Source organism: Allokutzneria oryzae, from assembly GCF_042429765.1.
Taxonomy (GTDB): domain Bacteria; phylum Actinomycetota; class Actinomycetes; order Mycobacteriales; family Pseudonocardiaceae; genus Allokutzneria; species Allokutzneria oryzae.
In genome coordinates this window covers 411,100-468,770 of sequence record NZ_JBHLZU010000002.1, presented here as the reverse complement: position 1 = coordinate 468,770, position 57,671 = coordinate 411,100, and the positions used below count along the sequence as shown (strand labels likewise).

41 protein-coding genes (1 of these 41 running past the window's edge) are annotated in these 57,671 nt (G+C 71.0%); 17 read left to right on the top strand and 24 right to left on the bottom strand.

The window, feature by feature from the left end; genetic code table 11:
* The 5 genes in view from ACFFQA_RS02495 to ACFFQA_RS02475 are tightly spaced (at most 7 nt apart) and all read right to left on the bottom strand, a layout consistent with a single transcriptional unit that may run on beyond the window.
* Nucleotides 1-213 carry the 5' end (the start) of an ABC transporter ATP-binding protein gene (locus ACFFQA_RS02495; protein ID WP_377849906.1) on the bottom strand. The gene continues 759 nt to the left of window position 1, outside the view, so the window shows 213 of its 972 coding nt (coding positions 1-213); the start codon lies at nt 211-213; its stop codon lies beyond the left edge, outside the window.
* Entirely contained in the window at nt 210-1,046 is an 837-nt protein-coding gene (locus tag ACFFQA_RS02490) for an ABC transporter permease (RefSeq protein WP_377849905.1), read from the bottom strand. Before ACFFQA_RS02490 ends, ACFFQA_RS02495 begins: the two co-directional genes overlap by 4 nt.
* A complete protein-coding gene (locus tag ACFFQA_RS02485) occupies nt 1,043-1,990 on the bottom strand; it encodes an ABC transporter permease (protein ID WP_377849904.1) in 948 nt (315 codons plus the stop codon). The genes ACFFQA_RS02490 and ACFFQA_RS02485 overlap by 4 nt, the downstream gene beginning before the upstream one ends.
* 7 nt (nt 1,991-1,997) lie before the next feature.
* Entirely contained in the window at nt 1,998-3,488 is a 1,491-nt protein-coding gene (locus ACFFQA_RS02480; RefSeq protein WP_377849903.1) for an ABC transporter substrate-binding protein, read from the bottom strand.
* Entirely contained in the window at nt 3,485-4,531 is a 1,047-nt protein-coding gene (locus tag ACFFQA_RS02475) for an isocitrate/isopropylmalate dehydrogenase family protein (protein ID WP_377849902.1), read from the bottom strand. Before ACFFQA_RS02475 ends, ACFFQA_RS02480 begins: the two co-directional genes overlap by 4 nt.
* A 139-nt stretch (nt 4,532-4,670) precedes the next feature.
* Between ACFFQA_RS02475 and ACFFQA_RS02470 the strand changes: the two genes are divergently transcribed.
* The 3 genes from ACFFQA_RS02470 (at nt 4,671) to ACFFQA_RS02460 (ending at nt 7,667) form a co-directional block, all read left to right on the top strand.
* Nucleotides 4,671-5,414 (top strand): FadR/GntR family transcriptional regulator, encoded by a 744-nt coding sequence (locus ACFFQA_RS02470; RefSeq protein WP_377850207.1) that lies wholly within the window; start codon nt 4,671-4,673, stop codon nt 5,412-5,414.
* A gap of 41 nt (nt 5,415-5,455) precedes the next feature.
* Nucleotides 5,456-6,796 (top strand): glycoside hydrolase family 76 protein, encoded by a 1,341-nt coding sequence (locus tag ACFFQA_RS02465; RefSeq protein ID WP_377849900.1) that lies wholly within the window; start codon nt 5,456-5,458, stop codon nt 6,794-6,796.
* A 397-nt stretch (nt 6,797-7,193) separates the two neighbouring features.
* Nucleotides 7,194-7,667 carry a carboxymuconolactone decarboxylase family protein gene (locus ACFFQA_RS02460; RefSeq protein WP_377849898.1) on the top strand — a complete coding sequence of 158 codons (474 nt, stop codon included), beginning with the start codon at nt 7,194-7,196 and terminating at the stop codon, nt 7,665-7,667.
* A 584-nt stretch (nt 7,668-8,251) separates the two neighbouring features.
* Here the strand turns inward: ACFFQA_RS02460 and ACFFQA_RS02455 are convergent.
* Together ACFFQA_RS02455 and ACFFQA_RS02450 are read right to left on the bottom strand one after the other, a co-directional pair.
* Complete coding sequence (locus ACFFQA_RS02455) at nt 8,252-10,234, bottom strand: phosphocholine-specific phospholipase C (RefSeq protein WP_377849897.1); 1,983 nt, start codon at nt 10,232-10,234, stop codon at nt 8,252-8,254.
* 69 nt (nt 10,235-10,303) lie between these two features.
* Nucleotides 10,304-11,878: a PP2C family protein-serine/threonine phosphatase gene (locus tag ACFFQA_RS02450; RefSeq protein WP_377849896.1), complete on the bottom strand. Its 1,575-nt coding sequence runs from the start codon at nt 11,876-11,878 to the stop codon at nt 10,304-10,306.
* A 497-nt stretch (nt 11,879-12,375) separates the two neighbouring features.
* Here ACFFQA_RS02450 and ACFFQA_RS02445 point away from each other — a divergent pair, with 497 nt between their 5' ends.
* Nucleotides 12,376-16,842, top strand: a complete 4,467-nt coding sequence (locus ACFFQA_RS02445) for a HAMP domain-containing protein (protein WP_446681667.1) — start codon at nt 12,376-12,378, stop codon at nt 16,840-16,842.
* A 33-nt stretch (nt 16,843-16,875) separates the two neighbouring features.
* On the opposite strand, the gene ACFFQA_RS02440 is transcribed toward ACFFQA_RS02445, so the two are convergent.
* Nucleotides 16,876-18,621 carry an ATP-binding protein gene (locus ACFFQA_RS02440; RefSeq protein WP_377849894.1) on the bottom strand — a complete coding sequence of 582 codons (1,746 nt, stop codon included), beginning with the start codon at nt 18,619-18,621 and terminating at the stop codon, nt 16,876-16,878.
* A gap of 290 nt (nt 18,622-18,911) precedes the next feature.
* On the opposite strand from ACFFQA_RS02440, the gene ACFFQA_RS02435 reads away from it, so the two are divergent.
* Nucleotides 18,912-19,307, top strand: coding sequence for an STAS domain-containing protein (locus ACFFQA_RS02435; RefSeq protein WP_377849893.1), 396 nt, complete (start codon nt 18,912-18,914; stop codon nt 19,305-19,307).
* Nucleotides 19,308-19,545: 238 nt separating this feature from the next.
* Here ACFFQA_RS02435 and ACFFQA_RS02430 read toward each other — a convergent pair whose 3' ends face one another.
* The gene (locus ACFFQA_RS02430; RefSeq protein ID WP_377849892.1) at nt 19,546-19,887 is read right to left on the bottom strand and encodes a PepSY domain-containing protein; all 342 of its coding nucleotides are present in this window, start codon (nt 19,885-19,887) and stop codon (nt 19,546-19,548) included.
* A 158-nt stretch (nt 19,888-20,045) separates the two neighbouring features.
* Between ACFFQA_RS02430 and ACFFQA_RS02425 the strand changes: the two genes are divergently transcribed.
* Together ACFFQA_RS02425 and ACFFQA_RS02420 are read left to right on the top strand one after the other, a co-directional pair.
* Nucleotides 20,046-21,047 (top strand): hypothetical protein, encoded by a 1,002-nt coding sequence (locus ACFFQA_RS02425; RefSeq protein WP_377849891.1) that lies wholly within the window; start codon nt 20,046-20,048, stop codon nt 21,045-21,047.
* 19 nt (nt 21,048-21,066) lie between these two features.
* On the top strand, nt 21,067-21,987 hold the full coding sequence (locus ACFFQA_RS02420; protein WP_377849890.1) for a cobalamin-binding protein: 921 nt from the start codon (nt 21,067-21,069) through the stop codon (nt 21,985-21,987).
* A gap of 4 nt (nt 21,988-21,991) precedes the next feature.
* Here ACFFQA_RS02420 and ACFFQA_RS02415 read toward each other — a convergent pair whose 3' ends face one another.
* Nucleotides 21,992-22,957 carry an iron-siderophore ABC transporter substrate-binding protein gene (locus tag ACFFQA_RS02415; protein WP_377849889.1) on the bottom strand — a complete coding sequence of 322 codons (966 nt, stop codon included), beginning with the start codon at nt 22,955-22,957 and terminating at the stop codon, nt 21,992-21,994.
* A gap of 97 nt (nt 22,958-23,054) precedes the next feature.
* Between ACFFQA_RS02415 and ACFFQA_RS02410 the strand changes: the two genes are divergently transcribed.
* The 3 genes from ACFFQA_RS02410 to ACFFQA_RS02400 are packed head-to-tail and all read left to right on the top strand — an operon-like array spanning nt 23,055 to nt 27,199.
* On the top strand, nt 23,055-25,232 hold the full coding sequence (locus ACFFQA_RS02410) for an iron ABC transporter permease (RefSeq protein WP_377849888.1): 2,178 nt from the start codon (nt 23,055-23,057) through the stop codon (nt 25,230-25,232).
* Nucleotides 25,229-26,467 (top strand): enterochelin esterase, encoded by a 1,239-nt coding sequence (gene fes / locus ACFFQA_RS02405; protein WP_377849887.1) that lies wholly within the window; start codon nt 25,229-25,231, stop codon nt 26,465-26,467. The genes ACFFQA_RS02410 and fes overlap by 4 nt, the downstream gene beginning before the upstream one ends.
* Before the next feature lie 12 nt (nt 26,468-26,479).
* On the top strand, nt 26,480-27,199 hold the full coding sequence (locus ACFFQA_RS02400; protein WP_377849886.1) for an Imm1 family immunity protein: 720 nt from the start codon (nt 26,480-26,482) through the stop codon (nt 27,197-27,199).
* A 663-nt stretch (nt 27,200-27,862) separates the two neighbouring features.
* Here ACFFQA_RS02400 and ACFFQA_RS02395 read toward each other — a convergent pair.
* The 8 genes from ACFFQA_RS02395 to ACFFQA_RS02360 form a co-directional block, all read right to left on the bottom strand.
* Complete coding sequence (locus ACFFQA_RS02395) at nt 27,863-31,336, bottom strand: AAA family ATPase (protein ID WP_377849884.1); 3,474 nt, start codon at nt 31,334-31,336, stop codon at nt 27,863-27,865.
* A 171-nt stretch (nt 31,337-31,507) separates the two neighbouring features.
* Entirely contained in the window at nt 31,508-32,854 is a 1,347-nt protein-coding gene (locus ACFFQA_RS02390; protein WP_377849882.1) for a DHA2 family efflux MFS transporter permease subunit, read from the bottom strand.
* A complete protein-coding gene (locus ACFFQA_RS02385; RefSeq protein WP_377849880.1) occupies nt 32,851-39,684 on the bottom strand; it encodes a non-ribosomal peptide synthetase in 6,834 nt (2,277 codons plus the stop codon). Before ACFFQA_RS02385 ends, ACFFQA_RS02390 begins: the two co-directional genes overlap by 4 nt.
* The gene (locus ACFFQA_RS02380; protein ID WP_377849878.1) at nt 39,639-39,884 is read right to left on the bottom strand and encodes a phosphopantetheine-binding protein; all 246 of its coding nucleotides are present in this window, start codon (nt 39,882-39,884) and stop codon (nt 39,639-39,641) included. Before ACFFQA_RS02380 ends, ACFFQA_RS02385 begins: the two co-directional genes overlap by 46 nt.
* A gap of 21 nt (nt 39,885-39,905) precedes the next feature.
* Nucleotides 39,906-40,568: an isochorismatase family protein gene (locus ACFFQA_RS02375; RefSeq protein ID WP_377849876.1), complete on the bottom strand. Its 663-nt coding sequence runs from the start codon at nt 40,566-40,568 to the stop codon at nt 39,906-39,908.
* A 4-nt stretch (nt 40,569-40,572) separates the two neighbouring features.
* Entirely contained in the window at nt 40,573-42,213 is a 1,641-nt protein-coding gene (locus ACFFQA_RS02370; RefSeq protein ID WP_377849874.1) for a (2,3-dihydroxybenzoyl)adenylate synthase, read from the bottom strand.
* Nucleotides 42,210-43,310 carry an isochorismate synthase gene (locus ACFFQA_RS02365; protein ID WP_377849872.1) on the bottom strand — a complete coding sequence of 367 codons (1,101 nt, stop codon included), beginning with the start codon at nt 43,308-43,310 and terminating at the stop codon, nt 42,210-42,212. The genes ACFFQA_RS02370 and ACFFQA_RS02365 overlap by 4 nt, the downstream gene beginning before the upstream one ends.
* A 54-nt stretch (nt 43,311-43,364) precedes the next feature.
* Nucleotides 43,365-44,111, bottom strand: a complete 747-nt coding sequence (locus ACFFQA_RS02360; RefSeq protein WP_377849870.1) for a 2,3-dihydro-2,3-dihydroxybenzoate dehydrogenase — start codon at nt 44,109-44,111, stop codon at nt 43,365-43,367.
* A gap of 207 nt (nt 44,112-44,318) precedes the next feature.
* Between ACFFQA_RS02360 and ACFFQA_RS02355 the strand changes: the two genes are divergently transcribed.
* The 6 genes from ACFFQA_RS02355 to ACFFQA_RS02330 all read left to right on the top strand — a co-directional run bounded on the left by ACFFQA_RS02355 (nt 44,319) and on the right by ACFFQA_RS02330 (nt 53,338).
* Nucleotides 44,319-45,878, top strand: a complete 1,560-nt coding sequence (locus ACFFQA_RS02355; RefSeq protein ID WP_377849868.1) for a penicillin-binding transpeptidase domain-containing protein — start codon at nt 44,319-44,321, stop codon at nt 45,876-45,878.
* Nucleotides 45,879-45,938: 60 nt separating this feature from the next.
* Nucleotides 45,939-48,053 (top strand): HelD family protein, encoded by a 2,115-nt coding sequence (locus ACFFQA_RS02350; protein WP_377849866.1) that lies wholly within the window; start codon nt 45,939-45,941, stop codon nt 48,051-48,053.
* A gap of 542 nt (nt 48,054-48,595) precedes the next feature.
* Entirely contained in the window at nt 48,596-49,813 is a 1,218-nt protein-coding gene (locus tag ACFFQA_RS02345) for a glycosyltransferase 87 family protein (protein ID WP_377849864.1), read from the top strand.
* Nucleotides 49,814-49,844: 31 nt separating this feature from the next.
* Nucleotides 49,845-51,059: a glycosyltransferase 87 family protein gene (locus tag ACFFQA_RS02340; protein ID WP_377849862.1), complete on the top strand. Its 1,215-nt coding sequence runs from the start codon at nt 49,845-49,847 to the stop codon at nt 51,057-51,059.
* Complete coding sequence (locus ACFFQA_RS02335; protein WP_377849861.1) at nt 51,052-52,185, top strand: glycosyltransferase 87 family protein; 1,134 nt, start codon at nt 51,052-51,054, stop codon at nt 52,183-52,185. The genes ACFFQA_RS02340 and ACFFQA_RS02335 overlap by 8 nt, the downstream gene beginning before the upstream one ends.
* On the top strand, nt 52,178-53,338 hold the full coding sequence (locus tag ACFFQA_RS02330; protein ID WP_377849859.1) for a glycosyltransferase 87 family protein: 1,161 nt from the start codon (nt 52,178-52,180) through the stop codon (nt 53,336-53,338). Before ACFFQA_RS02335 ends, ACFFQA_RS02330 begins: the two co-directional genes overlap by 8 nt.
* On the opposite strand, the gene ACFFQA_RS02325 is transcribed toward ACFFQA_RS02330, so the two are convergent.
* From ACFFQA_RS02325 to ACFFQA_RS02300, 6 genes are all read right to left on the bottom strand, one after another.
* Nucleotides 53,304-53,699 (bottom strand): PPOX class F420-dependent oxidoreductase, encoded by a 396-nt coding sequence (locus ACFFQA_RS02325; protein WP_377849857.1) that lies wholly within the window; start codon nt 53,697-53,699, stop codon nt 53,304-53,306. The two genes, ACFFQA_RS02330 and ACFFQA_RS02325, sit on opposite strands and share 35 nt — an antisense overlap.
* Before the next feature lie 3 nt (nt 53,700-53,702).
* The gene (locus ACFFQA_RS02320; RefSeq protein WP_377849855.1) at nt 53,703-54,173 is read right to left on the bottom strand and encodes a vitamin K epoxide reductase family protein; all 471 of its coding nucleotides are present in this window, start codon (nt 54,171-54,173) and stop codon (nt 53,703-53,705) included.
* A 407-nt stretch (nt 54,174-54,580) separates the two neighbouring features.
* Nucleotides 54,581-54,991, bottom strand: a complete 411-nt coding sequence (locus tag ACFFQA_RS02315) for a VOC family protein (RefSeq protein ID WP_377849853.1) — start codon at nt 54,989-54,991, stop codon at nt 54,581-54,583.
* Nucleotides 54,992-55,001: 10 nt separating this feature from the next.
* Complete coding sequence (locus tag ACFFQA_RS02310) at nt 55,002-55,391, bottom strand: helix-turn-helix domain-containing protein (protein ID WP_377850206.1); 390 nt, start codon at nt 55,389-55,391, stop codon at nt 55,002-55,004.
* A 40-nt stretch (nt 55,392-55,431) separates the two neighbouring features.
* Complete coding sequence (locus tag ACFFQA_RS02305; RefSeq protein ID WP_377849851.1) at nt 55,432-56,049, bottom strand: HAD family hydrolase; 618 nt, start codon at nt 56,047-56,049, stop codon at nt 55,432-55,434.
* The gene (locus tag ACFFQA_RS02300; protein WP_377849849.1) at nt 56,046-56,309 is read right to left on the bottom strand and encodes an SWEET family sugar transporter; all 264 of its coding nucleotides are present in this window, start codon (nt 56,307-56,309) and stop codon (nt 56,046-56,048) included. Before ACFFQA_RS02300 ends, ACFFQA_RS02305 begins: the two co-directional genes overlap by 4 nt.
* A gap of 61 nt (nt 56,310-56,370) precedes the next feature.
* Here ACFFQA_RS02300 and ACFFQA_RS02295 point away from each other — a divergent pair, with 61 nt between their 5' ends.
* Entirely contained in the window at nt 56,371-57,555 is a 1,185-nt protein-coding gene (locus ACFFQA_RS02295; protein ID WP_377849847.1) for an ROK family transcriptional regulator, read from the top strand.
* Nucleotides 57,556-57,671: the final 116 nt, after the last annotated feature.

Below are 57,671 nucleotides of genomic sequence, written 5' to 3'. Positions count from 1 at the left end.
CACTCCGGACACCCGGACCGACCCGCTCGCGCGCACCTCCTCCGGCAGCAGCCCCATCACCGCGGTCGCGGTCAGCGACTTGCCGGAGCCGGACTCCCCGATGAGCCCGACCCGCTCCCCCGCGGCCACGGCGAAGGACACCCCGCCGACCAGTCCGATGCCGCCGACGCTCAGCTCAAGCCCCTCCACCGCGAGGGCAGGGTCCGCGCTCACCGGCGCACCTCCAGTCTGGGGTCGTAGCGGTCGCGGAGGCCGTCGCCGAGCAGGTTGAACCCGAGCACCGCGAGCGCGATCGCGGCTCCGGGCACCAGCGCCAGCCGGGGCTCCACCGCCAGCAGCTCCTGCGACTCCTGCAACATCCGGCCCCACGACGGCGTCGGCGGACGGGTGCCGAAACCGAGGAACGACAACGCCGCCTCGGAGAGCACCGCGATCGCGAACGACACCGAGGACTGGACGATCACCAGCCCACCGATGTTCGGCAGCACGTGCCGCACGGCGATCGCCGTCCTCGACCGGCCCGCCGACCGCGCCGCGAGCACGTACTCGGTGTTCAGCACGCCGAGGGTGCCGCTGCGGGCGATGCGCGCGAACGACGGCACGGTCGCGATGCCGATCGCGATCATCGCCGTGAACGTGTCCGCACCGAACACCGCGCCGAACACGATCGCCAGCAGCAGAGCCGGAAACGCCAGCACCAGGTCGTTGACCCGCATCACGAGCTCGCCGAGCCACCTGGGCGCCATCGCCGCGAACACCCCGAGCGGGGTGCCGACCAGCGCGGCGACCCCGACCGCGACCACGCCGACGAACAGCGTCGTGCGCGCGCCGACCATGAGCTGGCTGGCCAGGTCCCGGCCGAACTTGTCCGTGCCGAACAGGTTGTCGCCACTGGGACCACGCAGTCGCTGTGCCGCGTCGACCAGGGTCGGGTCGTGCGGAGTCCACAGGAACGACACGAGCGCCGTCACCACGACCATACCCACCAGGCCCAGCCCGACCCACAGGCTCGGGCTGGCCGACCGCCGGACCGTCATCGCCGTCATGACGCCTGCCTCAGTCGAGGGTTGAGCACCGTGTACAGCACGTCCACCACGAAGTTCACCAGCAGCACCGCCACCACGAGGACGAGCACGATTCCCTGCACTGTCAACAGGTCCCGGTTGGCTACCCCGTCGAGCAACATGCTGCCGAGCCCGGGGATCACGAAGACCCGCTCGATCACAACCGCACCGATCAGCAGCGTGGCGAGCTGGAGTCCCAACACGGTCACCACGGGCACCGACGCGTTGCGCAGCCCGTGCCGCATCAGCGCGCGATAGGGCGTCAAACCCTTGGCGCGAGCGGTTCTCAGGTAGTCCTCGCGCAGCACGTCGATCACCGCCGACCGGACGTACCGGGTCAGGACGGCGCCCTGGACGAGGCCGAGCGAGAGCGCGGGCAGCACCAGTCCGCTGAGGAACGCCACCGGGTCGACGACCGGCGGTGTCCATCCGCCGGAGGGCAGCCACCGCAGCTGCACGGCGAAGACCTGCACGAGCACGATCGCCGCCAGGAAGCCGGGGACCGCGACGCCGAGCTGGCTGATCCCGGAGACCACCGAGCCGCTGGCGCGGCGGTGCCGGACCGCCGCGAACACCCCGGCAGGCAACGCGATCACCAGCGCGACCAGCATCCCGGCTCCGACCAGCCACGTGGTGACGCCGAGCCGGTCGAGCAGCTGCGGCCCGATCGGCTCGCGGGTCACGTAGGAGCGGCCGAAGTCGCCGGAGAGCACGCCGCCGATCCACTCGAAGTACTGCGTGAGCAGGGGTCGGTCGATGCCGAACTCCTGACGGGTCTTCGCGAGCAGGTCCGGTGTCGCGTTCACACCGAGCGCGACCTGCGCCGGGTCACCCGGCAGCACCGCGAGCAGCCCGAAGACGGCGGCGGAGGCGACGAGCACGCTCACCACGAAGATCAGCGTGCGGCGGAGCATCTGGACGGCCATGGCGTGATCAGCTCCCCACCCGGCGCAGCAGGGTCAGGTCGAAGGACTCGCTGATCTGGTTCAGCGGCAGCCCTCCGACCTTCTTCTTGGCGACGATCATGTTGGGGAACAGGAACAACCAGCACGCGGCGGCGTCGTTGGCCAGCGTCGCCGCGACCTCGCGCATGGCGCTCACCTGCTGCTCGGCGCTGCCCCGGTCGGCCTCGGCCAGCAGCTGGCGCACGCGCGGGCTGTCGTAGCCCCAGTAGTACTCGGCGTTGCCGAAGGTGGTGATGTCGCGCGGCTCGACGTGCTGCACGATCGACATGTCGAAGTCGTGCTCGGTGAACACCGACTTCAGCCACACGGCGGGGAAGTCGAGCGGTTCGATGGTGACGCCGACCCCGATCTTGTTCAGCTCCGACTTGACGACCTGGGCGGAGGACACCGCGTACGGCAGGTTCGGGATGCGCAGCCGCAGGTTCAGGTTCCGTTGCCCCGCATCGGCGAGCAGCTGCCTCGCGTGCTCGGGGTGGTAGGCGTTGACACCGGTGAGGTCGGTGTACCAGGGGTCGGTTCGCGGCACCATGCTGCCGATGAGCTCGCCCCGGCCCGCCCACGCGGTGTCCAGCAGCGCCCGCCGGTCGATCGCCTGGGTCAGCGCCCGCCGCACCCGGACGTCGTCGAGCGGGGCCTTGCGGCCGTTGAAGGACAGCACGACCTCGCCGTTGGTGATGCCCTGGGTCACGGTGAACCGCGTGTCGGCTTCGAACTGCGGCATCGAGTCCGGCGCGGTGACCGCGCTGATGACGTCGATGCCGTTGCTGAGCAACGCGTTGTTCAGCGCGGTGGCGTCCTTGAAGTACCGCAGGTAGACCGTCTCGTACGCGGGCTTCACGCCCCAGTAGCGGGGGTTGGCCTTCAACGTGATCGACGAGCCGCGGTTGCGCGCGGCGACGTCGTACGGCCCGGTCCCCACAGGGTCGTTGGCCAGGTCCGCGACCCCGTCCGGGGTGAACATCGCGCCGATCCGCGTTGTCATGTCGAAGAGCCAGTTGTTGCTGGGGCGGCTGAGCACCACCCGCGCCTTCGTCGGCGAGAGCACGTCCACCCGGCTGACAACGTCCATTTTGGACTTCTGCGAGATGCTCCACGCGGCGGACTTGACCCGCTCGACGCTGAACTTGACGCTCTCGGCGGTGAAGGGACGGCCGTTGCTGAAGAAAGCGTTGGAACGCAAGGAGAAGTCGTAGACCAGGCGGTCCGGGCTGACCGTCCACGACTCGGCGAGCAGCGGCCGGACCTCGCCCTTCTCGTCGAGCTTCACCAGCCCCTCGTAGACGTTGTAGAGCAACGCCTGCGGGATCGCCGTTCCGTCGCTGCGGGTGAAGTCGAAGTTGGCGGGTTCGGCGGTGAAGCCGATCGTGATCGCGGACGGGTCGCTCGGCGTGGACGCGGTGGAGCCCGCCGAACAGCCCGCGACGAGGACGGCGACCAGGAGCAGGGCGAGCGCTCTCATCCGACACCACCGAGCACGGCCTCCGCGAGCCTGGTCGTGGTGCCGGAACCGCCGATGTCGGGCGTGTGGTTGGCCGGATCGCGCAGTGCGTCGGCGATCGCGTCCCGGACCCGCGCGGCGGCGTTCGGCAGGCCGGAGTCCTCCAGCAGCATCGCCCCGGAGAGCATGCACGCCACCGGGTTCGCCACTCCCCTGCCCACGATGTCCGGAGCGGAGCCGTGCACCGGCTCGTAGATGCCGGGTGCGCGGCCGGGCGCGACGTTGGCGCTCGGAGCCATGCCCATGCCCCCGGCGAGCACGGCGGCGAGGTCGGAGAGGATGTCGCCGAAGAGGTTGCTGCACAACAGGACGTCGAGCCCGCGCGGCTTCTGGATCATGCGTGCGGCCATGGCGTCGACGAGCACGTGCTCGCACTCGACGTCGGGATAGGAGACGGCGATCTCCTCCACCACGGCGTCCCACAGCGTGTAGCCGAAGCGCATCGCGTTGGACTTCGTGACCAGCGCGAGACGGCCGGAACGTGCTTGTGCCGCACGGAAAGCGTGGTGGGCGGCGCGTTCGATCACCGGGCGGGAGTGCACCGCGACCTCGACCCCGAGCTCTCCGGGGCGGCCCCGGTGCACCCGGCCGCCGACGCCCGCGTACTCGCCCTCGGTGTTCTCCCGGACGATCAGCAGGTCGATGTCGCGGTCATCGCGCAACGCCGTGGTCACGCCGTCCCAGCTGCGCACGGGACGCAGGTTCACGGCGAGGTCCAGCTGCTGCCGCAGGGCGATGATCAGCCCCCACACCAGCTCGTGGTCGGGCACGTCCGGCCTGCCGACCGCGCCGAAGAGCACGGCGGCCCGGTCCGAGACGATCTCCGCGGCGTCGGCGGGCATCGGCGCGCCGGTGCGCAGGTGGTGCTCCCCGCCCCAGTCCAGGTCGAGCACGTCCAGCTCGGCGCCTTCGGCGCGCGCGGCCGCGTGCAGCACGGGGAGGGTGGCCGCGACGACCTCCGGCCCGATCCCGTCCCCGGGGATGACGGCGATCTTCAGCTTCATTGCACCCCTGTTTCGGCTGGTCGGCGGTAGCCGGTCTACTGGTCAGACCAGTAGGCTGTGTGCGGTGGGTCACCTTGCCAGCCCGGTTCGGGGCCGGTCAAGCCAAAGGGGGCGGCAGATGGCGGATGCTGGTCACCAGGTGCGGTTCGACCGAGTCAGCCCGGTGCGGGCCTACGAACGCGTGGTGGAGCAGATCGAGGAGGCGGTGCTCTGCGGGCGCCTGCGCCCCGGCGAGCACCTGCCGAGCGAGCGCGACCTGATGGTCCAGTTCGGCGTCGGGCGCTCCACGGTGCGCGAGGCGCTGCGGGTGCTGCAGAGCAACGGACTGGTGCGCTCCAGGGCGGGCGATCCGCGCGGTGCTCAGGTGCAGGCGGTGTCGCCGGGCGCTCTCCAGAAGTCGATGACCATGCTGGCCCGCGCGGACACCCTGGGCCTCGCCGAGCTGGTGCAGTTCCGCATGCTGCTGGAGGGCTCGGCGAACCAGCTCGCCGCGCGGCTGCGAACACCCGAGCAGCTCGCCGAGATGGACACGGCGATGGACGTGATGCGAACGGCCGTCGACGAGGGCTACGCGGAGTTCAGCCGCGCCGACGTGGCGTTCCACGAAGCCGTGGCGCGGGCGACCGGCAACACGTTGATCCAGATCTGCGGCACGGTGGTCCGCGACGTCGTGCTCGGCCTGATCGAAGACAAGATCGTCAACGCGCCGGACAGCCGCGCGCTGATGCTGACCTCGCTCGAACACCATTCCCGCGTCCTGGAAGCGGTCCGGGACGGCGACGGTGAGCTTGCGGCCCGTCTTGCCAGGCGGAGCCTGTACGACTACTACGCCGAATACGTCCCGGAAGACGAACGCGCGATGTTGCTTCCCCTTCTGGACTAGGGGATTCTCGTGGTGCCGCCCCAAGCACCCGGGAGACACCCATGCGTCTTCGCGCGGCCTTCGCGGCCCTCATTCTCGTGCTCTCAACGGCATTACCGGCCTCAGCCGCCGACCATCGCGCTCGGGCCAAAGCGGCCAACAGCGCACTGGCCCAGTTCTACGACCAGAACACCGGCCTGTACCGGACAACGAACTGGTGGAACGCGGCGAACGCCCTGAACGCGGAGCTCGACTCCGACCGCCTGCTCGGCACTTCGACCGGGCGCGCGCACGCGGTGACAACACACGCGAAGCACTCACCGGGCGGCTTCCTCAACGACTACTACGACGACCAGGGCTGGTGGGCGCTGACCTGGATCAACGCCTACGAGCTCACCCGCGACGGCCGCTACCTGAACTCGGCGCGGTCGCTCTTCCAGGACATCACCGGAGCGTGGGACAACACCTGCGGCGGCGGAGTGTGGTGGAACCGCGAACGGCGCTACAAGAACGCGATCACCAACGAGCTGTTCATCACCATCGCGGCGAAACTGGCACGGGTGACGTCGGAAGCGCACTACCGCGACTGGGCGCTCCGTGGGTGGAACTGGTTCCGGTCAACGGGAATGCTCAACCGCGGCGACCTGGTCAACGACGGCTTGGACTCCGCGTGCCGCAACAACTCCGGCGCGATGTGGACCTACAACCAGGGCGTCATCCTGCAAGCCCTCGTCGAGCTCACAGCTGTGACGGGCGACCGGGGTCATCTCGACGTGGCGCATCGCATCGCCGGTGCCGCGACGCGGATGCTCTCCGTGGACCAGCGTGTGCTCCTCGAACCCTGCGAACCGTCCTGCGGCGCTGACGGCCCACAGTTCAAAGGCATCTTCGCCAGAGGGCTGCGCGACCTGCACCGCGCTGACGGGCGGAACTCCTACCGCGCGTTCCTGGCCAGCTCCGCGCAGTCGTTGTGGACGACGTCCCGCAACTCCGCCAACCAGATCGGCCTGAGCTGGACCGGCCCCTTCGACACCGCTGACGCGGCACGGCAGTCCTCGGCCCAGGACGCCCTGAACGCGGCGGTTGCCGTCTCAGCCCCTGTTGCCGCCCCGTCCCCTCGCGCGGCCGCGGCGTGCGCAGATCGCGGCTCAGCGTCGTCCTACGGCCGAACGGCGACGTTGTGGTTGTGCGACAACGGCTTCCACGGCCACCTCCAAGGAGCGCAGGCGGGCGACCAGATCTACGTGAGCACCGACAACCTGCGGTACGCGGTGACCACGGTGTCGGCTGACGCGACGGAGGCGAACACACCGGCCGGCTTCTGGGGGCGCTTCCGCACATGTCTCCGCATCGGCGACCGTCCGCAACTCACTCCCGCATGCACCCCGCACTCCACCTCCTAGCGCCTGTTCTGCAAGTCGTCCCCTTGCCCCGACATGGCACCGCCCCCACACCCCCACACCCCCGTGCACGCGTGGGCCCGTCGGCGTGGTCGGCGTGGCGTGGCGTGGTCGGTGTTTTCGCGTGGGCCACCTGGCGTGGCGTGGTCGGCGTGGTCGGGGTTTTCGCGTTTTGTCACCTTGATGCGCAAAAGAGCGCTCCCATTTCGCATTAAGCCTACAAAACGCGAAAAGAGGGCGCGCGGGTGAGGACACCAGGGGGTGGTGAGGTGGTGTCACCGCTTGCAGGACACAACCTAGGCAGTTGGGTGGAGACGCACGCCACATTCGTCGCTGTCACATCTGGCCGAGCTGTTCCGTCCAGGTTGTGTAACCACCAGCAACAGCGGAGGAGCACACCATGGATGCTCGCTTGAACCTCTTCGGCAACCCGGTCGCAAACAAGTTCCTGAAGTACCTCACCGGAGCGGGCAAGGCGGTCGCGGAGTCGACGCTGCCCGCCGCGACGCAAGAACTGGTGAAGCTCCGCGCCAGCCAGATCAACGGCTGCGGCTTCTGCACCGACATGCACTCCAAGGAGGCCGCGCTCGCCGGTGAGACCTCGACGCGCCTGAACCTGGTCGCGGCCTGGCGGGAGGCCACGGTGTTCACCGACGCCGAGCGCGCTGCTCTGGAACTGACGGAGCAGGGCACCCGCATCGCCGACGCGGCCGGTGGCGTCTCGGATGAGGCGTGGGCGAACGCCGCCAAGCACTACGACGAGGACCAGCTCGCCGCCTTGGTGTCCCTGATCGCCCTCATCAACACCTACAACCGCGTGAACGTCATCGTCCAGCAGCCCGCCGGTGACTACCAGCCCGGCCAGTTCGGCTGACGAGGGACATCTGGCCGGAACCACCTCCCGCCAGCACCACACGCGTCCCGGGCACCTCTCGTCGGCGCCCGGGGCGTTGTCCCGGCACTCAGCGTCGGGCGTGCCCGGCACCCGGCGTCAGGGGCGTGCCCGGCGCTCGGCGTCGGGGGCGTGCCCGGCCAGTCGCCCAAGCGGTGACATGACCGCATCGGCCCGCCCCGAGCCGCCGTTCCAACCCCGCGATGCCGTGTGCACGGGCTGGCGTGGCCGGGGTTTTCGCGTTTTGTCACCTTGATGCGCAAAAGAGCGCTCCCAAGTCGCATTAAGCCTACAAAACGCGAAAAAAGGGGCACGCGGGTGAGGGCGCCGGCGGGCGGCGTGAGCGCGCCGGAGTGCGGCGTGAGGGCGGTCGGGACGAGCGGGCGGGACGAGCGGTCGGTGCGGCGAGGCGGCGCGGCGAGGCGGCGCGGCGAGGCGGCGCGGCGAGGCGGCGCGGCGAGGCGGTGCGGCGAGGTGGCGGGACGAGCGGTCGGCGCGGCGAGGTGGTGTGGCGAGGTGGTGTGGCGAGGTGGTGTGGCGCCAACGGGGGACGGGCGGGACGGGGCCTAGACCGATCCGGACCACGAGGAGGTGCCGTCTTCGGTGTGGCCCGCCAGCCGACGGCGAAAACCGGGGACGTCCACCGCGGTCACCTCCGCGTCGTACCACCCTCGCGGCAGGTGCAGGCGGGAACGGCCTCGCACCACCAACCGCCGCTCCGAACCCGCCATGCGCACCAGGAACGTCACTGGTTCTCCCGTCGCGCCCAGCACCAGCTCCACCCCGTGCGGCGTGACCGCCGAGGACACCGACAGCCGCTCCGTCGACGCGCCCGCGAACTCGCGGCGGAACCCGTTGGGGCCGACCACCATGAAGCGGTACCGCGCGCCCAGCCGCACCGTCTCCGTCACCGGACCCAGGACGTCGAAGTGTTGTGGCACAGGGTATTCACCGGCGTAGGGGTACAACGCCAGATGGGCACTCGCGGAGCCGGTGTTGGTCAGCACCAGCGTGGTGCCCGTCAGGTAGGCGTCCGGCTGGTAGGGCAGAGCGCGGGCGCGGCGGGTCCCCGGTTCCTGGACCGGCATGGTCTGGGTGGGTGGCGGGACCGGGCGCCAGCGGCCGGTGAACGGCGGGGTCGGGGCCGGGCGGCGGATCGTGGGGCGGGGCCTGGTGCGGGTGAAGTCGAAGGCCGACGTGAGGTCACCGGACACGGTTCGCCTCCAAGCGCTGATGTTCGGCTCGGCCACACCGAGCCAACGCTCGACGAAGCGGATCATCGACGTGTGGTCGAAGGTCTGCGAGCACACGAAGCCGCCGACCGTCCACGGGGACACCACCGTCATCGGCACGCGCGGGCCGAGTCCGATCGGCTTGCCGTCGAAGTACTCGTCGGTCGCCGATGCGGGCGGACGCGGCGGCGGGACGTGGTCGAAGTAGCCGTCGTTCTCGTCGTAGGTGATGAACAACGCCGTCCTCGACCAAACATCCACATTGGACGCCAGCGCGTCGAGGATGTCGTAGGTCAGGTTCGCGCTCGACAGCGGCGACGAGGCTCCTGGGTGTTCGGAGTCCACAGAGGACGGAACGAGGTAGCTCACCTTCGGCAGCCGCCCGGCGGCGATGTCCGCGCGAAACTCCGCCGCGAGCCCCTTCGGCCGGACACGACGTAGTGCTCGGTCGTAGAGCCGCCGTTCCGCCGCACCGAGTCCTCGCACGTTCTCCTCAAGGCGCGCGAGCACCACGTCCTGCTCCGTAGGCGGAAGCTTGGCCACAGCGTCGTAGAAGGACGTCAGGCTGCGGTGCTCCCCCGGCAGAACCTTGCGCGCGATCGCCTTGAAGACGGCGAAGAACTCCAGGTTGTTGTCCTGGTAGTTGTCCCACTCCTGATAGACACGCCAGCTGTGGCCCGCGGCCTCCAAGCGCTGCGCGTAGGTCGTCCACGAGTAGCCGGGGTGGTTCTTCTCGTCGTAGGCGTCGTTGCCAATGGCGCGCTTGCCGTTGGCCTCGAAGCCGGTGTAGCCGCTGACCCAGTAGTTGCGGTTCGGGCTGGTCGAACTCGGTACCGAGCAGTGGTAGGCGTCGCAGAGAGTGAACGTGTCGGCCAACTCGTAGTGGAACGGCAGGTCCTGACGGTCGTAGAAGGCCATTGTGGCCGCCGTCTTCGCGTTGACCCAGCCGTTGTGCCAGCCGCCGTTGAGCGCCTTGTGGCCGCCCTCCCAACTGTGGTCGAGGTCGCCGATGTACTGGATGTCCTTGCGGTTGCTGGCATCACGCACCGCGAACGGCAGCACACCCTGGTCGAACACCGGGCTGCCGTTCGGCAGCTCCACCGCGTTGCGGTCCCCGAAACCGCGCACACCGCGCAACGAGCCGTAGTAGTGGTCGAAGGACCTGTTCTCCTGCATCAGGAACACAACGTGCTCGATGGCCCGCAAGCCGCCGGGGCGGGGCGGACTCGCCATAGCGACCTGAAGGGACGGTGGGAGCAGCGAGACCGCCGCGCCGAGCTTCAAGGCGGTACGGCGGGAGACCGGGATTGGGCGCACCGGCCATGCCTACCGGACGCGGGTGGATTTCAGGTTGCGGGCGGTCGAACTCCTGCGGTGACGCCAGAGTCAGGGCTCCGCGCGGACCACGAGCAGGGCGATGTCGTCGCGGTCGTTCTCGCCGATCCACTCGTCGATCGAACGCTCCACCCGTGCCACCACCTCCGACGCCGGCAGGCCGACGCAGGTCTCCAGGACCTCGGTGAGACGGTGCTGGCCGAACATGTGCACACCGTTCGGGCCGGAGCGGGCCTCGGTGATGCCGTCGCTGTAGAGCAGGCACAGCTCCCCCGGGCCCAGCTCAACCCGGCAGGTCGGGAAGCGCGCGTGCGGGAGGATGCCGACCAGGGTGCCCGGCACGGTCACCTCCTCCACGTCGCCGCCGCGGCGCAGCACCAGCGGCGGCGGGTGGCCGCCCGAGGTCAGGTTCAGCGTGAGCCCCCTGGCGGAGCGGGCCATCGCGCCCGCGACCATCGTGGTGAACCGACGGCTCTGCGTGGCCAGCAGGACGTCGTTGAGCAGGTACAACAGCCGTGACGGGTCCTGCTCCACCAGGTCGAGCGCGGCGATCGTGTGCCGCACCCTGCCGGTCAGCGCCGCCGCCTCCGCTCCGTTGCCGCACACGTCGCCCAGCAGGAACAGCACGCTGTTGTCCGCGCGCACGCGCACGTCGTAGAAGTCGCCGCCGACACCGAGCGGCCCACGCGCGGGCCGGTACGCCGCGGCCAGCTCGGCGCCCGGCACCATCGGCAGGTCACGGGGCACCAGCGTGGTCTGCAGGCCGGTGAGCGCGCGTTCGTACTCGTCGCACTTGCGCGCCCTGGCGATGGCGAGGTCCGCGCGCGCCGCGAAATCCACGAGGGTGCGGTGCCGCTGCTGGTCGTAGCCGTAGCGCACGGAGACCACGAGCGCGCCGACGCCCTCCCCGTCCCCGGGCAGCGGAATCGCCAGCACCTCGCCCTCCACATCGGACAGCCAGGGCAGGGTGGCGACCTCGTCGGCCGACATCACCCGCGCGCCGTGCACGTGCCCGGCGAGGGCGGCGGCGAGCACCGGGGCCGAGCCCGGCGAGGGCCTGCGCGCCTTGCCGGGGCCGGGCCGTCCCGCGCGCCACCAGTTCACCCGGCCGCGCGGGATGGGCAGGACGACCACCGCCACGTCACCCAGTACAGGGACCGCCAGTTCGGCGATCTCTCGTGCCGTGTGGGGGACGTCGCGCATCGCGGCCAGGCGCAGTCCCGCCTCGTTGAGGAACACCGCGTCGGTGGCCTGGGGGTGCTCCGCGGGCACCGGGTCCTCGTCGGCCGCGCTCGGCCCGCCCTCCCGGATGCTCCAGCAGTGCCAGCCGCCGCCGAGCTCGCGGCGGCGCACGCTCAGCCGGGTTCCCCGGTGGCTGAGCTCGAAGTCCGCGTCCGGCGCGGTGGCGACGGTGAACAGCGCGCTGCCGGTCGGCTCCGGCCGCCTGCCGAGCACCAGGTTGGGAAACAGCGCGAGTGCCGCGTCGTTGGCGATCTGCACCCGGGCCTCGCTGTCCTGGACGACGACCGCCTCGTCGGAGTCGGCGACCAGGGTTCGCACCAGGTCCAGGGGCACGGTCCGCACCGACGGGCTGCCGGAAAGGGCGCGCGGTTCGGTGTTGCTCACCTGTGATGCCTTCGGTCGGCGGACGAGACTGGCATGGGGGCGCAGGCCAGCCTAGCCGAGTGGGCCGGCGCCGAGGATGCTGCGCAAGGGCGATCTCGAAGGCCGGACGAGTGGCTGGTCCAGACTGTCGGTCGAACGTGGGACGCTGGGGTCCTTCGAGCGAACGGCCTGGAGGTGTCGTGGAGGCGCAGTCACGGGACTCCGTGCGGCGGGAGGACACGGCGAGCACGGTGGACGAGGTGGCGCTGGAGCGGCTGCTCCTGGCCATGACCGACCTGCGCGACGGCAACTTCCGCAGACGGCTGCTGCCGTCGGGGGACGGGGTCGGCGCGCGGCTGGCCGAGGTGTTCAACGAGATCGCCGAGCGCAACCAGCACCTCGTCGGTGAGCTGATCCGGGTGCGGACGGCCGTCGGCGAGCACGGCAGGCTCGACGCGCGGCTGGACCCGGGACCGGCGGGCGGCGGCTGGTCGATGGCGGCCTCGGCGGCCAACGGCCTGGTCGAGGACCTGGTGCGGCCCACCGTCGAGCTGAACCGGGTGCTGGTCGCCGTTGCCGACGGCGACCTGTCGCAGCGCATGTCCACCCGCAGCGGCGGCGGCGAGATCGCCGAGCTGGGCAGCACGGTCAACGGGCTGCTCGCGCAGCTGTCGGTGTTCGCGTCGGAGGTCACCAGGGTCGCGCTGGAGGTCGGCACCGAGGGCAAGCTCGGCGGCCAGGCCGACGTGCCCGGCGCCGCGGGCATGTGGCGCGACCTGACCGACTCGGTGAACGTGATGGCCTCCAACCTGACCGGGCAGGTGCGCAGCATCGCCGCGGTGGCGTCGGCCGTGGCCAACGGCGACCTCAGCCAGCGGATCACGGTCACGGCCAGGGGCGAGGTCGCCGCGCTCGCGGACGTGATCAACTCGATGACCGGCACGCTGCGCACCTTCGCGGGCGAGGTCACCCGCGTGGCCCGCGAGATCGGCTCGGACGGCAGGCTCGGCGGTCAGGCCACGGTCCCCGGCGTCGCGGGCACCTGGAAGGACCTCACCGACAACGTCAACTTCATGGCGGGCAACCTCACCGCCCAGGTCCGCGACATCGCCACGGTGGCCTCCGCGGTGGCCAGCGGCGACCTCAGCCGCAAGATCAACGTCGACGCGCACGGGGAGATCCTGGAGGTCAAGACGACCATCAACACGATGGTCGACCAGCTCTCCGCCTTCGCCGACGAGGTCACCCGCGTCTCCCGCGAGGTCGGCACCGAGGGCAAGCTCGGCGGCCAGGCCCAGGTCCCCGGCGTCGCGGGCACCTGGAAGGACCTGACCGACAACGTCAACGTGATGGCCAACAACCTGACCACCCAGGTGCGCAACATCGCGTCGGTGGCCACGGCGGTGGCGCAGGGCGACCTCAGCCAGAAGATCGACGTGGACGCCCAGGGCGAGATCCTGGAGCTCAAGAACACCCTCAACACCATGGTCGACCAGCTCTCCGCCTTCGCGTCGGAGGTGACCCGCGTGGCGCGCGAGGTGGGCAGTGAGGGCCGCCTCGGTGGTCAGGCCCAGGTCCCCGGCGTCGCCGGGACCTGGAAGGACCTCACCGACAACGTCAACTTCATGGCGGGCAACCTCACCAGCCAGGTCCGCAACATCGCCCAGGTCACCACCGCCGTGGCCCGGGGCGACCTGAGCCAGAAGATCGACGTGGACGCCCGCGGCGAGATCCTGGAACTGAAGAACACCCTCAACACCATGGTCGACCAGCTCTCCGCCTTCGCCGACGAGGTCACCCGCGTCGCCCGCGAGGTCGGCACCGAGGGCATCCTCGGCGGCCAGGCCAGGGTCCCCGGCGTCGCGGGCACCTGGCGCGACCTCACCGACTCGGTGAACTTCATGGCGGGCAACCTCACCAGCCAGGTCCGCAGCATCGCGTCGGTGGCGACCGCGGTGGCCAAGGGCGACCTCAGCCAGAAGATCGACGTGGACGCCCGCGGCGAGATCCTGGAACTGAAGAACACCCTCAACACCATGGTCGACCAGCTCTCCGCCTTCGCCGACGAGGTCACCCGCGTCGCCCGCGAGGTGGGGTCGGACGGCAGACTCGGCGGTCAGGCCACGGTTCCCGGCGTCGCGGGCACCTGGAAGGACCTGACCGACAACGTCAACTTCATGGCGGGCAACCTGACCACGCAGGTCCGCAGCATCGCGTCGGTGACAACGGCCGTGGCGCGCGGGGACCTCAGCCAGAAGATCAACGTCGACGCCCGCGGCGAGATCCTGGAGCTCAAGAACACCATCAACACCATGGTCGACCAGCTGTCGGCCTTCGCCGACGAGGTCACCCGCGTCTCCCGCGAGGTCGGCACCGAGGGCAAGCTCGGCGGCCAGGCCCAGGTGCGCGGCGTCGCCGGGACCTGGAAGGACCTCACCGACAACGTCAACGTGATGGCGGAGAACCTGACCAACCAGGTCCGCAGCATCGCCGCGGTGGCCACGTCGGTGGCGGGCGGCGACCTGCGCAAGAAGATCATGGTCGACGCCAGCGGCGAGGTCGCGGCGCTGGCCGAGACGATCAACGGCATGGTGGACACGCTGCGCGCCTTCGCCGACGAGGTCACCCGCGTGGCCCGCGAGGTCGGCACCGAGGGGCAGCTCGGCGGCCAGGCCAGGGTCCCCGGCGTGGCGGGCACCTGGAAGGACCTCACCGAGAACGTCAACTTCATGGCGCAGAACCTGACCAGCCAGGTGCGCAACATCGCCCAGGTCACCACCGCGGTGGCCCGGGGCGACCTGAGCAAGAAGATCGACGTCGACGCGCGCGGCGAGATCCTGGAGCTCAAGACCACCATCAACACCATGGTGGACCAGCTCTCCGGCTTCGCCGCGGAGGTCACCCGCGTCGCCCGCGAGGTCGGCACCGAGGGCATCCTCGGCGGCCAGGCCGAGGTCATCGGCGTCTCCGGCACCTGGCAGCGGCTGACCCTGAGCGTGAACAACCTGGCGGGCAACCTGACCACCCAGATCCGCGCGATCGCCGCGGTGGCGACCGCGGTGACCGCGGGCGATCTCACCAGGCAGATCTCCGTCGAGGCCTCCGGCGAGGTGGCCGAGCTCAACGAGAACATCAACCTGATGATCGCCAACCTGGCGGAGACCACCAAGACCAACCAGGAGCAGGACTGGCTCAAGACCAACCTGGCGCGCATCTCCGGGCTGATGCAGGGCCACCGCGACCTGGGCGCGGTCGCCTCGCTGATCATGAGCGAGCTGACCCCGCTGGTCTCGGCGCAGCGCGGCGCGTTCTTCCTGGCCCGCACCTCGGCCAGCGGCCGGACCACCCTGGAGCTGACCGCCAGCTACGGCGGGCGCGGCGCCGAGGACGTGGTCACCAGCGTGGCGCTCGGCGAGACCCTGATCGGCCAGGCCGCCGCGGACAAGAAGACCATCCTGGTGACCTCGGTGCCCGCGGGCTACGCGCGCATCTCCTCCGGCCTGGGCTCGGCGGCGCCGACCAACGTGATCGTGCTGCCGCTGCTGTTCGAGAGCCAGACGCTGGGCGTGCTGGAGCTGGCCTCGCTCGGCGAGTTCACCCCGGTGCACCTGGACCTGCTGGAGCAGCTGAAGGAGACCATCGCGGTCAACGTGAACACCATCCTGGCCAACTCCCGCACCGAGGAGGCCCGCCAGGAGCTGGAGGACCGGGCCCGCCAGCTCGCGACGGCCTCGAAGTACAAGTCGGAGTTCATGGCGAACATGTCGCACGAGCTGCGCACCCCGCTCAACAGCGCGCTGATCCTGGCCAAGCTGCTCGCCGACAACCTGGAGGGCAACCTCACCCCGAAGCAGACCGAGTTCGCCAAGACGATCTACTCGGCGGGCAGCGACCTGCTCCAGCTCATCGACGACATCCTCGACCTGTCCAAGGTGGAGGCGGGCAAGATGGAGGCGGAGCGGACCACGGTCCAGCTGCGCGAGCTGCTCGGCTACGTCGAGTCGCTGTGCCGCCCGCTGACGGTGGAGAAGGGCCTGGAGTTCTCCGTCGTCGTCGCGCCCTCGGTGCCGGAGACGCTGCTCAGCGACGAGCACCGGCTCCAGCAGATCCTGCGCAACCTGCTGTCCAACGCGGTGAAGTTCACCCACACCGGCGGGGTGGAGCTGCGGATCCGGCTCGCCGAGCCCACCGAGGCGGGCACCCCGGAGCTGCGCATCGCCCCCGGCCTGCTCGCGTTCGTGGTCTCCGACACCGGCATCGGCATCCCGCCGGAGAAGCTGGCGGTGATCTTCGAGGCGTTCCGCCAGGCCGACGGCACCACCAGCCGCAAGTACGGCGGCACCGGCCTAGGCCTGTCGATCACCCGCGAGCTGACCCAGCTGCTCGGCGGTGAGCTCCAGGTGCACAGCGAGCCGGGCAGGGGCAGCTCCTTCACCCTCTACCTGCCGCTGGACTCCGCGACCCCGGACCCCGACGGCGTGCCCAGCATCGGCGCGGTCGCCGCCCCCGCCGCCGAGCTGTCCCCCGCGGCCCGGTCCCAGCCGATGGTGATCGAGGCGGCGGCGCTGGCCTCGCTGCAGACCTCGGCGCGCTTCCACGGCGAGAAGGTGCTGATCGTCGACGACGACCTGCGCAACGTCTTCGCGCTCAGCGCGGTCCTGGAGATGCACGGCCTGCACGTGGTCTTCGCCGACAACGGCGTTGCCGGGGTGCGCGCGCTGGAGCAGTACGACGACATCGCCCTGGTGCTGATGGACGTGATGATGCCGGAGCTGGACGGCAACGCGACGATCGCGGCGATCCGCGAGATGTCCAGCCACGCCGACCTGCCGATCATCGCGGTGACCGCCAAGGCGATGCCGGAGGACCGCCAGCGCACCCTGGCGGCGGGCGCCAGCGACTACGTGACCAAGCCGGTGGACACCGAGCTGCTGCTCCAGCTCATCGCCACCCACCTGGAACCCGAGAACGCCCAGAGCCCGTAACCCCTCTCCACCAGCGGACCCGGTCCGCGTGGGTCAGAGGGCGCGGACGGTGGCGACCTGGTCCAGGCCGGTGATCGACAGGACGCGGTGGGCGAGGCTGTCGGCCGGGGCGAGCACCGTGAGCTGGCCGCCCGCGGCCGAGGCCTGGAGGGCGAGCTCGAACAGCACGCGCACCCCGGTGCTGTCCACCAGGCGCACCCCGCTGAGGTCCACGGTCAGCGGGGCCGAGCCCGCCCTGCTGAGCTGTTGCAGCCTGCGGTGCACCACCTCGGCGTCCACCGCGTCGAGGATTCCGGTCAACCGCACCAGGACCGAGTCGTGGCCGGGGCGCACGTCGAAGTCCACCGAGTCGGAGTCGCCCTCCCCCGCGGCGCTCTCGGTCGGCGCCGGTTCGTCGGCGAGGCGGCCGCGGCCGAGGTGACGGGACATGCGGACCACCGTCCCGCCGGGACCGCGGAGCACGTCGAGTTCGTCCATGGAGCTGCGGATCAGGTGCATGCCCCGGCCGCGGTGGCGGTTCTCGCCCGGGTCGGTCGCGCGCCACTCGCCCTCATCGGCGATCTCCACCACCAGGTCGCCGTCGGCACGCACCTCGGCGGAGACCAGCACCGGCCCCGGCTCGCGGTCCCGGTAGGCGTGCTCGATCGCGTTCGTCGCGGCCTCGCCGACCGCCAGCTGCAACCCGAGCAGCTCGTCGGTGTCCAGCCCGATCCGCCCCGCCCACTCGCGCAGCGCCCGGCGGATCGTGGCGAGCTGCTCGGGCGCGGCGGTCACGCTGACCGACAGCGGCGGGGTCATGGCCGGCTCCGTCTGGACCACCAGCAGCGCCGCGTCGTCCAGCACCGGTCCGCCGCCGAGCACGGCCCCGACCAGGTGCGCGCACACCCCGTCGACGTCGCGGGGCACACCGCGCAGCGACTCCACGAGCGCGCCCGCGCTGAGCAAACCGTTGGAGTACAAGACGAAAACGTCACCGGCGGCCAGCCGCACGATGTGCGCGGGAGGTCTTCGCGCGGCGAGCGCGAGCGGGGGGCCGACCCGCCCGTCCACCTCGGTCACCCCGTTCCCGGTCAGCAGCAGCGGCCGCGGGTGGCCCGCGCTGCCCAGGCACAGCTCGCCGCGCGCCGGGTCGAGCACGGCGAGGCACACCGTGCTGCCCGCCGCCCCCGGCACGTGGGCCGCGAGGCGGTCCAGCCTGGCGATCACGGCGTCGACGCTCTCGCCCTCCAGCAGCGCGGAGACCGCAGCGCCGCGCAGCTGCGCGGTGACCGCGGTCGCGGCGAGCCCGGCACCGACGACATCGCCGAGCAGCACCGCGAGCCTGCCCTCGCCCACGGAGAGCGCGTCGTAGAAGTCGCCGCCCGCGCGGTCGGCCTGGGTGGCGCAGACGTAGTGGGCGGCGAGGTGGTAGCCGGGGACCACCGGCAGCGTCGCGGGCAGCAACCTGCTCTGCGCGGCGCCGACCGCCCAGCGGACCGCGACCTCGTCGATGTCGACCACCTGGACCAGGCAGCCGGTCACCGCTCCGTCGCCGTCGCGGTGCGGCCCGACCATGGCCACCCTCGGCGGCGTGCCGCCCAGCCCGGTGCGCGTCGGCTCCCCGGTCGCGAGGACCTTGGCCACCGCGGTCTGCAGGTCGGGATCGCCGAGCAGGCCGGGATGGGCGCAGGCGCGGGTGTTGGCGGCGAGCACCCGCCGGTCCGGACCGGCGAGAAGCCACACCGCGCCCGGGAGGTCCTCAAGGGGGAACGGCGTGGCGACACCGGGACGGTCGGGCACGGTGCCTCCATGATCGCGCTCGGCGGTGAGTCAGATCGGGCACGGGTTCCGTGCTTCCCCGCGCCGCAAGGGGCCATGGTGCCTGCCCTGGAAGCATCCTCGCAGGGTGGGCGGAGGAATCCGATAGCCCGGAAGCACCGCGGCGGGAAGCACCACCACGACCGAGGCGCTCCCCAGGTGGACCGGCCGAGCAGGTTCGGCCCAGCCTATAGACTCTCCGATGGTGGTTTCACGCGGCATCGGGGGTCCCGCGTGCCGAACCACGGCTACCGCGTCGACGAGGAGCGCACATGACGTGGCACGCGGATCGTCCGACCCCGGGCGACGGCGGCGACGGCGCCGACGACCTGATCGAGGTCTCGGTGCGGCCGCTGCCCGGCGGCTCGGTGGTGCACGTCCGCGGTGAGATCGACATGGTCAGCGCGACGCCGCTGCGCCAGGAGTGCGTCGGCCAGCTGGACCGCTCCGGTCCCCTGCTGGTGCTGGACCTGTCCGAGGTGACCTTCCTCGGCTCCTCCGGCCTGTCCGTGCTCGCCGAGACCGCGGAGCTGGCCAAGGCCCGCAACAAGCGGTTCCGGCTGGTCTACCAGGGCCCGGTCGTCGGCAACCCGCTCGCGGTCACCGGCATGGACGCGGAGTTCGACTCCTACGACAGCCTCGAACTGGCCGTGGCCGACCAGTCCTGACCCGCTCGGCGCCGGTCGCGGGAGCGCTGTGCGCGCGGAACGCGTTCCCGGCCGGTGGTCGCGCACAGGGCGACGCGGCGCGGGCGAGGGTGGCTTTCGCACGCCTGGGGGTCCCCCCGCGTTCCAGGATGACCGCGAGCGCGGGCGGAGTGCCAGCCCGGGGCGGGCCTGGGTGGATCTCGGCTCACCGGCACCGGTCATCCGGCACCGGTGGCCACCCGTCGTTCGCCGCCGGTGGTCAGTCGTCGTCGAGTTCCGGCAGGACCTGGCCGGTCTCGGCGTCGATGTCCACGTCGCGGCGCTGCCCCTGGCTGTTGGCCAGGTCGACGTCCCAGACGCGGCGGCCTTCGTCGGTGTCGAGGTCGATGGCGGTGACCCGGTAGCCGGGGGCCGACTCCTCGGCGAGGCGGGCCGCGTGGTCGCGGTCGATCCTGGGCGGGTTCGTGGCCGAGGGCCCGCCGGGCGGCGGCGCCTGGGTGGCGGGCAGCGGCACGGTGGGCGCGGTCTTCGGCGGCGGCGCCACGGAGCAGCCGGTCAGCAGCGCGAGGGCGACCAGGGCGCATACTCCCCTGAAGATCATCGTGCATCACACTTTCGGGTACAGCGCGGTCACGTCCGTCCGGCGGAGCTCCCCGTCAGAAGCCCCAGTTCACCGCGTTTTCCACCTGATCAGGGCACACCTGCCGGGCCGGGCGGGCCCGGCGAACAGTGCTCCGGGTGACCGCTACGGTACCCGGCGTGATCAGCACGAAGACTCGCAAGCGGCAGGGCTCCGCCGGGCAGCGACCGGTGGCGTCCTCGGTCTGGATCCGCCCCGCCCGCGTGGGTGAGGGCCGTCAGGTCGCGGCCCTGCTGCCGAACGACCCGGGCACCGCCGAGCTGCTGCGGTCCTCCATCGAGGCCGACCGCGCCGACGGGACCAACGGCACCGAGCTGCTGGTGCTGGTCGCCATCGACCGCAGGACCGAGCGCATGGTGGGCATGGGCGCGGCGGGCATCCCGCGCCAGTGGATCGCCGCGCTGAAGCTGCCGCAGCAGGCCGCGCGCCTGGTCTCCAGGACCATGGTCGCCGTCGGCGCGCTGTCGGTGGTGCCGGAGGCCATGCCGCAGAAGCTGATCGGCCGCGTGCTCAACCGGCTGGCCGACCACTACCGCGCGGCGGGCTTCCAGTGGATGGCCGGGCACTGCGCCACGGGCGCGCACGGCTGGCTGGACCACCTCGTCGAGTCCGGGTTCACCGTGGGCGACAAGGGCGTCGGCATGCGCCTGCAGTCCGCGCTGTGGCCGATCCCGGCGAACCTGGCGACGCAGCAGACGCAGCACGCGTTCTTCCGCCAGCTGGCCGACGAACCGACCGTGCTGATGTCGCTGCAGGGCGTCCCGCTCCAGCTGCGCGAGGGCACCGCCCCGGCTGCCGCCACCACCGCCATCACCACCGCGGTCCCCGCTCCGGCGGAGACCGCCCCGGCGGAGAAGGCCCCCGAGCCGCCGAAGGCCCCGGCCGAGAAGGCCACCGCGCCGAAGCCCGCCGAGACCAAGCAGGCCGAGACCGAGACCGCGGAGCAGGCCAAGGAGCAGGCCGAGGCGGACACGATCCGCACCGTGCGCCGCCGGGTCTCCGCGGCCAAGGGCCGGCTGACCCGCGCGCTGGACAGCGGCGACGAGGACCGGATCAGCGCGGCCCGTGCGCACCTGGCCACGCTGGAGAAGCAGGCCGCGTCGCTGGGGATCGTCAACTAGCGTGGGCACACTGGGCGGCGTGCGCATTGTCTCGCTGCTGCCCGCGGCCACCGACATCGTGGCCGAGCTGGACCTGATGCCGCTGCTGGTCGGCCGGACGCACGAGTGCGACTGGCCGCCCGGCGCGGTGGACGCGGTGCCCGTCGTCACCGCGAGCGAGGTGCGCCCGGAGGTGCTGACCAGCCGGGAGATCTCCGAGGCGGTGGGCGGCGCGGGGCACAGCGGGTCCGCTCTGTACACAGTGGACACGGCTCGGCTCGCGCGGCTGCGGCCGGACCTGGTGCTCACCCAGGACCTGTGTGACGTGTGCGCGGTGTCCTACGAGCAGGTGTCCGCCGCGGTGCGGGCGATGGACGCCGACACGCGGGTCCTCAGCCTGGAGCCGCGCACGCTCGACGAGGTGCTGGACTGCCTTGCCCAGGTCGGCCGGGTGCTCGGCGTCGGAGAACGCGCGGCGGAGCGGATCGCGGAGCTGCGCGCCCGGCTCGACGCGGTCGGCTCGGCCGTTGCCGGCCTGCCGCGACCGAGGGTCGCCGCGATCGAGTGGCTCGACCCGCTGTGGCCCGCCGGGCACTGGGTCCCCGAGCAGATCGCCCGCGCGGGCGGCACCGCCCTGCTCGCGAGTCCGGGCGAGCACACGGAACCGATGACCTGGCAGTCCCTTGTGGACGCTCAGCCGGAGGTGGTCGTGTTGCTGCCGTGCGGTTTCCCGCCGGAGCGGACACTCGCCGAGCTGCACACGCTGACCGACCGTCCCGAGTGGACGGAGCTGCCCGCGGTGCGCGAGGGCGCGGTATGGGTGCTCGACGGTCCCGCCTACTACAACCGGCCCGGCCCCAGGGTGGTGCGCGGGGCCGAGGTACTGGCGAAGGTCCTGCACGGGGTGGAGACCGGCGCGCCCGTGACCGAGGCCGAGGCGCGGCCGGTCCTGTCCCGCTGACCGGTCAGGAGCCGGTGAGCGCCTTGCGCACGTCGTCGGCGACGGCCATCGCGGCGAGCGGTGCGCCCCTGGTGGTCCACACCGAGCCGGGGACCGTGACGACGTGGTTGGCCTTGACCGCCTTGAGCTGCTGGAAGGCCGGGGTGCCGCGAACCGTGGCCAGCGCCTGCTCGCCGTCGGCGGTGAGCGTGCTCAGGAACAGCCAGTCACCGTCGATCTTGTCGAGCGCCTCCAGGCTCAGCGTCTGGGAGTGCGCGGTGCCCTCGGTCCGCTGGGCGTCCGGGCGCCGCAGGCCGAGGTCGGCGACGACGGAGCTGGCGAACTGGTCCTTCTCCATGAAGCTGGGGCCCTGCGGGTTCCAGCGGACGATGCTGACCAGCGCCGAGCCCGCCGCGCCGAGCCCGCCCCGCACCTCGGCGATCTTCTTGTCGTAGTCGGCGAGCACGCCCGCGACCTTGTTCTCGACGTTGAGCGCCTTGGCGACGTTGGCGAGGTGCTTCTTCCAGTCGTCGTCCTTGGTCATGGTGACCAGGGTGGCCGGGGCGATCCTGCGCAGCTGCTCCAGCACCTGCTTGTCGGTCATGTCACCGGCGAGGATCACGTCCGGCTCGGCCTGGAGCACCTTGTCCATCACCGGGCGCAGCAGGTCGCCGACGACCGGGATGCCCGCGATCCGGTCCCCGAGGTAGGCGGGCGGCGTGGTGAGGCCCTGGCCGTTGGTGATGCCCGCGGGCTTCACCCCGAGCGCGAGCGCGGCGTCGAGGTCCTCCTGGGTGAGCACGACGACCTTCTTGGGTGCGACGGGGACGCTGACCTCCGCACCGGTCGCGTCGACCACCTTGCGCGCGGCGGCGGCCTCGGCGGCGGGCTCGCTCGGCGCGGTGGGACCGCACGCGGCAAGTCCTACCGCGAGCAGGGCTGTGGTCAGCGCGGCGACCAACGGCCGGCCGGCCCTGGGCGTTGTGCTCATCTAAGCGCTCCAATGATCGGAGTGGGGGTGATCGGGGAGGGAGGAAAGGCTCCGGCTGGTGACCCACCGCGCCGGGCAGTTAGGTTAGCCTCCCCTTATGTCGGTTACGCAAGCGCTCCGCCGGGGTGACGAGGTCGACGGACCGCGACCGCGAGGCCCTCAGGAGACCGGCGTCACACCCGGCCGGGGCGGCTCGGCGCGCTGGCTGTTCGCGGCGCTGCCGGTGCTCGTGCTCGGCCTGGCGTTCGTCTCGATCCTGGTCGGGGCGGGGCACATCGGACCGGGCAGGACGCTCGGCTACTTGTTCGGCGGGATCGTGGACCCGCAGCTGGAGATGGTGGTCACCACGTTGCGGGTGCCGCGCACGGTGGTCGCCGTGCTGATCGGCTGCGCGCTCGGCGTGAGCGGCGCGTTGTTGCAGGCGGCGACGCGGAACCCGTTGGCGGACACCGGTTTGCTGGGCGTCAACAACGGTGCGGCGCTGGGCGTGGTCGCCGGGATCACCTTCGCCGGGGCCGAGAGCGGCGCGGCCTACCTGGCGTGGGCGTTCACCGGGGCGCTGCTGGCGAGCGCGGTCGTGTTGCTGCTTGCCACCTTCGGCCGGGGCGCCGCCTCCCCGCTGCGCCTGGTGCTCGCGGGCTCCGCGCTCGGGGCGACGCTGGCGGGCGCGACGTCCTTCATCCTGCTCAGCGATCCGAGCGGCTACGACAGGTACCGGTTCTGGGTGCTGGGCTCGCTGTCCGGGGTGACGCTGGAGCACGCCGTCCAGGTGCTGCCCGCCGTCGCGATCGGACTTGCCGCAGCGGTTCTCGTCGCCCGTCCCCTGTCCGCGCTGGCCCTCGGCGAAGACGCCGCGCGAGCACTGGGGCACCGTCCCGGGGTGATCCGCCTCGTCGTGGCCGGAGGCGTCGCGCTGATCGCGGGAGCGGCGGTGTCCCTTGCCGGGCCGATCGCGTTCCTCGGCCTGCTCGCCCCCTACGTGGCGCGGGCGCTCGTCGGCACGCGGATGGTCGCGCAGCTGGTGATGTCCGGCATCATCGGCGCACTGGCGCTCCTCGGCGCGGATGTGTTGGCGCGCATCGTGGTCAGGCCGTTCGAGGCGCCGGTGAGCGTGCTGCTGGCGCTGATCGGCGCGCCCGCGCTGGTGTTGATCGCGCGCTCCAGGAAGCTGTTGAGCCTCAGCGCCCCGGAGCAGCCGGAGACCTCTGGCGGACGGGCGGCAAAATCGGCTCCTGGCAAGGCCAAAGTCCAACCGCCGGACAGCTTCGTTTTGCGCGCCAAGGACTACTCGCTGCTCGTTCCTCGACGTGCGACGTTCGCGGCTGCGGGAATGCTGGTAGTGCTGGCGATTGCCGTCGTCGCGTCCACTGTGCTCGGCCAGTCCACGCTGAGCCCGGACCGCGCGCTGGCCGCCCTGTTCGGCGAGGGCAGCCGCGCGGCGCAGCTGCTGATCCAGGAAATTCGCTTGCCGCGCATCGTTTCCGGGCTGCTCGCGGGAGCCGCTCTCGGCGCGGCGGGCTGCCTGACGCAGAGCCTCGCGCGGAACCGGCTGGCCACCCCGGACCTGCTCGGTGTCAACAACGGCGCGACCGTTGCGGTGCTGGTGATCTCGATGTCCAGCGCCGCGGGCATGATCGGCGCGTGGTGGGCGGGCCCGCTCGGGGCGCTGCTGGCCGCAGTGGCGGTGCTGCTGGTCGCCGGGGGCATGGGCAGCCAGGGCTCGCGGGTGATCGTGGTCGGCCTCGCGATGTCCACGGCGATCGGCTCGCTGACGAACCTGGTGCTGTCCTTCGGGAACCTGCACACCGCGAACGCGATCTTCACCTGGACCATCGGCAGCCTCAACGGCCGGGACTACGGCGTCGCGCTCCCGGTCGGCATCGTGCTGGCGGTGCTGCTGCCGGTCACGGTGCTGGCCGCGAGGCAGCTGGCGTTGCTGCGGCTCGGCGAGGACACCGCGGCCACCCTCGGCCTCAACCGCAAGCGGGCCCAGGTGTTCGTGCTGGCCATGGCGGTCGCCCTCGCGGGGATCGGCGTTGGCATCGGGGGTCCGGTCGTGTTCGTGGCGATGGCCGCGCCGATCATCGCGAGCAGGCTCGCCGGACCGGTGCGGGTCCCGGTGGTCGGCTCGGCGCTGGCGGGCGCGGTGCTCGTGGTGGCGGCGGACACCATCGGCCGCGTCGCGACGCCGACGGAGCTGCCGGTCGGTGTGATCACCACTTTGCTGGGCGGCCCGTTCCTGATGTGGGTGCTGCTGCGGGGGGACTCGAAGTGAACACGCTCCTCGAAGAGCTGGCCGCGACCGGTGACCAGGATGCGTTCTGGGCGCGGGTGGCCGAGCTCGGCACTCCGTTGGTGGAGCCGGACGGAGATGGCCACCACCGCGTGACGTTGCTGTGGCGGGACCGCGGCGAGGGCACGCGCGCGGTGCTGGCGTCGGTGAACACGCTGACCGACCGTCAGCGGCATCGGGGCGACCTCGGCCCGAGCCTGCTCAGCAGGATGCCAGGAACGGATGTGTGGCACATCGAGCTGCGGCTGCGCGCGGACCTGCGGGCGACCTACCAGATGTTCGCCTTCGACGACCGCGATCCGGGCCTGGACCCGGCCAGGATCGACCGCGCGGCCTGGCGCAAGCTCCTCGACATCGCGGAGCCGGATCCGCTGAACCCCGTGCGGTTCCCCAACAAGCGCGGTGCCCCGATGAGCTCGGTGCTGGAGCTGCCGGAGGCTCCTCCGCACCCGTGGTGGCGGCCGAGGGACGTGCCCGCCGGTGCGGTGACCGAGCACCGCGTGCGCAGCGAGATCCTCGGCAACGAGCGCACGGTCTGGGTCTACGCACCCCCCGGACGCCCGACCGGGCCGCTGCCGGTGCTGGTGCTGCTCGACGGCGACGTGTGGGGACCGCTGGTGCCGATCAGGGCGACGATCGACAACCTGGTCGCGGAGGGCCTCGTCCCGCCGATGGTGGTGCTGATGCCCGACGTGATCGACCGAGACCACCGGCTGCGCGAGCTGGCCTGCCACGAGCCGTTCGTCCGGTTCCTGGCCGACGAGCTGCTGCCGTGGGCGCGACGCGGGTTCCCGGTCACCTCGCGCGCGTCGGAAACGGTCATCGCCGGGCAGAGCTTCGGCGGCCTGACGGCCGCGTACGCGGGACTGGTCGCGTCGTCGGAGTTCGGCGTGGTGCTGTCGCAGTCGGGGTCGTTCTGGTGGCCGGAGGACTCACTGGGCAACGACGAGGAGTGGCTGTCCCGCGAGTTCGCCCGTTCGCCCCGGCTGCCGGTGCGGTTCTACCTCGAAGCTGGTCTGTTGGAGTGGATGTTGCTGGCTGCCAACCGGCATCTGCGCACCGTCCTGGAGGCCAAGGGCTACGACGTGATCTACCGCGAGTACCTGGGAGGACACGACTACGTCTGCTGGCGCGGCGGCATCGCGGACGGACTGATCGCGTTGTTCGGTGGTTGCACTCGCGATCAAGGGCGCTACCGTCGCGGGGACGGATCGTGACGAGGGGGTCTCATGTCGATCGGCTCGATCGGTGATGTCGCCGTGCGTCTGGAGGGCGTCCGCACCGTGCTCGGGGACGGCCTGACGGCGTTAGGTCAGGTCGAGGAACAGCTGGAGGACTACGCCAACACGCTGGCCGCGCTGGGTGAGGGCAGCTCGTCCGGGGAGCTGCAGGAGGCGACCGCGCTGGCGATGAGCGCGCGGGAGGACCTGTTGCAGGTCTTCCGCATGGGCAGCACGGCGGACGAGTCCGTTGAGCGGTTCCGGCGGAGCCTGGTCGGCTCCGGTTCGGGTGCCGCTGCCGCCGCTCCCCGCGCTGCTCTGGTTCGCACCGCTGCCCCGGCTCCTCCGGCTCCGCCGAAGGACAAGGAGGTCGAAGCGGCGGTCGAGCGGGCGCAGGCCGGCGACCAGGCCCCGGTGTACGCGAAGCCGGGGTCCGCGGAGGACAGGCGCCGCTACGTCAAGATCGACGTCAACCGGGAGCACAAGATCGGCGCGCTGTGCTACGTCGGCCCGCGCGACGAGGACAGCACCGAGATCGGCACCTGGGTGACCAAGGGGTCCACCCGCGAGGACGGCGTGCCACCGCTGTACGTGGACCGCGGGACGAAGCGGGAGTTCCCGCGCAACGCCGTGGTCCCGCTGGACAAGCTCCACGAGGCCCTGTCGGAGTTCCGCTCCACCGGCCGCCGCCCGCGCTGCGTGTCCTGGCAGGAGTCCGACCCCGCCTAGGCCCCACCGGGCCGGTCGTCCCCCACGCCCACACCACCCGCGCGCACCCGCACCACTCAGCCACACACCACCCGCGCGCGCACCCACACCACTCATCCCCACCGCACCCTCGCGCCGGGCTGGCCTCACCTCTCGCGCCGGGCTGGCGCGGTCGGAGTTTTCGCGTTTTGTCACCTAAATGCGCAAAAGAGCGCTCTCATTTCGCATCAAGGTGGCAAAACGCGAAATGAGGGGCATGCGGGCGAGGGCACCAAGAGGCGGTGGGGTGGTGTTACCACTTGCAGGACACGCGACTTAGGCCCTGCCCGGCCGGTCACCCTCCACGCCCACACCACTCATCCACACCAGCTGGCCGCTCCCTCTCAGTGGGCTGACCTCACCCCTCGCAGCGGGCTGGCCGCTCCTTCTCAGTGGGCTGACCTCATCCCCCGCCGAGCTGGCCCCTCCCTCGCGTTTTGTCACCTTAACGCGCAAAAGAGCGCTCTCACTTCGCATCAAGGTGGCAAAACGCGAGAACCCACCACGCCGGCCCACCGCTCTGGCCGAGCCTCGGTGTGGCGCTCCTCGGGGGGCTCGGGCTTGGCGGGGCGGAGCGGGGGTGGGCGGTGGCGGTGGCGGTGGCGGTAGTGCCGCTGGGTTGGCGATCAGGGTGGTGACCGTGGCTCAGAGGTACTGGCCCGCGCGGTCCTGTTCGGGTCGCGGCGCCGGGGCCGCCACGATGTCCGTGGGCAGCAATGTCCGCACGTCGTCGCTGGTGGGGTCCTGCTGCGCCAGGATGCGCTCGGCCTGCAACGCCACGGCCCGGTCGAGGAGGTTGCGCATGACGCGGCCGTTGCCGAAGGACTCGCCGCGCGGGGTCGACCAGAGCACTCGGCGGACTTCGTCGCGGACCTCCTCGTCGACCGTCAGCCCCGCCGCGCTCGCCATGTGCTCGAAGATCGAGACCAGTTCGGCGTCGTCGTAGTCGGGGAAGCGCACCGTGGTGGGGAACCGCGAGGCCAGGCCGGGGTTCGCCGCGAGGAAGTCCGTCATGCGGTTGTCGTAGCCCGCGACGATCACCACCAGGTCGTCGCGGTGCTCTTCCATCAGCCGCAGCAGCTCCGCGATCGCCTCGGGGCCGTAGGAGTTCGAACCGCCCGGCGTGAGCGCGTACGCCTCGTCGATGAACAGCACTCCGCCGAGCGCGCTCTCGACCACCGCGCGGACCTTGGGGGCGGTCTGGCCGATGTACTCGGCGATGAGGTCCGCGTGGGAGACCTCGACCAGGTGGCCGGAGGACAGCAGGCCGAGCCGCGCGTAGACGGCCGCGACCAGCCTGGCCACGGTGGTCTTCGCGGTGCCGGGGTTGCCGGTGAAGACCAGGTGCCGGGTGGGCGAGGCGATCGGCAGGCCCGCCGCCCTGCGGAGCGCGTCCGCCTCGGTCTCGGCCACCAGGAGCCGGACCTCGCGCTTGACCGACTCCAGCCCGATCAGTCCGTCGATCGTGGCCAGCGGGTCGTCCACCAGCTGGGCGCTGGTTCCCGCGCGGGCCGTCGCCGGGACGTCCTCGACCAGGATCTCGTGCAGGGACTCGGTTTCGTCGATGATGCCGTCGGCGAGGACTCGCCGCGACTGCGCGGTGACCGACCGCTCCAGCAGGCTGAGGGCGAGCCGGGCGCCGACCGCGTCCGGCCGCGCCGCGCGGACGACCTCGCCGACCTTGGCCAGCACTCCTCGGCGCAGGGTGAACCCGGCTTCGCCCGCCTTGGTGCCGTAGAGCTCGACCACCTGGTCCGGGGTGAGGTCGGGGAAGCGGATGACCTTCGTGAAGCGCTCCGACAGCTCCGGCGAGGACTTCAGCAGCCCGTTGATCGCCCCCTCCGGTCCACAAAGGACAATGACAAGATCCTCTTGGTGCGCCTGGACCCCCGCGAGCAGCGCGTCGACGACATCGCGACTGCGGGCCTTGTCGATGTCCATGCCGGGGCGGGCGAGGTTGCCCGCGTCCTCGACGCACAGCACGCCGCCGAGTGCCCGGTCGATGGCCCTGCGGACGTTCACCGTGGCGTCGCCGAGGTGCTGCCCCGTGAGGTCGGCGCGGTCGACGGTGACCAGGTGCCCCGAGGAGAGCAGGCCGACGTCGGCGAACATGCGGCCGAGGACGCCGGCCACCATCGTCTTCCCCGTTCCCGGCCGACCGGTGAAGACCAGGTGCGGCGGCCGTACGAACGCGGGCATTCCGGCTTCGCCGCGCAGCTTCGCGGCTCGGGCCTCCGCGGTGACGAGCGCCAGCTCCGCCTTGACGGACTCCAGTCCGAGGCACGCGTCCAGCTCGGTCCGGGTCCCGGACATGCATGGGAGGTCGGCAGCGGTCACCGGGCGGCCCTGCGCGGACGCGACCGCGTGCTCGGCGAGGTGGTCCATGAGCCGGGCACCCCGGAGGTTCAGCGATCCGGTGACCCGAGCGGCCGCTGTGAGGGCGTTGCCGGCTGCCGAGGCGCCGCGCTTGGTGAGGGCGCGGCGGAACAGCTCCGCACGATCGGCTTCGGCGAAGTCCTGAGTACGTGCGACCCGGAAGTCGTTGCGCAGAGCCGGATTCGCGTGCTCGACCCTGATGTCGCCACCGGACCGGCAGATCGCGACCACGTGCAGGCTCGGCTTCTGGCGGAGGACGCGCCGGAGCTCTTCGAGGACAACCGCACCGCAGCGCGGGTAGTCGATGATCCGGTCGAGTCCTTGCACCACAAGCAGATCACCGCCGCCGAGCTCACGAGTGCGGGTGAGGACGTGCAGTGCGGCCTCGCTGGCGCTCATGTTCGCGAAGACCTGGTCGGAGATGTGGACCACATCGGGCACCGCGAGTGTGCGCCGGAGGATGTCAGCCGCGGTCATCCGCCCGGTGCTGTCGGGACCGGCCAGCAGCAGCCGCGCGGGTTCGGTGGAGCCGACGACAGCGCGGAGCGCCTCCGCCAGCTCCGGCTGGCCGACCAGGTTCGCCGCCGGGTCCGCGGGTGTGGTGACACCTGCGGAAAGCTTTGCCACCAAAGGGTTCATGGCCCTGCGCGGCGCACAGAGGATGCGGAGATCGCGCTGGAAGGCGCTGACCGGAACGGAGCTCTCCGGGTTCACCGCCGGCCCGGGAAGCCCCTGGACCGCGCCAGTGACCCTGATCGCCATGTCCAGCCACGCCCGGCACGCCTCGGTCTCGCCCTCCAGCACGCCACGCGCGAGCCAGGCCCGGACCCGCGCGTGCCAGCCGTCGGCGTCGAACCCCTCGTGCAGCTTGAAGAACACCGCCTGCACCCGCTCGTACATCGACACGCCCAGGCTGACCACGAGCTCGGCGGGGACCTCGGCGGCCTCGGCCTGTGCGAGCAGGCACGCCAGGGCGACCTCGTGCTCGAAGGTGAACTCGGTGCCCGGCAACGGTCCTGCGCTCGCCACACCGGGCACGTGCTCGATCAGGCGGGTGTTCGCGGCGAGGAACCCCGTGCAGGCCCAGTCGAGATAGCCCGCGGGTCCCATCAGCTCCGGCAGCACGGACAGCATCCCGGCGTCCGCTCGGTCGGCCCACAGCCGCGGCAGCGCCTCCAGCGGCGCGGCCAGATCCTGTTCGGCCAGCGCCGGATCGGCCGCGCGCATGTCGTGGAGCGCGATCAAGGCTCTGCGACGGGGTTCCAGCGGCTCGATGCCCTCGAAGACGTCGAGGCAGCGGCGCGCGATCCCGAACGCCAGCTCACGCAGCTCCGGGTCGTCACCGGTGCCGTCGAGCAGCCAGTACGCGGGCGGCGCGTACGGCGTGTCACCAGAGGACCACGCCCAGGTGCGGTTGGGTTGCCTCGGCTCCACGATGAAGTCGCTCATCGTCTCGTAGCCGACGTCGCAGGCCGTGCCCGCCCTGAGAGCCACCGAACCGAGGAGGAACTGGAGCAGGTACCACAGTTCCACCCCGATGACAGTGGTGTCCTCGGCGAAGGCGTCGGGCAGCTCGACCGCGAGAGCCTCAGCGGCGGGATCGTTGTTCAGCTCGATCGCCCGCGCCCGCACCTGCTCGTACAAGCCGTCCGGAACCCGCCAGGGACCGTAGGAGTACACGTCCAGGACGGGTTCGTCGGACAGCAGGAGTTGAAGGTTCTCCGGCAGGCTTGGGCGATCCACGAGCCGGATACTACGTAACGTTCATCCAGAGACCTGAAGGATGCGCGGGCCCGCGTTGTCGCCGGTGACGCACATGACTCCGGACTCCGCCCGAGTTCTACCAAGAAACAAAGAAGATTCGGTCACCACCGAAGGTTCTCGCGCCGGTTGTGAGAGCTGAAGTGCGCCCCGTCACCCAACGGAAACCACCTTCCGCCGCAGCACCATCGAGACCAGCGCGGCGGCGACGAGGAACAGGGCCGAGCCGAACATCGCCAGCTGGTAGGAGAACAACGGCGCGGCCACTCCTCCGCCGCCGATCACTCCGGCCAGCGCGGCGACACCGATCGAGCCGCCCAGCATGCGGATCACCTGGAACAGCGACATCGCGCGGCCCATCGACGGCGGGTCGATCGTGTCGAACGACGCCACCTGGACCGCCATCACCGCGTGGCCGAGGAAGAAGCCGACGCCGAACATCAGCACGCGCACCGACCACGGCTCGGTCGTCACCCCGAGCAGCGCGAACAGCACCGCGCCCGCGAGCAGTCCGGCGAACACAACCCGTTGCGGGCCAAGCCGTTTGCAGGTCAAGTCGACCAACTGAGAGGCCGCCAGCAGACCGATGGCCTCGGGGAAGACCACCAGCCCGGCGCTGAGCGCCGAGGCCCCGAGCGCGTCCTGGAACATCAGCGGGAAGACGAAGAGCATGCCGAGCAGGCCCGCCGACGCCAGCGCCATGATCGAGCTACCCGAGCCGAAAGCCTTGTCCGCCAGCAACCTGAGGTCCAGCAGGGGTTCCTCGGTGCGCAGCTGCGCACGGACGAAGAGCACGAGCAGGACGACTCCGGCGATGCCGAGGCCGAGCACCGTCGGGGAGCCCCAGCCCCGGCCGGGAGCCTCACCGAGCGCGAACATCAACGCTCCGGATCCCGGTGCCACCAAGAGGAACCCACGGAGGTCGAAGCGCCCGGTGCCGGGCTCGACGTGCTCCCGGAGGAAGAGCAGTCCGATGAGGACGGTGATCAGGCCGACGGGCAGGTTGACGTAGAACGCCCAGCGCCACGAGAGGTGCTCGGTCAGCAGACCGCCGAGGACCGGGCCGAGCGCGGGGGCCAGGGCCGTGGGGATCATCAGGTACTTCGAGATCCGCATCCGTTGCTCCGGCGGGAAAGCGCGGAACAGCATCGTCATCCCCACCGGCGTCAGCAGACCACCGCCGAGACCTTGCAGCACCCGGAAGAACACCAGCGCGCCGATGCTCTCCGATAGTCCACAGAGGACCGAAGCGGCAGTGAACACGGACAGGGCGCCGAGGAAGACGAGCTTCGTTCCGAAGCGGTCGCCGAGCCAGCCTGCGACCGGCAGCACCACCGCGAGGCTCACCAGGTACCCGGCCTCGACCAGGTTGGTCTCAGCCGGGGAGATGCCGAAGCCCTGTCCGATGGTGAGCAGCGCGGGGTTGACGATCGTGGTGTCCAGGCCGTTCATGAACATGGCCAGGACGTAGACCACGGCGACCGCGGCACGGGTGTTCATCTGCGCTCCAGGAGCTCGGCGAGGATCGCGCCGATCTCGGCGATCGGGCCGGGCTGGGTCATGTCCTTGTGGCTGCACGCGATGTCGTGGTTCACGATCCGTCCGGCGACGTGCGGCGTCCAGGAGTCCGGGGTCAGCGTGTCGTCGATGGTGTCCACGGTGGCGCGGAAGAACGTCACGTCGCCGCCGAACCGGTCGTGGTCGAACGCCCGGACCAGCAGGTTGGTGTTCAGGTAGACCTCGGTGAGCGCCGCATGGGCAGGACCGTCCAGGTTCGCCAGCGGGCTGCCCTCCCTGCTCAGCACATCGACCACTGTGGACAGTTGAAGCGGTTCTCCGCGCAGGTCCTCCGGCCCGTACCCGCCCATGGTCAGCAGCGCCTCAAGCGCCTCCTGTTCGTCGGGCACTGGCAGGTCGCGGAAGCCCTCGGCCGGGTAAGCGTCGAGGATTGCCAGCAGCGCGACCTCTTCGCCGGCGGCTTCGAGCCGGGTCGCCATCGCCTGGGCGATGATCCCGCCCGTTGACCAGCCGAGAAGGTGGTAAGGCCCTTGCGGCTGCACGGCGCGCACCTCGTCCACGTAAGCACGGGCCAGCTCGTCCAGCGTGGACGGAAGCGGCACGCGCTCGGCAATACCGACGGCCTGGATGCCGTAGACCGGACGGTCGATGTGCTGGAGCAGTCCCGCGTAGCACCAGCTCAGTCCCCCTGCGGGATGCACGCAGAACACCGGGTCGCCAGTCCTTCCGCTGCGCAGCGGAAGGATCGTGGCGAGTGCGTCCACCGTGGTGCCCGAGTCCACCAGCTCCGCGAGCGCGCCGACCGTGGGAGCCTGGAAGAGGCTGCCGATGGTCACGTCCACACCGAGGTCCTTGCGAATCCGGTTGACCAGGCGCACGGCGAGCAGCGAGTGCCCACCGAGGTCGAAGAACCCGTCGTCAAGTCCGACCCTCTGCACACCGAGGACATCCGCGAAGAGCTTGCACAGCTGCTCCTCACGCGGTGTGCGCGGTGCGGCCGAGGTGGTCACCCCGGTCTCCGGCGCCGGGAGTGCCCTGCGGTCGAGCTTCCCGTTGGGAGTCAACGGCAGCCTGTCCAGCCGCACGAACGCGCTCGGCACCATGTGGGCGGGCAGCCTGGCGGCCACGTGCTCCCGCAGCTCGCTTCCCGCGCCTACGACGTAGGCCGTGAGGCGGCGGTCGCCGGGGCGGTCCTCGCGGACGATGACGGCGGCCTGGGCGATGCCGGGGACAGCGAGGACCGCGGCTTCGATCTCGCCGAGCTCGATGCGGAAGCCACGGATCTTGACCTGCTCGTCCGCACGGCCGATGTAGTCGATCTCCCCGTCAGCCCGCCAGCGCGCACAATCGCCGGTGCGGTACATACGGCTGCCGGGTGGGCCGAACGGGTCGGCGACGAAGCGTTCCGCCGACAGGCCCGGACGGTTGAGATAGCCGCGCGCGAGGCCCGCGCCCGCCACGTACATCTCCCCCACCACTCCGGGCGGAACGGGTTGCAGGCCCGCGCCGAGGATGTAGACGCGCAGGTCGGGGATGCCGCGGCCGACGATGCTGTTCGCGCGCAGCTCGGTGATCCGCCGACCGAGCGCGATGTAGGAGACGTGCACAGTGGTCTCGGTGATGCCGTACATGTTGACCAGCACGGGCGCGTCCTCGGCGTGCCGGTCGTACCAGGACGAGAGCCGGGACAGCTCAAGGGCTTCGCCACCGAAGATCACGTAGCGCAGTGCGAGGTCCGCTCCGCCGACTTCCAGATCCGCCTGGGCCAGTTGGTAGAACGCCGACGGGGTCTGGTTGAGGACGGTCACCTCCTCGTCGACGAGCAGGCGGAGGAACTCCTCCGGAGAGCGTGAGACATCATGCGGCACAACAACAAGTCGACCACCGTGCAGCAGTGGACCCCACAGCTCCCACACCGAGAAGTCAAAGGCGTAGGAGTGGAACAGCGTCCACACGTCCGACTGTCCGAAGTGGAACCAGTGGTCGGTTGAGGTGAACAGCCGAACCACGTTGCGGTGTGGGATGACCACGCCCTTGGGACGACCGGTCGAACCGGAGGTGTAGATCACGTAGGCGGGGTGGTCCGGGCTCAGCGATGCGACCGGGTCGTCGATCGGCTGGGCGGAGAGGTCCGGCAGTGAGTCGAGCACCACCGCCGGGCGCGCGTCCTCGACCATGTACGCGATCCGGTCAGCCGGGTAGGCCGGGTCGATGGGCAGGTATCCCGCACCTGCCTTGAGCACGCCGAGCACCGCGACAACGAGGTCGATCGAACGCGGGAGCGCCAGCGCGACAAGCTTCTCCGGCCCGACACCCTGCGACCTCAGCCAGTGCGCGAGCCGGTTCGCCCGCTCGTTGAGATCCACATAGGACAGTTCTGCTCCGTCGAAAGTCACCGCGACGGCGCTCGGAGTGCGCCGGACCTGAGCCTGGAACAGCTCGGGGATCGTGGCGTCCGAGAACGTGGCGGTGGCAGGCTCGCCGAGGACCAGCTCGCGTTCTTCCCGGCCCAGCAGGTCGATCGCGCCGATCGGCAGGTCCGGCGCGGCGACCACGGAACGCAGCAGCCGGGCAAAGCGCCACGCGATCCGCTCGGCGCTGGTCTTGTCGAACAGATCGACGCGGAACTCCAGGAATCCGTCAACGCCGTCCGGTGAACCGTCCTCGGCCCGGTGCTCGGAGAGGTTGAGTGACAGGTCGAACTTCGCGGTGCCGACGGCCATCGGGGCCATCTCGGCCTTGACGCCGGGCAGGTCCAGCTCCGCCGTCGCGGTGTTCTGGAACGCCAGCATCACCTGGAACAACGGGTGCCGTGCGAGGCTCCGCGTCGGGTTGACCGCTTCGACCAGGCGGTCGAAGGGCAGGTCGGCGTTGGCGAACGCGGCGAGGTCGCTGGTGCGGACGCGGTCGAGCAGCGCGCGGAACGACGGGTTGCCCGACACGTCCGTCCGCAGCACGAGTGTGTTGACGAAGAACCCGACCAGGTCGTCCATCGCCTCGTCGCTGCGCCCCGCGACCGGGGCCCCGACCGCGACGTCATCACCACCGCCGAGCCGGTTCAGCAGCGCCGCAAGAGCTGCGTGCAGCACCATGAACAACGTCGTGCCGGTGCTGCGCGCGAGTCCGAGCAACTGGCGGTGCAGCTCGGAGTCGATGCTCAGGCTGACCGTGTCTCCGGCGTGCCCGGCTACTGCCGGGCGCGGGCGGTCGGTGGGCAGATCCGTCTCGTCCGGAAGTCCGGCCAGCGCGGCTCGCCAATGCGTGAGTTGCTTGTGCAGCAATGACTCCGGGCCTTCGCCAAGGAGTTCGCGCTGCCATACCGCGTAGTCGGCGTAGCTCACCGGTAGCGGGTCGCGGCACGGTTGCTCCCCTCGAACCCTCGCGCGGTAAGCGGTAGCGAGGTCCTTGGCGAGAGGTGCCATTGACCAGCCGTCGCCGACGATGTGGTGCAGCACGAGCAACAGCGTGTGCTCGTCGGCGCTGGTGGCGAGCAGGTGCGCCCGCACCGGCGGCTCAGCGGTCAGGTCGAATCCGTGCCGAGCCGCGTCGAGCAGCACCTTGTCCAGGTCGCCGGGAGCCACCCCGGTGGTGATCAGCGGCAGCACCGGCTTGTCGAGAATGTGTTGGTAGGGCTGACCGTTTCGCTCCGGGAACACGGTGCGCAGCGTCTCGTGCCTGATGACGAGATCGGTCAGTGCGGCACGCAGGGCCTCGCGGTCGAGTGCTCCGGAGAGCTTGAGGACCAAGGGGATGTTGTAGGTCGGGCTCGGACCTTCGAGGCGGTGGAGGAACCACAACCTCTGCTGCGCGAATGAGAGCGGCGGTCGTTCCGGTAGCTGGACCGGCAGCAGTGGCGGCCGGTCGGTGTCGCTGAGCCGGTTCGCGAGCGCCGCTACGGTAGGCGCGGCGAACAGAGTGGCGATCGGCAGTTCCACGCCGAGAGCACGGCGGATGCGGGACGCGAGGCGCGCCGCGAGCAGCGAGTGGCCGCCGAGGTCGAAGAAGTCCTCATCGACACCGACCGTGGACAGGCCCAGTGCTTCGGCGAACAGCTCGCACAGGATCTCTTCGTGGGGCGTGCGCGGGGCTCGTGCGTCGAGCGGTGCGGTGCGTTCCGGGACCGGCAGCGCGGAGTGGTCGATCTTCCCGTTCACCGTCAGCGGCAGCGCTTCGAGGCGCACGAAAACGCTCGGCACCATGTACTCCGGCAGCGTCTTCGCGAGGTGATCCCGCAGTTCGTTCGCGGAGCCGACCACGTACGCGGCTAGGCGATCGGCGTGCACAGTGACGGTGGCCTGGGTGATTCCGGGGATCGCGAGCAGGGCGGATTCGATCTCGCCTAGTTCGATCCGGAAACCACGGATCTTGACCTGCGAGTCGGCTCGCCCCAAGAACTCCAAGGCACCCGTGGGAGTCCACCGCGCGAGGTCTCCGGTGCGATACAGCCGCTCCCCCACACCGAACGGTGAGGCGACGAAGCGTGACGCGGTCAGGGCCGGGCTGTTGAGGTAGCCGCGAGCCAACCCTGCTCCGGCGACGTACAGCTCACCGGTCACACCTGGTGGGACTACGCGCAGAGCCGGGTCGAGCACGTAGACGCTCGTGTTGGCGACCACGTGACCGGCCCGCTCCGAACCGGTCCACGCGTACGCGTCAACGGTGCATTCCGTTGGCCCGTAGAGGTCATGGGCCGTCACACCTGGTGTTGCGGCCAGCTCCCGCCAAGCGTGTTCGGACACCGCCTCACCACCCACCACGACCACGGACGGAACGTGGCGGCCAGTGAACAGGCCAGCCTCTCGGAGTTGCGGAAGCAGGCTCGGCGGCACATCGACGTGGTCGATCGCCAATGAATCCACAGTAGACACAAGAACTTCGGGGTCTCTGACCACATCGGCGGACAGCACGTGCAGCTCGTGTCCGTGCAGCAGCCACAGCAGCGGGTCCCACGACGCGTCGAACGCGAAGGATGCGGTGTGCGCGACGCGCAGACGGCGCTGGGGGCTCCGGCCCGCGTGATCGGCGAAGAGGTTGACCAAGCCACGGTGCGGGACCAGGACACCCTTGGGGCGACCGGTCGAGCCAGAGGTGTAGATCAGACAGGCGGCGCTGTCCGGATGGACGTCGGCGGTGTAGCTCTGTCCACTCAGGACTGGAAGCTCGTCGAGCACCAGCGTTGGGCTCGCGTCGGTGAGGACGTGCGCGAGACGGTCTGCCGGACTGCCGGGATCGATCGGCAGGTAAGCCGCACCGGCCGCCAGCACACCGAAGATCGCCACCACGAAGTCAGCCGACCGTTGCATGCGGAGCCCGACGATGTGCTCAGCCCCGATGCCCCGCGAGTGGAGCCAGTGCGCGAGCTGTCCGGCTCGCTCGCGAAGCTCCGCGTAGGTCAACGAGTTCTCGCCGCAGACCACCGCAGTCCCGTCCGGCGTGCGGTTCAGCAGCTCCACCACAGACCGCGCCGGAGTCTCGATGTGAGCACCGCGGCCTTGCGCCAGAACGTGATCACGTTCCTCGACGGTCAGGAGGTCAACGTCGTCCACGCGATCGGCAGCGACGAGGTCGCGCACGAAACGGAGGAGGCGGGCGCGGTGGTCGTCCAGCTCGGCAGTGGTGTAGCGGCTCGCGTTGGCGTCGAGGTCCACCGCCAGCCCGTCCGGCGTGTCGTAGACGTTGATCGACAAATCGTCCACCGGACCAGGCGCGATGTAGTGCGTTGTCGTTGGCAGACCGGCGAAACGCAGGTCGAAGCCGAACGGCTTGATGTTGACCACCGTCGTGAACAGCGGCGCGTCCGAACCGGACAGGTGCAGGTCGCGGCGAAGGTCCTCGTAGCGGTACCGCTGATGTCCGCGCAATGCACGCACCGAAGCCACCACCTCCGCCACGAGGTCGGCGACGGCCATGCCGGGGATGAAGACGACACGCAGCGGAAGAACGTTCACCACCATCCCGGGCACGCGCATCGCGACAGACCCCAGGCGGCACATGACCGGCAGGCCGAGCACGATCTCGGACTCACCCGTGACGCGGTGCAGGTAAGCAGCGGTCGCGGCGATCACCAGTTCCGGCCAGCTCGCCCGCAGCTCCTTCGCCGCACCGGTGAGGTCGGCCAGATGACCGCCGCTGCGCAGGATGCCGGTGGCGGAGGAGGTCCCCCGCGACAGGCTGACCGGCGCGGGAGAACTCGACGCCCAGAACTCGCGGTCGGCATCGAAAGCCGGAGACGCGCGGTAGGCGAGGTCGTCTTCGACGAGGGCGGTCAAGGACCCGAAGGGGTTCGGCTTCACCGGGTCTCCGGCGAGCAGCGCCGTGTAGACCTCGGCGACGCGCCGGGCGACCAGGGAGTAACCGTAGGCGTCCTGGAGGATGTGGTGGCAGCGCTGATACCAGAGGTGCCGGTCCGGCCCCACGGCCAGCAGCGCCTGGGTGAACAGCGGGCCTTCGAGGAGGTTCACCGGACGAGCGAGGTCGGCGCGCATCCACTCGCGCGCCGCCTCCGTCGAACCGAGCCGCACCACCTGCAACGACCAGTCCAGGTCACCGACGTGCTGGCGCACCTCACCGTCCACAACGGACAGTGAGATGCGCAGGGCCTCCGCCTCGTCCACCACGTGGCGGAGGGCCCTCTCGAACGTGGCGACGTCAACCGGACCGTGGATCTCCACGCACTCGCCGGTGTTGTAGGCCACTCCCCCCGGATCGAGCTGCTGGGCGAAGTAGACGCCGGACTGCGCGCCGGTCAGGGGCAGGCCGGAGGGGCTCACGCCGTCGTGCCGGGCAGGCGCGCGGCCAGCAGCTCCCACCACTCCGCGAGGGTGGGACGCTCGGCCAGCTCGACGAAGCTCACCTCGGCACCCGCCTGCTTCCACTGCTCGACCAGGTTCATGATGCGCACCGAGTCGAGGCCGGACTGCACGAGGTCGTCGTGGTCGCGAACCTCGCCGGGGGCGACGTAGAGCACCTCGGCGATGTCCGCGCGCACGGTCTCCATCGTCAACTGAGTCATCGTGGTCGTCCTTGAAGGGGTTCAGGCGATTCTGGCGGCGGGGCGGGCGTCGAGCAGTCCGGAGACGACGGCTCGGGTGGAGATCGTGGTGGCGCAGCGCTGGGCGGCGTACTCCAGCGCCATCCGGTGCCGCTCCAAGGAGAAGTCACCGATCGCGTCACCGACGAAGAACGGCTGGATCTCGTGCATGAACGCGTCGCAGGCGGTCATCAGGCAGCCGATGTGCCCGTACACGCCGCAGATGACCAGCTGGTCCCGGCCCGCGGAACGCAGGCGCTCCAACAGGTCCGTGCGCACGAAGGCGCTGTAGCGCCACTTGGTGAGCAGCACGTCCTGCTCGCGGGGGGCCAACGCGTCGACAACGCGCTGGCCGTCCGGGCCGGGCGGGATGCCGTTGCCCCAGAAGTCCTGGAGCAGGCCGCGCTGCTCCAGCGTCTGCCCGCCGGGCTGCGCGGTGTAGACGACCGGCACGCCCATGGCGGCGCTCTGCTCGCGGAGGAAGCCGATGTTGGCGACCAGCTCGATCACCGGCGGCTCGTTCACCGGGAACGGGTCCAGGAAGTACTGCTGCATGTCGTGGATCAGCAGCACCGCCCGGCTCGGGTCCGGCTGCCAGGTCACCCGGTTCTGCGGCAGGTCGCGCTCGGTGGGCATCGGGTACGGGGCAATGGGCGGGATCGCCATCGGCTCAGGTCCTCTCCGGATCGGGAAGTGCTCGGGACGCGGGTCGCGGGGTCGCCGCGATCGCCACGCGCAGCTCGGCCTTGCTGACCTTGCCGACTCCGGTCCGCGGGAACTCCGGCACGAAGTCGACCCGGTCGGGGATCTTGAACGCCGCCAGGCCCCTGCCGCGCAAGAACTCGCGCAGCTCGCGGACGCCGACACCGGCGGCGGGGTCGGCGAGCACGACGAACGCGCAGGTGCGCTCGCCGAGGAACTCGTCGGGCATGGCCACCACCGCGACGTCGTGCACGGCGGGGTGGGCCAGGATGTGGTTCTCCACCTCTTCGGCGGCGACCTTCTCGCCGCCCCGGTTGATCTGGTCCTTCGCACGGCCTTCGACGACGAGATAACCGTTGCTGGTCAAGCGGACCAGGTCACCCGTGCGATAGAAGCCGTCGGCGGTGAACGCGATCGCGTTGTGCTCGGCCGCCTTGTAGTAGCCCCGGATCGTGTAAGGCCCGCGCGTAAGCAGGTGCCCCGTTTCGCCCTCCGCGACCGGGTTTCCGTCTTTGTCGACCACCCGGATCTCGTCGTCCGCCGAGATCGGCCGTCCCTGCGTGTGCACGAGCACGTCGTCCTGGTCGTCCAGCCGCGTGTAGTTGACCAGGCCCTCCGCCATGCCGAAGACCTGTTGCAGCGTGCAGCCCAGGACCGGGCGGACGCGCGCCGCGGCCTCCGCGCTGAACTTCGCGCCGCCGACCTGGAGCACCTGGAGGCTGGACAGGTCGTGCGTGGTGTTCTCCGCGGCCCGCAACCACACCAGTGCCAGCGGTGGCACCACGCCGGTGATCGTGACGCCCTCGCGTTCGATCAGCGGGAAGACCACGTCGGGGCTCGGAACCGGCGCGAGCACGACCCGCGAACCGGCGTACAGAGCGCCGAGCACGCCTGGCGAGCTCAGCGGGTAGTTGTGCGCGATCGGCAGCACACCGAGGTAAACGCTGTCCTCACCGAGCCCGCAGATCTCCGCGCTGCCGCGCAGGCTGTAGATGTAGTCGTCATGGGTGCGCGGGATCAGCTTCGGAACCCCCGTGGTCCCGCCGGAGAGCTGGAAGAACGCCACATCGGACGACGAGGGTTCGGCGAGGTCGGTCGGCGAGGCGTGCCGCAGGCTCTCGAAGGAGGTGAACGGCCCCTCCTCCCCCACGACGATCACGTTGCGCGGACCGGGAACCTCCTTGGCGAGATCGCGGTAGTCGAAACCGCCGAAGGTGTCGGGGATGACGTACGCGGCGGCGTCGGTGAACGAGCAGAAGTAGCCGATCTCGGCGCTGCGGTGCGCCGGGAGCGCGAACACCGGCAGCGCGCCGATCCGCCACAGCCCGAAGACGACCTCGAAGAACTCCGCGATGTTGGGCAGCTGCACCACAACGCGGTCGTCGCGGCCGATGCCCAGCGACGCGAACCCGGCGGCGACCGCGTCGGCGCGCGCGTCCAGCTCGGCGTAGGTCCACCGGCGGTCACCGTCCACAATGGCCACTCGTGAGCCGAAGTCCGCCGCCCGCGACCGCAGCAGGGACGAGAAGGTCTCACCGCGCCAGTGACCGGCCTCGCGGTAGCGGTCCGCGAACTCGGCGGGCCACGGCGTGCATCCGTCCAACATCATGCGTCCTGCTCGATTCCCAGTGCCAGCAACAGGGTTCGGAACTTCGCCGAAGTCTCGGCCAGCTCGGCGGCGGGGTCGGAGCCCGGAACGATGCCAGCGCCCGCGAACAGCCGGACGCTGCGCCGCTCCACCTCTGCGCAGCGGATGGTCACGATCCACTCGCCGTCACCAGAGTCGTCCGACCAGCCGAGCGCCCCCGTGTAGAACCCGCGGTCGAACGGCTCGATCTCCCCGATCGCGGCGCGCGCAACGGCGGTCGGCTGCCCGCAGACCGCCGGCGTCGGGTGCAGTGCGCGAGCAAGCTCCACAGAGGACACATCCGGGTCTGCCAGCTCGCCGGTGACCCTGGTGGACAGGTGCCACATGGTGGCCGTGCTGACCAGCGCCGGACCGGCGGGCACGTCCAGCTTCACGCAGTACGGGCGCAGCGCCTCGGCAACGGCCTCCACCACGACGGCGTGCTCACGGCGGTCCTTCTTCGAGGACAACAGGTCGGTGACGCGTCTGCGGTCCTCCTCCACATCCGCCGAGCGCGGCCGCGATCCGGCGAGCGGGTTGGACAGGACCTGCTTGCCGCACTTGGAGACCAGCAGCTCCGGGCTCGCCCCGATCAGCGTCCGCTGACCGCTCACCGACGGCAGGTCCACCGCGAAGGTGTAGCCGCGCGGGTCGCGCTGCGCGAGCCTGCGCAGCATCCGGCGCACATCGACATCGACCGGGGAGTCCAGCCGCAGCGTTCTGGCGAGCACGACCTTGGCGAACTCACCGGCTTCCATCCGTTCCAGCGCCGAGGCCACCCCTCGTTCGAACTCGGCGGGAGCGGGCTCCGGGGTGATCCCGAAGCGCGCTGCGGAATCGCTGTAGTCGTTGGTGTCCAAGGGAAGCCGTCCGGTGCGCCGGACGGTCATCGGCGCGGAGAGCAGGGCGGGGGCCGACGGGTCGAACGGCAGGGCGCCGACGGTGACCGGCGAGCCGTGCTCCGGCGCGGTGAACGGCCCTTTGGCGAGCACCGTCCCGCGCGGGGAGGCGAAGAAGAACGAGCCGACCTCGTAGTCGCCTAACGGATCGGCATCGACCACCACGGCCTCGGTTGTCACGGCTTTCCTTCCTGCGCACAGATTTCTGCCTGGACGGTGTGATGCGGGTCGGGCTCAGGCGCGCAGCGTGGCGCCGCCGTCGACGTAGAGGTCGTGCATGGTGATGTGCCGCGCCTGATCGGAGGCGAGGAACACCACGGCGTCCGCGATGTCCTCCGGCTCCGCGATGCGGCCGAGCGGGATGCCGACCCGGAAGGCGCCGGGAGTGCCGTCGATGACCGTGCGCGCGCCGTTCTCGTCCGCCCACAACGCGCGCTGCATCGGTGTGTCGGTCGAGCCGGGCGAGACGACGTTGCAGCGGACACCCTCGCGCGCGAGCTCCAGCCCGAGGCACTTGGTGAACATCGTCGCCGCGGCCTTGGAGGCGGCGTAGGCGGCCATGTGCGTCCGTGGCACACCCGCCGCGTTGGAGCCGACGGTGATGATCGAGCCGGAGCCGCGTGCCGCCATCCGGCCGGCCACCGCGCGGCAGCAGTTGAACACACCGGTGCTGTTGACCGCGAAGGTCTGCGCCCAGTCCTCGTCGCTGAGCCCGGTCACCGGTCCCGGCCGCAGCACCCCGGCCACGTTGGCCAGGATGTCGATGGGGCCGACCTCCTGCTCCACCGCGTCGACGACGGCGTCCACCTCGGCCCCCGACCGCACGTCCATGGGGTGGCCGCGAACGGCCTCGCTCGGACCAGGGTCCCGCAGGTCGGTGGCGACGACCCGGACGCCCTGCCGGGCGAACGCCCGGACAACGGCGGCGCCAATGCCCTGCCCGGCGCCCGTCACCAGGGCGACCCTGCCCGCGATCCGCACTGGAACGCTCCCCTCGACCACTCTCGTCGCGCATTCTTAAGTAAGGCTTACCTTCACTCAGTTAGGTGAGGCTAGCCTACGAACGTGGGACTTCGATCGGCGGCGACGGTGAACGGCGTCACAGCTTTCGCGCCACCCCGAACCTTCTTGAGCGACCGCTCAATGCGGGTTAGCTTTTGAGCAGTCGCTCAAACCTGGGGGAGGGTCATGCGGGCTGGCACACGGCGCTGGACGCTGGTCGGGGGCGCGCTCGGCGCGACCGTGCTCGTGGTGGCGGGGGTGGTCACGCTGTGGCCGACGGAGCCGGACTCCGCTCCGACACCCGCGCCGACCACGGCGAACGGCGTCGCTGAACGGTTTCTCACGACGTTCGCGGCGGGGAAGGCCCAGGAGGCGGCGGAGCTCACCGACGACCCGGCGGCGGCCGGGCCCGCGCTGGCCGAGCTGCGCTCGGGACCGCAGCCCCAGCTGGTCACAGTGGTGATCACCGAGCCGGCCACCCCCTCCCCCGAGGCCACCGAGGCCCGCGTCAAGGCGAACTACGGCTGGAACCTGGGGTCACGCGGCACCTGGGCCTACTCCGGTTCGGTGGAGCTACGCCGCACCGGGGACAAGTGGCTGGTGCGCTGGACGCCCACCGTGGTGCACCCCAAGCTCGCGCCGGGACAGCGGCTGGCGCTGAAGGACACCGACGGCAAGCCCACGCTGGTGGACCGCGACGGCAACGCGCCCGCCGACGACTTCGCTCCCGTCGTGCTGCCGGGCGTGCGCCGTCACCTCGGTGTCGGCAAGGGCGCGCGGTCGTGGCGGATCGTCACCGTGGACGGCGCGGGCACCGAGGTCGAGACGTTGGAGGGCAAGGAGTCCGCGTCGCGGCAGAACGTGCTGACGCTGGGCACGGCCACCCAGAACGCAGCTCAGAACGCGGTCAACCACACGAGCCTTCCCGCGATGGCCGTGGCGATCCAGCCCTCCACCGGCGAGATCCTGGCCGTCGCGCAGAACGCCGCCGTGCCGGGCACCAGGGCGCTCAACGGCCTCTACCCGCCGGGCTCCACGTTCAAGATCGCGACCGCCGCGGCGGCGCTGGCCAACGGCGCCTCCACGGCCACCAGGCTCCCCTGCCCCGGCAGCTCCCGGGTCGCCGGACGCCCGGTGCGCAACGACGGCGGGTTCGACCTCGGCGAGGTGACGCTCAGCAAGGCATTCGCCGCGTCCTGCAACACCAGCTTCGCGCAGCTGATGACGACGCTGCCCGACAACGCGCTGCGCGAGGCCGCCGCGAGCCTGGGCGTCGGGGTGGACTTCACCGTCCCCGGGGTCACCACGCTCACCGGCAAGGTGCCCGGCGGGGACGGGTCCAGCCAGGCGGAGAACGGCTTCGGCCAGGGCACCGTGCTGGCGACGCCGTTCGGGATGGCGGTGATGGCGGCCACCGTCGCGCGCGGCTCGCTGCCGACGCCGGTGCTGGTGCGCGGCGAGACCACCGGGGTGGAGGGGAAGCGGAAGGCGCCGTCCAAGGCGGTGATCGACTCACTGCGGTCGATGATGCGCGAGGTCGTCACCGGCGGCACCGCAACGGCGCTCAGCCGCTTCGGCGCGGTGCGCGGCAAGACCGGGACCGCGCAGTTCGGCGACGGCACCAGCTCGCACGGCTGGTTCGTCGGCTACCGCGACGATCTCGCCTTCGCGGTGCTGGTGGAGAACGGGGAGAGCTCATCGGTGGCGATCACCGTCACAGCGGACTTCCTGGGCGCACTGCGCTGAACCCCACGACGTGAAGACCTCTAAAGTAATTCGACTTCACGAAACTTTGGGGAGCTTTGCGTGCAGGGAGTCTCGATCAGACAGGCGGAGATCGCGGCGGAGCAGCAGTACGTCGACAAGGTCTACGCGCGCCTGCTGGTGATGCGCGAGGAGGCGAAGGCGATGATCGCCGCCGCGCACGAACGGGGCCTTGAGCGGCTGCCCGCGGCGCTGGTCGAGCGCGACGCCATGGTCTTCCACGCCACCAGGCAGCTCAAGTCGCTGGAGGCGGAGTACGAGGGCCTGGTGTTCGGCAGGCTGGACCAGCGCGGCGGGGAGACCTTCTACATCGGGCGGCTCGGCGTCCGCGACGAGGACTTCGACACCATGGTCATCGACTGGCGGGCGCCGGTGGCCGCGGCGTTCTACCAGGCCACCGCCGAGCAGCCGATGGACGTGGTGCGGCGGCGGGTGATCCGCTGCTCCGGCGGCAAGGTGCTGCACGTCGACGACGAGCTGCTCACGCCGGAGTCGGTGCCCGAGGAGCTGACCGTGGTCGGCGACGGCGCGCTGATGGCGACGCTGGCCAGGGCGCGCGGGCCGGTGATGCGCGACATCGTCGGCACCATCCAGCGCGAGCAAGACGACGCGATCCGCGCGCCCGCCGAGGGCATCACCGAGATCACCGGCGGCCCCGGCACCGGCAAGACCGCCGTGGCGCTGCACCGGGCCGCCTACCTGATGTACCGGCACCGCCGCAGGTTCAACAGCGGCGTGCTCGTCGTCGGCCCCTCTCCGGTGTTCATGAACTACATCTCCCGCGTGCTGCCCTCGCTCGGTGAGGACACCGTGGAGCTGCGCGCGCTCGGCGAGGTGCTCGACGACGTCAAGGCCACCCGCACCGACCCGGCCCCGGTCGCGGCGGCCAAGGGCTCGCTGCGGATGCGCAAGGTGCTGCTCGCCATCATGAAGGAGACGCCGCCGGGGGCCCCGACGGAGCTGCGGATCGTCTACGCGGGCCAGGTGCTGAAGCTGGAGGCGCACGAGCTGGTCAAGGTCCGCAAGTCCGTGCACAGCAGGCGCGTGCAGCCCAACCAGGCCCGCAAGCCCGCCGCCGACGCGCTGCTGGAAGCGTTGTGGCAGAAGGCTTCCAGCTACTCCGGCAACCGGTTCGACCGGAAGAACTTCGTCGCCGACGTCGCCGACCGCAACGAGTTCACCGACTTCGTCGCCGCGTGGTGGCCGCCGGTGCTGCCCACCCAGGTGCTGGGCTGGCTCGGCGACCGGGAACGGCTGCGCAAGGCGGCGCGGCGCAACCTCACCCCGGAGGAGGTCGACGGCGTCGCCGCGTCGTGGGCCGATCCGGATGCGGGCTGGTCGGTCGCGGACGTGGCCGTGCTCGACGAGCTCCGGGTGCTGCTGGGCGACCCGCCGAAGCGGCGAAGGGCCGCTGACGAGCTGGACGAGTTCGACATGATCGCGCACGAGGTGACCAGCTGGCACCAGCGGGAGCAGGGGCAGCAGGAGATCGGGCGGGCCGACAACTACGACCACTACTCGCACGTGATCGTCGACGAGGCGCAGGACATCTCGCCGATGCAGTGGCGGATGCTGGGCAGGCGCGGCAAGTACGCGAGCTGGACCATCGTCGGCGACCCGGTGCAGAGCTCGTGGCCGGACCCGGCGGAGGCGGCCGACGCCAAGGAGCGCGCGCTGGGGAAGGTGAAGCGGCGCCGCCGGTTCTCGTTGCGCACCAACTACCGCAACAGCTCGGAGATCTTCGAGCTGGCCGCGGACGTGGTGCGCGGAGCCGTCGACCCGGACGACCTGCCGACGGCGGTGCGCTCCACCGGGCTCGACCCGGAGGTCCGCGCCGTCGCCGATGCCACCGCCGTGCAGACGCAGGCGGTGGCGGCGGCCAAGGAGCTGCTGGACCAGGTCGACGGCACCGTCGGGGTGATCGGCACGATGGAGCGCCGCGCGGAGCTGGCGTCCTGGGTGGCCGGGCTCGGTGAGCGGGTGCAGGCCGTCGGCAGCCTGGAGGCCAAGGGCATGGAGTACGACGCCGTGGTGCTCGTCGAACCGGCCGAGCTGATCGCCGAGTCCGCCACCGGCCTGCGCGCGCTGTACGTGGCGCTGACCCGCGCGACGCAGCGGTTGACCGTGGTCGCCTCGGACAACTCCTGGCGCGAGTAGCCCTCGTGTTCTGCCCGGCGTCCCGCCGCCCCCATGCCCCCGCGTGTGCGCGTGGTCGGGGTTTTCGTGGGCGGGGTTTTCGCGTTTTGTAGCCTTATTGCGCAAGAGAGCGCTCCCATTTCGCGCTAAGGCTACAAAACGCGAGATGGGAGCACGCGGGAGAGGGCGCCAGGGGGTGGTGGGGTGGTGCCACCACATGCAGAACACGGCCTAGTCCTCGTGTTCTGCCCGGTGTCCCGCCGCCTCCACGCCCCCGTGCGTGCGCGTGGGCGGGGTTTCCGCGTTTTGTAGCCTTATTGCGCTAGAGAGCGCTCTCATTTCGCGCTAAGGCTACAAAACGCGAGATGGGAGCACGCGGGAGAGGGCGCCAGGGGTGGTGAGGTGGTGCCACCACATGCAGAAGACGGCCTAGTCCTCATGTTCTGTCCGGTGTCCACGTGCGCGCGGACACCGGACAGAACAGGAACGTTGCGTCACTTCGGAAGCTCCACATTCGAATCGTCGGAGTCAACGCGGCGGATGGCGTCGGTGTCCTCGTAGACGTGACGACCCTTGAAACCGTTCTTCGACGACCGGCCGTGGCGGCGGCGGGAGCCGTGATCGCTCTCGCCCTCGCGCTGTGGCAGGTGTCGGGAGCCCCCATCGTCGACCTCGACGTCTACCGCGCGGGCGGCGAGGCCTGGCTGACCGGGCGCAACCTGTTCGACGAGGAGTTTCCCCCCAGGCCGCTGGTGTACCCGCTGCCCTTCATCTACCCCCCGATCTCGGCCGTGCTGTTCAGCGTGCTCACGGTGCTGCCGCTGGAGGCGCTGGGGTACCTGATGGCCACGGCGACGGTGCTGGCGCTCCTGGCGACGTGCGTGGTCGTCGCACGGCACAGCGGCATGGACCGGGCCGCCGCGCTGGGCCTGGGTGGTGTGGTGTGCGCGCTCTCGGTGCTCTCCGAGCCGGTGCGCGGCACGATCGACCTCGGCCAGATCAACGTCCTGCTGATGGCGCTGGTGGTCGCCGACTGCCTGCTGCCGCGCACGCCGTGGCCGCGCGGGCTGCTGATCGGCATCGCCGCCGGGATCAAGCTCACCCCGGCCATCTTCGTGCTGTACTTCATCGCCTCCGGCCGGTGGCGTGTCGCGCTGACCATCGTCACGTCGTTCGTCGGCACGATCGCGCTCGGGTTCGCCCTCGCCGCGGAGGACTCCGCGCGCTACTGGTTCTCCACGGTGTTCACCATCGACAACATGGTCGGTGCCGGGTTCGTGACCAACCAGTCCATCCGCGGGGTGCTCGCCCGGTTCGGGCTCGACAAGGCGCAGGTCTTCCCCCTCTGGGCGGCCGGTGTCGCGATCGTGCTCGCGGTGGCCTGGTTCGCGATGCGACGACTCCTTTCGGTGGGCGCCGAACTCCCGGCGGTGCTTGTGATCGCCGCGGCGGGACTGCTGTGCTCGCCGATCTCCTGGAGCAACCACTGGGTGTGGGTAGCCGCGGCCGCGACCGGGCTCGCCGTGGCTGTGGCGCGGAAGCCGAGGTGGAGCCTGATCGGTCCCGGCCTCGCCGTGCTCGTGCTGTTCCTCGGACCGCACCAGTACGTTCCCAGTGGTCACGGCGCCGAGCTCACGTGGACGGGGATCACCTGGCTCAGCGGCAACGCGTTCTTCCTGACGGCGGTCGCGGGGCTGGTGACGACGGCCGTGGTCACGGCGCGGCGGCGACGGCCGCCCGGGGTGCCGCCCCGGCCCCGGTACGCTCACCAGTCGAACTAGTGTCTGCTGCGGTCGAATGGATCGGGACTTCGTGAGTGTTCGCCCGTTGGGTTCCGGGGCCGTCGCGCCGGGGCGCAAGACCCTGTTCTCCATCGCCGCGCTGGTCGCGCTGACCTTCGCACTGGCCCTCCTGGTGACCTCGATGGTGTCCTTCGTGGACCTCCGGGTGTACCGGGCGGGCGGCGACGCCCTGCTGCGCGGGCTGGACCTCTACTCGGGAGATTTCCCTTACTCCGACACGAAGATCCGGCTGCCGTTCACGTATCCGCCCTTCGCCGCAGTGCTCTTCGGCCCGCTCGCCGTGCTCGCCTGGCCCGCGGCCGTGGTGGTGACGCTGCTGGTGAGCAGCGTGGCGCTGGTCGCGACGACCTCGATCACCGCGCGCGGCTTCCACCAGGGCTGGACCCGCGCGGTGCAGGCGGGTGCGGGCTTCGCGGTGGTCTGCGTGCTGGCCGAGCCGGTCCGCGCCACCCTCGGCTACGGCCAGGTCAACCTGGTGCTGATGCTGCTGGTGGTCGCCGACTGCCTGCTGCCGCGCACGCCGTGGCCGCGCGGACTGCTGATCGGCATCGCCGCGGCGATCAAGCTCACCCCGGCGTCGTTCCTGCTGTTCTTCGTGGCGAAGGGCCAGTGGCGGCCGGTGCTGGCGGCGCTCGGTGGTTTCGCCGGGGCGGGCGCGGTGGGCTGGGCGATCGCCCCGGAGGACTCGCTGAGGTACTGGACCAAGCTGCTGCTGGAACCGGCTCGCATCGGCGGCGCGGCCTTCGCCGACAACCAGTCGCTGCGCGGGGCGCTGATCCGGTTCGGGCTCACCGAGGCGCAGGCGTCGCAGTGGTGGAAGATCGTCGTCCCGGTCGTCGTCGCCGCCGCGTGGTTCGCCTGCTGGCGGCTGCGTTCGCGGGGGACCCGGTACGACCTGCCCGCGCTGCTGGTCGTGGCCTCGGCCGGGCTAATCTGCTCGCCGGTGTCGTGGACCCACCACTGGGTGTGGATCGCTCCGGCGACCGTGGGCGCGGTGCTCACCATCCAGCGTTCACCGCGACGCGGCCGGTTGGCCGTGGTGGCGGCGGTGCCCCTGCTGTTGTTCTTCGTCGGCGCCCACCTGCTGCTGCCGCGCGGCTCCAACCTGGAACTGGAATGGACCCCGCCGGAGCACCTGCTCGGCAACACCTACCTCATCACGGCGTTCGCGGTGGTGGTGTCCGGTGTGGTCTTCGGGATCCGGCGACGTGCTCCCGATGCGTAGCGCGTGGGTCGTCGCGGTCGGGTGCACGGTGCTCGCCGCGCTGCTGGTGATGGCCGGGGACAGCCTGGTGGACCTTCAGGTCTACCGCGCGGGCGCGGACGCGGTGCTGCGCGGCCTGGACCTCTACGGCGCGGGTTTCCCCTACACCACACCGGCCCTGCCCGACCTGCCCTTCACCTACCCACCGTTCGCCGCGTTGGTGTTCACCCCGTTCGGGCTGCTGTCCTGGCCGGTCTCGATGGTGGTCATGACCGTGGTCGGGGCACTCGCGCTGAGCGCGGCCTGCGTGATCACCGCGCGGGTGTACCTGCCCGGCTCGCGGGGCGTGCTGGTGGGATCGGCGCTCGCGGTCGTGTGCGTGTTCCTGGAACCGATGCGCGCGAACATCACCTTCGGCCAGATCAACCTGGTGCTGATGCTGCTGGTGGTCGCCGACTGCCTGCTGCCGCGCACGCCGTGGCCACGCGGACTGCTGATCGGCATCGCCGCGGCCATCAAGCTCACCCCGGCGGCCTTCGTGCTGTTCTTCGTGGTGCGCAGGCAGTGGAAGCCCGTCCTGGCGGCTCTCGCTGGCTTCGTCGGCGCGGGCGCGGTCGCGTTCGCCGTGCTGCCGAACGCATCCGTGCAGTACTGGAGTTCGATGCTGTTCCGTACGGACCGCATCGGCCGGGTCATCTACGGCGACAACCAGTCGCTGCGCGGGATGCTGGCGCGCTTCGAACTTCCCGGATTCTGGTGGCCCGTGCTCGCGGTGGTCACCGTCGCGGTCACGTGGTTCCTCGCGCACCGGCTGCGGGCGGCAGGCCAGGACCTGGTGGCGCTGCTGGTGATCGCGGTCGGCGCGTTGCTGGTGTCTCCGGTGTCGTGGGAACACCACTGGTCCTGGGTGGCTCCGGCTCTGGTCGGGTTGTCGATTTTCGCGTGGCAGAGCCGGAACTGGGGCACGGTCGCGCTGGGAGCGTTGGCGTTGCTGCCTTTCGCGCTCGGCCTGTACCGATTCTCCAGGCGTGACAGCGGCGTCGAGCTCCAGTGGACGGTCGCGGAGCGGCTCATCGGCAACAGCTACGTCTACACGGGAATCGCGATCCTGGCCGTGTTCCTGCTGTCGAGGAGGCTCCGTGCGTAAGGCGATCGCGCTGTGGGCGGGTGTGGCGCTGCTCGCGCTCGCGGTGACCTGGGGCCGTACCGCGATCGACCTCCAGGTCTACCGCGCCGCCGGGGACGCGCTCCTGCGCGGCCTGGACCTCTACGGCCCCGATTTCCCTTACACCTCAACGGCTCCGCGTGACCTGCCGTTCGTCTACCCGCCGTTCGCCGCGCTGCCGTTCAGCTTCTTCGCGGTGCTGCCGTGGCCGGTGGTCCCGGTGCTGATGACGATGATCAGCGCGGCCGCGCTGACGGCGGCGTGCGTGATCGCCGCGCGGGTGTACCTGCCCGCCTCGCGGAGTGTGGTTGTGGGCGGCGGGATCGCGGTGCTCAGCGTCCTGCTCGAACCACTGATGACCAACTTCCTGTTCGGCCAGATCAACCTGGTGCTGATGCTGCTGGTGGTCGCCGACTGCCTGCTGCCGCGCACGCCGTGGCCGCGCGGACTGCTGATCGGCATCGCCGCGGCCATCAAACTGACCCCGGCCGCGTTCCTGCTGTTCTTCGTGGTGCGCAAGCAGTGGAAGCCCGTTCTCGCGGCCCTGGGCGGCTTCGTCGGCGCGGGGCTGCTGACCCTGGCTGTGGCGCCGGGCGACTCGAAGCGCTACTGGACGGACGTCCTGTTCCGCCCGGACCGCATCACCGTGCCGTCCTGGGGCGACAACCAGTCGCTGCGCGGCATGCTGGCCCGCTTGGCCGCCCCGGACTGGGTGTGGCTGCTCCTGGTGGTGCTCGTGGTCGCGGTGGCCTGGCTGAGCGCGCACCGGCTGCGCGCGGCGGGCGAGGACCTGGCCGCGCTGCTGGTGATCGCGGTGGCTGGCCTGCTGGTGTCGCCGGTGTCGTGGGGCCACCACTGGGTCTGGGTCGCCCCGGCGCTGGTGGCGGCGGCGATCACCCTGTGGCGCAACGGCAGCCCGTTGCGGTGGGCGTTGGCGGCCGTCGCGCTCGTCCCCTTCGCGATCGGCCCCCACCGCTTCCTCCCCCGCGCGGTCGGGGAACAACTGGGCTGGACGCCGCTCGACCACCTCGTCGGCAACTGCTACGTGGTGGTCGGGATGCTGCTCCTGCTGGTCCCGCTGCTGCTCCACCGCCATCGGGTCAGGGGATGCGACCGAGAACCTTCGTCGGGGTGACGCGGACGACCACGCGCACCGCTCCCGGCGGGTCGGCGCCCGCCGCCTTGCCGTCGTACTTCCACGACAGCTCGTCGTCCAGCTCCCGCCCGCCCTCCTCGGTGATCGCGGCGGTGCCGCGGATCTCGGTGTAGACCTCCGGGTCGGCGCGGTCGGCGATCACCACGCTCACCCTGGGGTCGCGGCGCATGTTCCGCTCCTTGCGGCGGCCGGCGACCGTGGAGAACAGCAGGTCGTCGCCGTCGCGGCCGACCCACATCATCGACGCCTGCGGTGATCCGTCGGGGTTGACCGTGCAGAGGGTGGCGTAGTTCGCGCCGTCGACGAAGGCGCGGACCGCCGCGCTCAGCGAGACCGCCACGGCTCAGGCGCTCCGGCGGCTGGTCTCGCCGAGCACGGTCACCGCGAACAGGGCGATCGTCAGGACGTGCACGACCGTGCACCACTCGCAGATCACGTGCAGGATCAGCAGCTCGACCGCGACCAGGTAGGCCACGAAGACGATGCCGACGCCCACGCTGGCGAAGCGCAGCAGGCGGACCCGCTGGTCCGCCGAGCGCCACAGGGCGGGCAGGTTCAGCACGCACATCCCGACGAAGAACACCAGGCCCAGTACCGCGACCGGGATGCCGAAGACCATCGACTGCGGGCTGGAGGTGACGCGGGCGCAGTCGATCACCGCGTTGGTCGAGCACACCAGGACGGCCTGGTCGGTGTAGTGCGAGAGCGTCATGTAGCCGGACACGGCGAGGCCGAGCACCGAGAGCACCAGGCTGGTCACCGGGACCCAGCGCCGGGTGATCTCCCCGGGCGCCGACGTCGTCTCCGCGGTCATCTGCGTTCCTTCCTCGTCACCTGCGCGCCAAGATACCGCCCGCCTTCACCCGGATCCGGGAACCGCTGACCGGGAACCGAACGAGGACGCCGACAGAACTCATTCTCGGTACCCAGTCTGTTCGCACGCACCGACGGAAGGTTGCGGCGGCAATCAGCTTTTCGATGCGAGCTGGCCCCGCTTCGGCCATCAGCACCACACCGCGCCCGCTGTCACACGGCTGGCCTCGCTCCCGGCCCTGCCCCGCACTCGCGGCGTCCCGGGGATTCAGCATGCGCGCGCTTGCGCAGCGGTCGAAAGCGCCCACCGGCGGGCGCCCGGATGGCTGAACTCGCACTGCTGGAATCGGGGAATTTCCCCGATTCCAGCCACCGATGAGCGCCCCGCGAACGGGCGAGTGGGTCCACTCAGGAGAACAGCTGGCCGAAGCGGATGCGGTTGCCGAAGGGGTCGCGCAGGCCGCAGTCGATGCCGTAGGGCCGCTCCGTCGGCGTCTCGGTGAACTCGACGCCCTTGGCGAGCAGGGTCTCGTAGGTCTTCTGGCAGTCGTCGGTGGTCAGGATGAGCCAGCCGCCCATCGCGCCCTTCGCGACCAGCTCGCGGACCTGCTCGGCGGTGGCCTCGTCCATCGCGGGCGGTCCGGGCTTCTCCAGCAGGATCTGCCGGTCCTTCTGGCCGGGCACGTTGACCGTCAGCCAGCGCATGAAGCCGAGGTCGGCGTCGGTGTGCACCTCCAGCCCGAGCTTGCCGACGTAGAAGTCCAGGGCCTCGTCCTGGTCGAACACGAAGATCTGCGACTGCGTGATGGCGTTGAACATGACGGGAACGCTAGTTCGGCCCGGCGGCGGGGGCTTCTCCGAAACTGCTCGGTCGCATCCAGGCCATCGCGAAGCAGTTGGGCACCGCCGCGATCGGGCCACGCAGGCGGTACTCCGACGGCGACTCGCCGACGATGTCGCGGAAGGTCCTGCTGAACGTGCCGAGGCTGCCGAAGCCGACGAGGAAGCAGATCTCGGTCACGCTGTGCTCGGTGGCCCGCAGCAGGAACATCGAGCGCTCGACACGGCGTCGTTGCAGGTAGCGGTGCGGGGTCTCGCCGAACGTGGCGCGGAAGGTCCTGATGAAGTGCGCCTCGGAGACGTGGGCGAGCGCCGCGAGGGCCGGGATGTCCAGCGGCTCGGCGTAGGCACGGTCCATCGCGTCGCGGGCGCGCAGCATCCGTCGGTTGGACTCCTCGACCGCGCGGCTCACCGCACGATCACACCACAGCCCGTCGCAGCAGGTCGGCCAGCTCGCCGAGGTGCTCGATCGGCACGTCGCTTGGCACCCCTCGCAGCCCGGCGACGCGCATGCCCGCGGCACGGCCCGACTCGACTCCGGCCGCGGCGTCCTCCACCACCAGGCAGTGCTCCGGCGCGACGCCCAGCTGCTCCGCCGCGCTGAGGAAGCCCTCCGGGTGGGGCTTGCCGTGCCGCACGTCCTCGCGGGTGACCAGCAGCGGCGCGGAGATCTCCGACGCGCCCAGCCGGATCCCGGCGAGCTTGCGGTCGGCGCTGGTGACCACCGCCCACGCCAGGCCGAGCTCGGCGACGGCGGCGAGGACCTCGTCGGCGCCCCGCGCGGGCAGCACCCCGGTGAGGTCGGCGTACTCCAGCTCCAGCTGGCCGCGCGCGTCGGCGGCGACCCGCTCCTCGTTCCACTGTGGACGGAAGTGCCGGATGACCTCGGCGGCGGGCAGGCCGGGGCAGATCCGCAGCAGCTCCGCGTGGTCGACGTCGTTGCGGTCGGCCCACACCTTCCAGGACCTGGCGACAGCGCCCTCGGAGTCCACGAGGGTGCCGTCCATGTCGAAGAGCACCGCTCGCACGTCCTTCACCGCGCTACCTCCCGGCGACGTTCGGAGAGCTTCAGCCCGATCAGGAACAGCAGGAAGCACAGGGTGGCCACGTTGGCCGCGATCACCGCGACGTCCTGGCGCCACACGCCGTAGACCGCCCAGAACGCGACTCCGACGGTGATGACGACCAGGTAGAGCCAGGAGAAGTCCGCGGTGGAGCGGGTTCGCCACGAGCGCAGCAGCTGCGGCACCCAGCACGCCGTCGTCAGAACACCGGCCAGGAACCCGATCGTCGTCATGCCGCCTCCTTTTGTTCGTACGGCGAGCATAATGGTCGGCATGCGCTGCCACAATGCCCGCGTGGACACATCGGGGCGTCCGGGCCGGGCCGCGGCCCTGCGGATGGAGGGCCAGCTGCACGTCCTGCGCGAGCTCCACGGCGGGCGGATCGCCACCAGGGCCGAGCTGACGACGCGCCTGGGCCTCTCCCGCGCCTCGGCGCTGGAGATCACCGCGCGGCTGCGCGAGTCCGCGCTCGTGCACGAGGAGGCCGCCCCGCCGGACGGCAGGCGCGGCCGCCCCACCACCCGCCTCCTGCCGCATCCCGAGGGCCCGCTGGTCTGCGCGGTGGACATCGCGCACGAGACGTGGACGGTCGCGGTGGTGGAGCTGGGCGGCGCCGTGCTCGCCAGGACCACCGGCCGGATCACCAGCCGCCGCGCCGAAACCGTGCTCGCCGCGGTCCGGCGCGCCGTGTCCGGGCTGCTCGACGCGTGGGGCCACCGCGTCCGGGCGCTGCCCGTCTCGGCGCCGGGCACCGCCAGCGGCTCACGGATCGTCCAGGCCAGCAACCTCCAGTGGCGCGACGTCGACCTCGGCACGCTCACCGACGACCCCGACCTGCCGGTTCTCGTCGGCAACGACGCCACCCTCTCCGGCATCGCCGAGGTCCGGCGCGGCGTCGCGGCCGGCGCGGACGTCGCGCTGCACCTGAAGATCGACGTGGGCCTCGGCGGCATCCTGGTGGTCAACGGGTCGCCGATGACCGGGGCGACGGGCGGCGGCGGCGAGTTCGGCCACCTGCCCTTCGGCGACCCGCGCCGCAGGTGCCTGTGCGGAGCCCACGGCTGCTGGGACACCGAGGTCGACGGCCGCGCACTGGCCCGCATCGCCTGGCGCGAGGAGGCCGCCGAGCCGCGCGCCGCGGCCCAGCGGGTGCTCGCGGCGGCGGAGGCGGGCGACGCGGCGGCGACCGCGGCGGTCGACGAGGTGGCAAGGGCGTTCGGGCGCGGCGTCGGCGGGCTGGTGAACGCGCTGGACCCGCGCCTGGTGACGGTGTCCGGCCTGGCGACGGGCCTGCTGGCGGCGGCCCCGGACGCCTTCGACGACGCCTACCGGTCGGGCCTGATCGCCTACCAGCGCACCACCCCGCCCCCGGTCCGGGCCTCCGCGCTCGGCGAGGACGGCAGCCTGATCGGCGCGGCGGAGACGGGCTTCGACCACATCCTCACCGAGTCCGGCATCACCGCCTGGCGCGCCCGCTGACCCACCGGCCGGTGCCACGGCCGGGTTGGTCGCCCCGCGCGGACCGCAAACGCCTTTCACGCCAACGAAGTCCGCGCGGGCGAACGCCACCACCGCGCATGGGCCGGCGTGGTCAT

What these genes read in the sequence shown, in the direction of transcription:
- ACFFQA_RS02490 (WP_377849905.1), bottom strand. Translation starts at nt 1,046, where the DNA reads ATGACGGCGATGACGGTCCGGCGGTCGGCCAGCCCGAGCCTGTGGGTC.
- ACFFQA_RS02485 (WP_377849904.1), bottom strand. Translation starts at nt 1,990, where the DNA reads ATGGCCGTCCAGATGCTCCGCCGCACGCTGATCTTCGTGGTGAGCGTG.
- ACFFQA_RS02480 (WP_377849903.1), bottom strand. Translation starts at nt 3,488, where the DNA reads ATGAGAGCGCTCGCCCTGCTCCTGGTCGCCGTCCTCGTCGCGGGCTGT.
- ACFFQA_RS02475 (WP_377849902.1), bottom strand. Translation starts at nt 4,531, where the DNA reads ATGAAGCTGAAGATCGCCGTCATCCCCGGGGACGGGATCGGGCCGGAG.
- ACFFQA_RS02465 (WP_377849900.1), top strand. Translation starts at nt 5,456, where the DNA reads ATGCGTCTTCGCGCGGCCTTCGCGGCCCTCATTCTCGTGCTCTCAACG.
- ACFFQA_RS02460 (WP_377849898.1), top strand. Translation starts at nt 7,194, where the DNA reads ATGGATGCTCGCTTGAACCTCTTCGGCAACCCGGTCGCAAACAAGTTC.
- ACFFQA_RS02435 (WP_377849893.1), top strand. Translation starts at nt 18,912, where the DNA reads ATGACGTGGCACGCGGATCGTCCGACCCCGGGCGACGGCGGCGACGGC.
- ACFFQA_RS02430 (WP_377849892.1), bottom strand. Translation starts at nt 19,887, where the DNA reads ATGATCTTCAGGGGAGTATGCGCCCTGGTCGCCCTCGCGCTGCTGACC.
- ACFFQA_RS02415 (WP_377849889.1), bottom strand. Translation starts at nt 22,957, where the DNA reads ATGAGCACAACGCCCAGGGCCGGCCGGCCGTTGGTCGCCGCGCTGACC.
- ACFFQA_RS02410 (WP_377849888.1), top strand. Translation starts at nt 23,055, where the DNA reads ATGTCGGTTACGCAAGCGCTCCGCCGGGGTGACGAGGTCGACGGACCG.
- ACFFQA_RS02400 (WP_377849886.1), top strand. Translation starts at nt 26,480, where the DNA reads ATGTCGATCGGCTCGATCGGTGATGTCGCCGTGCGTCTGGAGGGCGTC.
- ACFFQA_RS02390 (WP_377849882.1), bottom strand. Translation starts at nt 32,854, where the DNA reads ATGAACACCCGTGCCGCGGTCGCCGTGGTCTACGTCCTGGCCATGTTC.
- ACFFQA_RS02380 (WP_377849878.1), bottom strand. Translation starts at nt 39,884, where the DNA reads ATGACTCAGTTGACGATGGAGACCGTGCGCGCGGACATCGCCGAGGTG.
- ACFFQA_RS02375 (WP_377849876.1), bottom strand. Translation starts at nt 40,568, where the DNA reads ATGGCGATCCCGCCCATTGCCCCGTACCCGATGCCCACCGAGCGCGAC.
- ACFFQA_RS02370 (WP_377849874.1), bottom strand. Translation starts at nt 42,213, where the DNA reads ATGATGTTGGACGGATGCACGCCGTGGCCCGCCGAGTTCGCGGACCGC.
- ACFFQA_RS02355 (WP_377849868.1), top strand. Translation starts at nt 44,319, where the DNA reads ATGCGGGCTGGCACACGGCGCTGGACGCTGGTCGGGGGCGCGCTCGGC.
- ACFFQA_RS02335 (WP_377849861.1), top strand. Translation starts at nt 51,052, where the DNA reads ATGCGTAGCGCGTGGGTCGTCGCGGTCGGGTGCACGGTGCTCGCCGCG.
- ACFFQA_RS02320 (WP_377849855.1), bottom strand. Translation starts at nt 54,173, where the DNA reads ATGACCGCGGAGACGACGTCGGCGCCCGGGGAGATCACCCGGCGCTGG.
- ACFFQA_RS02315 (WP_377849853.1), bottom strand. Translation starts at nt 54,991, where the DNA reads ATGTTCAACGCCATCACGCAGTCGCAGATCTTCGTGTTCGACCAGGAC.
- ACFFQA_RS02310 (WP_377850206.1), bottom strand. Translation starts at nt 55,391, where the DNA reads ATGCTGCGCGCCCGCGACGCGATGGACCGTGCCTACGCCGAGCCGCTG.
- ACFFQA_RS02300 (WP_377849849.1), bottom strand. Translation starts at nt 56,309, where the DNA reads ATGACGACGATCGGGTTCCTGGCCGGTGTTCTGACGACGGCGTGCTGG.